We start from the raw sequence: 57,464 nt of genomic DNA on the forward strand, positions 1-57,464 counted from the left end.
CCGTCGTTGCGCAGCACGATGCCGATCATCTCGGCCAGGGCCTCGTCGTCGTCTACGACCAGAATGCGTGCCTTCATATCTCCTAATTGTCCCCTATGTCACCGAGTTCCTGCCGCAACGGCGCACCGGGCGCACCAAAAGCGAACCCACGGCCGGGCCCGCCCCGGGATTCTAGGAAGTCACGGACCGAAACTATAGGCTGATGAGAGGCTAACACTTCGCCGACGGCCTCCCGCAGTCGGCCACACGAGATCAGAAAGACGGAACGCGATGAGCCACGGGGCCAACGACGCCGGGCATGACAGCAGGGATCCGCAGCGGCAGGGCTCCGGCGGCGCCGGCTCCCACGGCGGTGGAGGTTCCGAACCGGCCGGGCACGGCAATGACGCCGGTCATCAGCGGCCGGGCGAGCAGGATACGGCCGGGCAGCCGCCCTGGGGGCAGCCGGCAGCGCCGGGACAGCCGGGTCAGCCGGCCTGGGGCCAGCAGCCGGCGTGGGGTCAGCAGCCGGTGTGGGGACAGCCTGGACCTGCCGCACAGCAACCGACGTGGGCGCAGCCGGGCCAGCAGCCACCGCCCGCCCAGCCCGGATGGAACCAGCAGCAGCCGTGGGGACAACCCACATCCGGCCAGCCGTCGGCACAACCTGCACCAGGTCAGGCATGGGGACAGCCCGCACCCGTCGGACAGCAGCCTGGATCGTGGCAGGGCCAGCAAGGCGGCGGCTGGCCGGCGCCGGCCGGCCCCGGTCCGTACCGAGGCTACGTGGCGCCGCCGAAACCGGGCGTCATCCCGCTGCGTCCGCTCGGCGTGGGCGAGATCCTCGACGGCGCTTTCCAAGCTGCCCGCAAGAACGCCGCGGCCGTCTTCGGCACGGCGGTTCTGCTCCAAGTGGTGGTCAGCGCGCTGGCCTGGCTGGTCGGCGGACTGATCATTTCGGCCTTCGGCGGCCTGCAGGTCATGGCCAACGAGGAACTCACGGATGAATCCGCGCTGGCCTTCGGCCTCTCCATCATCATCTCCTCCCTGGTCCTCGGCCTGTTGTCCAGCGTGGGAGTCCTAATCCTGCAAGGCGTGCTCGCCATTCCCACGGCCAGGGCAGCGGTCAACCAGAAAACCAGCTTCCGCCTGATGTTCGCACTGGCCAAGGGCCGGATCGGTGCCTTGGCGGGACTGGGCCTGCTGTATTTGGCCCTGACAGCTGTTGCGCTGGTGGTGATCGTTGCCGGCTCGTTCTTCCTGGCCGACCAGCTGGGCGTGTCCTCGGTCTGGATCATTGTGCTGATCATTCTCGCCCTGACGGCGGTGTCCATCTGGATCGGCATCAAGCTGATGCTGGCCCCGGCGGTCATCATCATGGAACGTGCACCGCTCTTCCACGCGCTCGCCCGGTCCTGGCAGCTGACCAACCGCAGCTGGTGGCGGACGTTCGGCATCATCCTGCTGTGCACCATCATCGTCACGGTGATTACATCCGTCATCAGCATGCCGATTTCGTTCATCCTTGGACTGGCCGGACCGCTGCTGGGCGATCCGACGTCGGCCGAGAGCATGCTGTCCACCATGGGACCGCTCACGCTGGCTTCGATGCTGCTGTCCTCGATCTTCTCGGCCATTGGCTACGCGTTCCAGGCAGCGGTGATCGCCCTGGTCTACATCGACTTGCGGATCCGCCGCGAGGGGTTCGACGTGGTGCTGCTGCGCGAGCACGAGGCTTCCGGCGGCCAGGAAACCCGGAGCATTCCGGGACTCGGCACCGGAACGACGCCCGGCTCCGCGGTACCCGGGCGATCCGGGCCGTGGGGGCCGTGACGGTGGTTCCGGCAGCACTGGCGCTCGCCGCCGCCCTGGTGAACCCGGATCCGGAGGAGGCGCGCGAACTGCTGGTCCGCGAGCTGGCCAAGGAGGAATACCAGGACGCCCGCCCCGGAGTGTTGGAATCGGTGCTGCAGGGGATCCTCGACTGGTTCGCCGAGCTGATCTCGCAGCTGAACGGCTTCAGCCCGAATCTGGGCACGTTGTTCCTGGTCCTGGCCGCCCTGTTGTTGATCGGCGCGGCCGTGTGGGTGGTCAAGCCGCGGCGCAACGCCCGGCGCCGTGCAGCGGCAGAAATTTTCGACGCCGCCGCGCCCCTCACGGCCGACGAGCACCGCCGCAATTCCCGTGAAGCGGCAGCCCGCGGCGACTGGGACACAGCCCTCGCCGAGCGGTTCCGCGCACTGGTGCGGTCGATGGAAGAGCGCGTGGTGCTGGATGCTCAGCCGGGCCGGACTGCCGACGAGGCGGCCGCCGGGATCGCTGCTGCGTTCAGCACCGAGGCCGGACGGCTGCGGACAGCGGCCAACCGTTTCGACTCGGTGCGATACGGCAAGGTTCCTGCCTCCCCGGAGGATGTCGACCGGTTGGCCGCACTGGATGACTCCTTGGCTGCAGCGTCGCCCATCCCCGCCGACGCCACCATCCCGCCGCTGGCGGTCCCGCGATGAGGCAGGCAGGAACAAGCGCGGCACCGGCAGCCGTCCCCGAAGACCTGGCCGGAAGCCCAGCCGGCGGAGCAGCGGCCCACGCATCAGGGTCCCAACCGGAAACGGTCGGCGACGGCGGCAGCGTGTGGTCCACGCTCCGCAACCGGCTGCGCCGGTGGAGCTTCTGGCTGGTCTTGCTGGTGCTGCTCTGCGGCGTCGTCGCCCTTGAGCTGCTGCGCGGCCCGGCGGCCGACCGTGCCGACCTCTCGCCCGGCAATGCCGCACCCAACGGTGCCAAGGCCGTGGCCGAGGTGCTCCGCCAGCAGGGCGTGCAGGTTGTTGCCACCGGCTCGCTGCAGGAAACGCGCGACCAACTCCAGGCGGCCGGAGCCACGTTGCTAGTCCATGATCCGGACAGTTACCTGGCGGCGGAGCAGCTGGAACCGCTGAAGAAACAGGCCGACCATCTGGTGCTGCTTGAACCCGGCTTCGAGGCCTTGCGGGCGCTCGCCCCCGGCGTCCGGGCGGCCGGCGTGGTCCCGGCCGAAGGCGCGCACTTGCCCGCCGACTGCCGGCTCCCCGGCCCCACCAGAGCCGGGGAGATCACACGCGGCGGTCTCGCCTACCGCGGCGGCAGCGACATGTGCTTCGCCTTCGAAACGCCTGGTGGGGACGCCGCGCCCTACGTGCTGTCCGACGACGGTGCCACCGTGGTGCTGGGGGCCGGACATGTGCTCAGCAACGAAGCCATTGTCCAGGCCGGCAACGCGGCGCTGGCCCTGAACACCCTGGGTGCCACGGACCGGCTGGTCTGGTACCGGGCGGGACCACAGGACATGCCCGTGGCCGACACACCGGTCAACCCGATGAGCCTGTTGCCGGGATGGGTGCTGCCGGTGTCCCTGTGGCTGATGGCCGTCGGCATCGTCGCCATGTTCTGGCGCGGGCGCCGGCTCGGCCCGCTGGTGTCCGAGCCGCTGCCGGTCCTGGTCCGTTCGGCCGAGACGATCGAGGGCCGCGCCCGGCTCTACCAGAATGCCAAGGCCGTGAATCATGCAGCGGACAACTTGCGCGCCGCCACCTTGACCCGACTCGCCGCCCACCTGCGCCTGCCCACGGGAGCCAGCAGCGCCGACGTCGTCGCTGCGGTGGCCCGGAACAGCGGCCGCGCACGGGCGGACCTGGAACGCATCCTGCGCCACGAGGCGCCCGGGACCGAAGCCGGGCTGGTGGCCTGGGCCCAAGAACTTCAGCAGCTAGAGAAAGAGGTAATGCACCGATGAGCGAACAGACAGGACAGCGGCAGGCGGCCCAGTACGGCGGCGGCCCCGCCGTGGCCACGCAGCCCTCCGACGACGACCGCCTCCGCCAGGCCCTGCACGATGTCCGCGGCGAAGTGGCCAAAGCCGTGGTGGGCCAGGACTCCACCGTGACCGGGATGCTGATCGCGCTGCTCTCGCACGGGCATGTGCTGCTTGAAGGCGTGCCCGGGGTGGCCAAGACGCTGCTGGTCCGCTCGCTCTCCGCCGCGCTCAGCCTTGATACCAAGCGGATCCAGTTCACCCCTGACCTGATGCCCGGTGACGTTACCGGCTCGATGATCTACGACACGCACACCTCCGAATTCCGTTTCCGCGAGGGTCCCGTATTCACCAATATCCTGCTGGCCGACGAGATCAACCGCACGCCGCCGAAGACCCAGGCGTCGCTGCTGGAAGCCATGGAAGAACGCCAGGTCTCGGTGGACGGCACCTCGCGGAAGCTGCCCGAGCCGTTCATCGTGGCGGCCACGCAGAACCCGGTGGAATACGAAGGCACCTACCCGCTGCCGGAAGCCCAGCTGGACCGCTTCTTGCTGAAGCTGACCATGAACCTGCCGGACCGGGACGCCGAGATCGAGATCATCCGCCGGCACAGCCTGGGCTTCGACCCGCGCGACCTGCAGGGCGCCGGGGTGCGGGCCGCGGCCTCTGCCGAAAACCTGGTCCAGGCCCGGGCCGCCGTGGCCCGGGTGGCGATCGCACCCGAGGTAGTCGGCTACATCGTGGACCTGGTCCGCGCCACCCGGTCCGCGCCGTCGTTCCAGCTGGGCGTCTCGCCGCGCGGCGCCACCGCGCTGCTCAACACCTCCCGGGCCTGGGCCTGGCTCAACGGGCGCGGCTTCGTTACCCCGGACGATGTCAAGGCGCTGGCCCTGCCGGCGCTGCGGCACCGGGTCAGCCTGCGGCCGGAGGCGCAGATGGACGGCGTGCAGGCCGACGACGTGCTGCAGAGCATTCTGGCCACCGTGCCGGTCCCCCGCTGAGCACGCCGTGGCGATTACCGGGCGTTTTGTGCTGCTGGCCCTGGCGGGCATCATCCCGCTGCTGCTGTTCCCGCGGCCGGCCACGGCGCTAGCGTGGTGCCTGCTCTTGGCGGCGGCGGTGGGCGTTGACCTGGCGCTGGCGCTTTCGCCGCGCCGGGTGGGGCTGCAGCGGCGACTGCCGGCAAATGTCCGGCTGGGCGAATCAGTCACGGCCCAGCTGCTGCTGGCCAACCATGGCCGCCGCCAGCTGCGCGCCGTGGTCCGGGACGGTTGGCAGCCCTCGGCCGGCGCCGCGAATCCCGACCAGCGCGTGCGGATTTCGCCGGGCGAACGCAGGCTGCTCGAGGTCCGGTTGACGCCCCAGCGGCGCGGCGACCTCATGGCCCACCACGTGGCCATCCGGTCGCTCGGCCCGCTCGGCGTCGCTGCCCGGCAGATGACCATCAGCCTGCCGGGCCGGCTGCGCGTGCTGCCGCCCTTTCATTCCAAACGGCATCTGCCCTCCAAACTGCGCAAGCTGCGCGAACTGGACGGACGGGTGGCTGTGCAGATCCGCGGGGCCGGCACCGAGTTCGACTCGCTGCGCGATTATGTTCGCGGCGACGACGTGCGCTCGATCGACTGGCGCGCCACCGCCCGGCGGCAGGCCGTCGTCGTCCGCACCTGGCGGCCGGAGCGCGACCGCCGCGTGGTGATCGTGCTGGATACCTCCCGCACTTCGGCCGCACGGATCGAGGACGAGCCGCGGCTGGACACCGGAATCGAGGCGTCCCTGCTCCTGGCGGTGCTCGCCGAACGCGGCGGCGACCGGGTGGATTTCCTGGCCTACGACCGGCGGCCGCGGGCCAAGGTCGCCTCCGGGGCCAAAGGCAACTTGCTCAACCAGCTGGTCAACGCCATGGCGCCGCTGGACCCGGAGCTGATCGAGGCGGACTGGTCGCAGATACCCGCCGAGATCCACGCCCTGTCATCGCACCGGTCCCTGGTGGTGCTGCTCACCGCACTGGATTCCGGGGCGGCCGAGGAGGGCCTGCTGCCCGTACTGGCCCAGCTGACCGCCAAGCACACCGTGGTGGTCGCCTCGGTCAGCGATCCGCACATCGACCGGCTGCGCACCGTGCGCGACACCGCCGACGACACGTTCCGGGCGGCCGCCGCGGAGCGGGCCATGCTGGAACGGGCCGCCGTCGCCGCCCAGATCCGCCAGCTGGGCGCCGAAGTGGTGGACGCTCCCCCGCACGAACTGCCGCCCCAGCTGGCCGACATGTACATCCGGCTGAAAGCCGCCGGAAGGCTGTGACCGCCGTGGACCCCGTCACCGGAATGCCTCATCACGGGCCGGCCGACCGGCACGGGCGGTGATGCAGTGGCGTCTGTCTACCAACGTGCGCTGGGGCCCGACTTCTCGCTGCTCCAGCCCGAACTGCAGCAGTACTTCTCGCTCGCGGTGGCTGCGGAGAACGACGACGGTGCAACAGTCAGCGGCGTCGGTTCCGGGACGTTCGATGTGGCAGGCTGCCCGGTTCCGGCGCTGCGGCCGTTCCTGGGCCTGACAAGCAGCGACAACGCGTTGTTCCCCGAGTACCAGCACAAGGTGCCCTTCAGCATCGAGAACCGGGCCTCGCTGAGTGCGAACGGCCAGCCGCAGCTAACCGCCGTCAGAACGCTCCACTTCGAAAACCGGACCCGGATCATGGAGGACCGGACCGGCTGGGACGACAACCTGGGCACGGCCGTCGGCGCGCTGGGCCGGAGCGGCCGTCTGCTCACGGACGTGACGTGCTCGGTCGGGGTTGATGGCCGCATGCGGATCGTCTCGCGCCGCAGCCGCCTGATTGCCGGCCGCCGCTCGGTCCGGCTGCCGCTCTTGTTCGAGGCCGCGGCGTTCACCGAACAATGGTGGGACGAAGCCGAACGCCGCTTCCGGATCCGGACGAAAGTCATTCAACGCCAGCTCGGAACCGTGCTCGAATACGACGGGTCCTTCACCTATTCGGTATCGCCCCAGCCCTGAGCGCGGTGCACCCGGTTGTCGGGCACGGTCCCGTCCGGCCTGCTCAGTCCTCCGCGACAACCTGGTTCAGCGCGTCGGCGGTCTGGGTCAACCGCTTCACTACCGAGCGAGCCGCATCGGGGGCAGATCCGGCCAAGCCGGCGGACGGCGTGACCCGCAGCTGGGGCAGGCGTTTGAGCGGCAAACCCAGCTGCCGCCACGGCCGCACCACTGAATCAACGAGCGCCGTGACCTGCGGGATGCTTCCGGTGGCGGGGTCAATCAGGCCGGCCCAGATGCGTCGGTCGGCTTCGACCGCCGCGGCGATGGTTTCCCACTGCCGGGTGCTCAGCCCGCCGGTCGGGATGGCGAACCCGTCCAAGCCGCTGGCGGCCACCGCGTCCAGGGCGGAATCCGTGGCCGGAACCTGGGCCACCACTTCCACGGCACCGGCGTCGCGCAGGGCTGCAGCCAGCAGGTCCCAGGCGGCCGATGCTTCCGAAGCCGCAACCGACCGCAGGGTGCGGTAGCCGCTGGCCGTGGGAATGGTCCCGGCCAGCACGGCGTCGATCTCCGGCTCATCCAGCTGGACCACCAGCTCCGTGCCAGCCGGCAGCGAGGCTTTGACCTGGGCGAGGTGGCCTGCCGCACCGGCCACCAGCGATTGGGCGAGGTCGCGCCGCGCACCGGCGTCGATGAGCGCACGTTCGCCGTTGTGGAGGTAGAGATTGGCGGCCAAGGACATCGGTCCGCGCAGCTGGACTTTGAAGTGTGAGCCCGGACGGTCTTCGGCACCGACCACGTCGGCCAGCACGTTCAGGTCGGTGCGCAAGGCGGAAACAGCCCGGCGGTGGTCCTGCCCCGGGCGGTCTACCAGCCGCCAGCCATGCGGCTGGAGGTCGATGTAGAGTTCCTCCAGCAATCCGGCGGTCCGCGAAACCGGGTCCGAGCCGACGCCGCGGTCGGGCAGCTCCACCAGATGCGGCAGGTTCGGTTCGCCGAGTTCGCCGCGGATGATCCGGGCCGCTTCGGCCGGGTCCGTACCGGGCCAGCTGCCCAGACCGGTGGCGCTCACCTGGCTGGGCCGCACCTCGGCAGCGGGTGCGTCGGAGCCTGCGGTCATGTCAGTTGCCGCCGTTGTGCTCGTCGGAGATGGCCTGGTGGTGCCTGATGACCTCGGAGATGATGAAGTTCAGGAATTTCTCGGCGAAGGCCGGGTCCAGATGCGCCTCCTCGGCGAGCCGCCGCAACCGGCCGATCTGGGCGGTTTCGCGGTCGGGGTCGGCCGGGGGCAGCTTGTGCCTGGCCTTGAGGTAGCCCACCCGCTGCGTCGCCTTGAAGCGTTCGGCCAACAGATAGACCAACGTGGCGTCGATGTTATCGATGCTGCCGCGCACCGCCAGCAGCTCCGCCATCACCTCGGGAGCCACCTGGTCGGAGAGGGAGCTGGCGGTCGGGTCAAAGTCATCGGCAAGGTGGGGGTCGGTCATGTTCCCAGTTTATGGTTCGGCCCGCATCGGCAAGGCACCGGTTACTCGTGTGTGAAGCCCGCCGGCGGTGCGTCAGGAAACCTTGGCCGGGTCCCAGCTCAGCGAACGCGCCGAATCGATGGTTGCCTGGCCCAGCACCCGGGTCCCTTGGTAGAGGACCATGGTCTGGCCCGGAGCCACCCCGCGCATCGGCTCGATAAGCGTCACCACCAGCTGCTGCCGGCCGTCGTCGTCGAGCTCGGACTGGGCCCGGGCGGCCACGGGATCGCCATGCGCCCGGACCTGGACCATGCAGTCGAATGCCGTCTGCGCTTCGACCTCGGGCAGCGGCAGGCCGGCCCAGGAAACCTTGATGCCGCGCATCTGGTCCACGGCCAGCAGGGCCTCGGGCCCCACCACCACCTTGTTCTCCTTGGGTCGGATCTCCAGCACGAACCGCGGCTTGCCGTCGGGCGCAGGCCGGCCCAGCTTGAGTCCGCGTCGCTGGCCCACGGTGAACGCGTTGGCGCCCTCGTGTTCGCCGACTACTTGGCCGTCCTGGTCAACGATGGATCCCGATTCCATCTCAATCTTTTCGGCCAGCCAGCCACGGGTGTCGCCGTCGGAAATGAAACAAATGTCATGGCTGTCCGGCTTGTTCGCCACGGAGAGCCCGCGCCGCGCGGCCTCGGCACGCACTTCGGCCTTGGACGGCGTTTCAGCCAGCGGGAACATGGAATGCTTGAGCTGCTCGTGGGTCAGGACGCCCAGCACGTAGGACTGGTCCTTGGCCCAGTCGGCGGCGCGGTGCAGCTCGCGGTTGCCGTGCTCGTCCTCGATCACCTTGGCGTAGTGGCCGGTGCATACCGCGTCGAATCCCAGCGCCAGCGCCTTCTCCAACAGTGCCGCGAACTTGATCCGCTCATTGCAGCGCATGCAGGGGTTCGGCGTCCGGCCGGCGGCGTATTCGGCGATGAAATCGTCCACCACGTCTTCCTTGAACCGCTCCGAGAAGTCCCAGACGTAGTACGGGATGCCCAGGATGTCGCAGGCGCGCCAGGCGTCACGCGAATCCTCGATGGTGCAGCAGCCGCGGCTGCCTGTGCGGAGTGTGCCCGGCATCCGGCTCAGGGCCAGGTGCACGCCCACCACGTCATGGCCGGCCTCCACCGCCCGTGCCGCTGCCACGGCGGAGTCCACGCCGCCGCTCATCGCTGCCAGTACCTTCATGAATTCGTTTCCCTACTGATGTGTTGTCTGTGTCAGCCGCAGCGCCACAGTCGTTCGCGCCGACAGCCAGCGTTCCGCCGGTCAGTCCGCCTGCGTACCGGCGGTCTGGATGCTGGAGACGTGTCCGGCCATGCCGGCCTTTTTGGCCCGCGCGTACGCCTCCGGCAGCGCGGCTACCAATGCGTCAACGTCCGATTCGGTGGTTGTATGCCCGAGCGTGAAGCGTTGTGCGCCACGGGCTTCCTCTTCGCTCAGCCCCATGGCCAGCAAGACGTGCGAGGGCCGCGGCACTCCCGCGGTGCACGCCGACCCGGTGGAGGACTCGACGCCGGCCAGATCCAGCAGGAACAGCAGCGAATCCCCCTCGCAGCCCGGGAAGGTGAAGTGCGCGTTGCCCGGCAGCCGCCGGCCGACCTGTTCCGGGTCCGGAGTCCCCCGCAGCACCGCCTCCGGGACGGAGCGTACGACGCCGGCAATGAGCTTTTCGCGCAGGCCCGCCAACCGCTGGGCTTCTTCCGGCAAGTGCCCGACGACGGTCTCCGCCGCGGCGGCGAAGGCCGCGATCGCCGGGGTGTCCAGCGTGCCGGACCTGATGTCGCGTTCCTGTCCGCCGCCGTGCTGGACGGGAGTCAGCTTCACGTCCCGGCGGACCAGCAGCGCGCCCACGCCCACCGGGCCGCCGATTTTGTGTCCGGTGATGGCCATGGTGTCCAGCCCGGAGGCCTTGAAATCTACCGGCAGGTGGCCGAAGGCCTGGACGGCGTCGGAGTGGACCGGAATCCCGTGCGCCTGGGCGGCGGCAACAATCTCCGCCACCGGCTGGACGCTGCCTACCTCGTTGTTGGCCCACATGACGGTGATCAAAGCCACGGCGGCGGGGTCCGCGTCGATTTCCCGTTGCACGGCCTCCACCGGGACCACGCCGTCGGCGTCGACCGGCAGCCAGACCGCCTCGGCACCCTCGTGCTTTTCCAGCCATTCCACCGTGTCCAGCACTGCATGGTGCTCCACCGGCGAACACAGAATCCGCCGGCGCCGGGGATCGGCGTCGTGCCGCGCCCAGTACAGCCCCTTGACGGCCAGATTGTCCGCTTCGGTACCGCCGGAGGTGAAAATCACTTCGGACGGGTGGGCTCCGGTTGCGGCGGCGATGGTCTCGCGGGCGTCCTCGACCACCCTGCGGGCACGGCGGCCGGAGCCGTGCAGCGACGAGGGGTTGCCGCTGCGGCTGAGTTCGTGGGTGAGTGCGGCCAGGGCCTGCGCCAGAATGGGCGTGGTCGCCGCGTGGTCAAGGTACACGGGCACGCCAACATTTTACATGCCCTCATGCCCGCGCCCCAGCCGACCATGTGGGACGGCCGGCGGGACGCATCACGCGGGCCGGCAGATAACGAGGGCCGGTGCACTAAGCGGGCCGGCGCCGGTTGATCCTGGCGCAGCAGAACGGCCCGTCCGGATCGGCGGCGACGCTGTGGTTCCGGTCCCCGCAGCCGTCCAGCATCCCCTCCAGCAGCGCCAGGTTCAGTCCGCACACTGTCTGCGTATGGCTCCGGGCCAGCAGGTGGAACGGGCAATTTCCCAACGCAAAACCGGCCGCATCCGGAAGCGGCCGGTAGCCCGCCGAGGCCAGTGCAGCTTCCATGCCGGCCGTGCCGGCCCCGAGTTCCAGGCCTTTGGCCCGGGCGGCCTCGGCTACAAGTTCGTGTGCCGGGCGCGTCGTCTTGGCCGATTCCTCCACCGCGGTGGCCAGCAGTTCACCGGCCAGGTCATAGGAGCGTTCCGGTACGGAGGCCGAGACTTCCGGCACCGCGGCCGTGTACACCTTCGACGGGCGGCCGGAGCCCGGACCGGATTTGCCGCTGAGTTTGCGGAACTCCACAGTCAGCAGTCCGTGCCCGGCCAGTGCGTCCAGCTGCAGGGACACGGTGCTGCGCGGCAGATCCAAGGCGGCGGCGGCTTGGTCCCGGGTCACCGGCTCGCCGCTGTGCCGGACAAATTCGAACAGGCGGCGGCGAACGTCGTCGCCCAAGGCGGTGACAGCCGAGAGTCCGGGTGGCGGCTGATCGGTCATGGCGCCCTTTCCGGTGGCAGGTGCATTGACTTATGCGGAACGGATTTCTAAAGTCGAACATAACCATTTTAGAACATCTGGCCCTGCCCCAACAGGCAGCTGCCGGTGCTTCCATCAGATCGGCGGCCGTCGGGGCATGGCCCGCAGAGTGCCCGCCGGCCCTTTGAAGGAGCGCTGCCATGGCAGAGAACCCGATCGTCATTGCCGGAGCCGGGCTGACCGGCGCCACCGCTGCCGAAGCCCTGCGGCAGGGCGGCTACAGCGGCGAAATAGTGCTGGCCGGCACCGAAGACCAACACCCCTATATTCGGCCCCCGCTGTCCAAGGACTTCCTGGCCGGACGCGAGGACGCGCAGGCGGCGCTGGTACAGCCGCCTGGTTGGTATGCCGAGCATGGCGTCCGGCTGCTGCGCGGCACCACGGTGGAGTCGTTCGATCCCGCCGCCCGTACCGTCACGTTCTCGGACGCCATCACCCTGAAGTACTCCCAGTTGCTGCTGGCCACCGGGGCATCGCCGCGGAGGCTGGAGCTGCCCGGAGCCGAGCTGGAAGGGGTGCACTATTTGCGCACGCTGGATGACAGCGAATCACTGCACACGGTGCTGGCGACCGGGAACCAGCGGCTGGTGATGCTCGGCATGGGCTGGATCGGCATGGAGGTTGCTGCCACGGCGCGCCAACTTGGCAACGAGGCCACCATCGTGGGCCGCGGTGAGATCCCGCTGGCCTCGGCACTGGGTTCAACCATCGGCGGCATCTTCGCGGACACCCACCGCCGGGAGGGCGTGGTGCTGCGCACCGGGCGCTGGCCGGTGGAAATCCTCGGCGAGAACGGCAAGGTCAGCGGCGTCCTTCTGGACGACGGCGAGCGCCTCGCCGCGGATGTGGTGCTGGCCGCCATCGGCGCCGTCCCGAACACGGCGGTGGCCGAAGCTGCCGGGCTGACGGTGACCAACGGCATCGACACCGACCAGCAACTGCGCACCTCGGCCGAGCATGTCTTTGCCGCCGGTGACGTGGCCCGTGCCTACCACCCGGTCTTCGGTGCGCCGCTGCGCAGCGAGCACTGGGCGAATGCCATTGCGCAGGGCAAGACTGCCGCTGCCGCCATGCTGGGCCGGGATGCGTCCAACGATGACATCCCGTACTTCTACACGGACCAGTTCGGCATCGGGATGGAGTACTCCGGCTATTTCCCGTGGGCTGCCGAGAGCGAACCGGTCTTCCGGGGCAGCTACCAGGACCCGGACAAGTTGGAGTTCATCGCGTTCTGGCTGCGCGAGGGCAAGGTGGTGGCTGGTATGAATGTAAACATCTGGGACGTCCAAGAGCCCATCCAGGACCTGATCCGGTCCGGCCGCTCGGTGGATGCCGCGGACCTGTCCAACCCCGACAAGGAGCTGACCAGCCTGTGAGTCAACCACTGACGGAGCAGACGCCGTCCGGCGCCTTCCTGCCCGAGCTGCACCATCCGGTGCACGAGTTCGGCTCCCGCCGGATCGATTTCCGCTCGCAGGTGGCGCTGATGGCCATCGTGAACCGGACCCCCGATTCGTTTTACGACCGGGGCCGGACCTTTGCGCTGGAGGCCGCCATCGATGCCTCGCTGCAGGCGGTGGCAGCGGGGGCGGACTGGGTGGACATTGGCGGCGTTCCCTTCGCGCCGGGGCCGGCCCTGTCCGCGCGCGAAGAAGCGGAACGGATTGTTCCGGTGATTGAGGCGGTGCGGGCTGCCTCGGACGTGGTGATTTCCGCCGACACCTTCCTGCCCGAGGTGGCAGAGGCGAGCATCCGCGCCGGCGCCAACGTCATCAACGACACCACCGGCCTGCAGGACCCGGACATGGCGGCGGTCGTGGCGGAAGGCGGGGCACATCTGGTCATTACCCACTCGCTCGCCGCTCCCCGCACCGTGTATCCGCGACCCCGCTACGGGGACGTGGTGGACGACGTTGCCGGTTTCCTGCGCCGCAAGGTTGACCTGGCCGTGGACCTGGGCATCCCCGCGGAGAAAATCATCATCGACCCGGGCCATGACCTCAACAAGAACACGCTGCATTCGCTGGAAATCACCCGCCGCTTCGGTGAAATCGCCGCACTCGGCTACCCGGCGTTGGCGGCGGTTTCCAACAAGGACTTCATCGGCGAAACGCTGGACCAGCCCAAACAGGAACGGCTGTCCGGATCGCTGGCGGCCGCCGTCATCTGCATCATGAACGGCGCGCGGATCCTGCGCATGCACAACGTTCCCGAAGCAAGCGCCGCCATCCGCATGGCCGAGGCCGTGCTGGGCTGGCGCGAACCGTCCTATCTGAAGCACAACATGGGCGAAGTCAACGAACCGGCGGCGCCGTGACCAGGCCGATCCGGCGCATCCTTCCGCCCGGTCCGGAGCAGGCCACCGACCAGGACTTGCTGGACTGGTACGGCGAACTCCCCCGGTCCGGTCCGTGGATCCGGTTCAACTTCGTTGCCAGCCTGGACGGGGCGGCCACCTACGAGGGCCGCTCCGGGACGCTGGGCGACGAAGTGGACCAGCGGGTCTTCCTGCTGTTGCGCCGGCTGGCCGACGTCCTGGTGGTCGGGGCCGGGACCATTCGCGCAGAAGGCTATGGCGGCGAGCTGCTCTCGGCCGAATCTCAGGCCTGGCGCACCGCCCGCGGCATGAGTCCGCACCCGCCCGTCGCGGTGGTCTCCGCCTCGCTGGACCTTGATCCGGAGAGCGAGTTCTTCACGGCCGCGCCGGTGCGCCCGATCGTGCTGACCAGTGCGGCCTCCCCTGCGACCCGGCGCCGCGCATTGGAACCGGTGGCAGATGTGGTCGACGCCGGCACCACCCGGGTGGAACCGGCGTTGATGGTGAGGGCACTGGTGGCCCGCGGTTACCAGCAGCTGCACAGCGAGGGCGGCCCCACCCTCTTCGGCAGTTTCCAGGCCGCGGGACTGGTCGACGAGCTGTGCCTGACCATCAGCCCGCTGCTGGCTGGCGGCACCGGCAAGCGGATCTCGGACCATGTTCCCGGCCAGTCGCTGCAGCGGCTGGAACTGCGCCAGGTGCTGGAGTCCGGGTCCATGCTGCTGCTGCGTTACACCGCCTCGGACAGCGCACCGGGCACCACGTCGACCGAGGCCGGAAGCCTGCCGACCGGCTCGCCGTCGGCATAGACCCGCGGAAAGATGCCCCCCAGAAGGCGGGACGGGACAGCGGCGAGACGATGAACAGATCCAGCGCACCGTCGTCGTACGCGGTCAACGGGGCAAAATCGTTTCCGCTCCCCGTCGGCTCGATGCCCAGCGGAACCTGCGCGCCCGCCAGCGCGTTGACTGCTAAGTGAACCATTCCGTCCCCGCCCGCCACCAACAGGGCGGAGATCCCGCGGCGCAGCTCGTCGGCCACCATTTCCGCGAGCGCGGTCCACGTCTCCGCCTGCAACTCGACGGCGTGCCGGCCGCGGCGGGCCAGCTGCGGCACGGCAGAGGCGGCCGGTGCGCGGCGGTTACACTGGGCTTCGCGCAGGACCCCCAGATCCTACAGAGAGGCGGCCGGTGACTCCCCCATCCCATTACGATGCCTTGGGGCTGCCGGTCAATGCCACCGCACAGCAGATCAAGGCCGCGTACCGCAGGGCCGCACGCGCCACCCATCCGGACCACGGCGGGGACCCCGACGAGTTCCGCCGCGTGAGCCTGGCCTATGAAGTCCTCAGCAACCCGCAGACCCGGTCCCGCTACGACCGGTCCTACGGCGCCGCCACCGCCCCGGACGCTCGGACGGACAGCGCCGAGTCCTTCGCGGCGTCCGCCGCCCCCCGGCGGGCACCCGGACAGCGCGGGCCCTCGGCGTCGGACGCGCCGGTCTTTGTTCCCGCGTATGGCTCCGCCGAGGCCACCACCGGCCTTGCGGAGAGCATCGCCCGGCAGCAAATCCACGGAGTACCGCGGAAGCGCGGCATCTTCGGTGCCGCCGCCAGGCTGCGCCGCGAAGCGCTGAGCGTGCAATTGATCAGCCGGCAGATTCTGCCCGCCATCCCGTCGGCGCGGCTGGTCAACGGACTGCACTCGCCGGCCGACAACGGTTTCATTGACCACGCGCTGCTGGCCGGCTACCGGTTGGCCCTGATCGATTCGATGCTGCTGCCGCGCGGGAACTTCCGCTGGGACGGGCGCACCCTGCACAAGGACGGCCGCGTGGTGGACCCGCCGCAACTGGCACCGGCGGTGCGGCGGATGCAGGAGCTGTTCCCGGAACTCAATGTCACCGGCTGGATTGTGATCCATTCCGCGGACGGCAACCTGCACGAACCGGTGATCGACTACACCCGCGGCTACGATCCCGACGGAATTGCGCCGGTGCACGTGGTCAACGCCGCCCGGCTGGTGCGCGAAGTCAAGCAGTTCCTGTCCTCCGGGCCGGCATCGAACACGGTGCATGTCCCCTCGCTCGCCCGGCTGCTGGCAGGCATGCACAGCTGACCGGCTGCGGGTCCCGTGGACACTCGGGAGTGCTGGCCGCTCGCCGGTGCGGGCCGGCGCTTCGGCGCGCTTAGGATGGAGTCCGTGTTCCGCATCCTCTTCTACACTCCCGAAATCCCCGGCAATACCGGCAACGCCATCCGGCTGGCCGCGGTCACCGGAGCCGAACTGCACCTGGTTGAACCGCTGGGCTTCACCTTCGAAGACTCCAAACTCCGCCGCGCCGGCCTGGACTACCACGATCTGGCCGTGGTCCACGTCCACGCCAATCTGGAGGCGGCCTGGCAGGCGTTGCAACCGGAACGGGTCTTCGCCTTCAGCTCCGACGGCGAGACCTCCTACACGGACGTCTCCTACGTTCCCGGCGACGTGCTGATGTTCGGCCCGGAGTCCGTCGGGCTGCCGGAAGCGGTCAAGCAGGATGCCCACGTGACGGCCCGCCTGCGCCTGCCCATGCTGCCGTCGCTGCGTTCGCTGAACCTGGCTAACTCGGCCTCGATTGCCGTCTACGAAGCCTGGCGGCAGCACGGCTTCGCCGGGGCGAAGCTGTAGCGCCCGCCGGAAACGGCAGCGTGTCGCCGGCCGAGAAGGCGCGGCGCTCGGGGACCGATAGACTGGCACCCTATGGATACGCCACAGCCATCTGATCGCCTGGCCAGCCCCGGAAACTCCACCGAGGGGAACGACTACGCAGCAGCGGATGAGGACCATTCCGTACTGCACGCCGACCAGTTGACCGGCGGAGCAGACGAGGACGAGCGGCGGCCGATGCCCGCGGTGACCAAGTGGCTGTTGCTGGCCCTGGCTGCCATCGTGGTGATCGTTGGTGCCATCGCCGTGGCCGGAGCCCTGGGCGGCACCTCTGACCAGGACGTTGCCGACGCTCCGGACGTGGTCACCAGCCAGCAGGAAGTCTACGGTGGCGGCACCGTCGACGCCTCGATCTCACTCGGCAAGAACGCTGCTGTCCTGACGTTCAACGACGTCGCGGCGTCCGAGGGGCGCACGTACCAGGTCTGGCGGGTCCCGCTGGACGGCTCCGCGCCGGTATCCGCCGGCACCATTGAGGCCGCGGACATCACCGCGGGGAACCCGGTAGTGATCGACGGCATCTCCACGACGCGCGAACTGGCCGTCTCGGTCGAGGCACCCGGCGGGGCCGAGTCCCCCAGCCTGCCGTTCGCCGTCGTCATTCCCACTCCGGCCGGCTAGCCTGCGCCGCTGCCGGACGACGGGATCCGGCAGCGCAGGCCCTGCCACCGTGCCGGCGCGCTGCCGGCGTCAGAATCCGGCGATCGTCTCCGGGGTATTGATTCCGACCACGTGGAAAGCCTCCGCGCTGCGGCCTGCCGGGAGCCCACCGCGCACGGCGTTCTCCACCAGATTCTGCCGCACACGGGCGTCCATGCCGGCCAGGTCAGGGTGCTGGCTTGCGTGGATCCGGATGGCGGCCAGTTTGGTGTCTACCCAGTCGGTGATGTCCACAAAATGGTTCTCCCGTTCTCCGGGGCCGCCGTAGAACCACAGATAGGGCACCTTGTAGGCAGCCAGCCCTGCCTCGAGCAGTTCCGGATACGCGTACGGGTTTTCCACCGCCGGGTAGATCGCGCGAGTCACGATCTCACCGCAGGCCAAATGGTCCGGATGGCTCTTTTGGATCCGGTCCCAGGCCCGCTCCGGGTGCATGGACAGCACGATGTCGGGACGGATCCGCCGCATCAGCTCCACCGTCTGCCGGATCACCTCGTGGGTGGGCTCCAGATAACCGTCGGGCTGGTGCAGGAAATGCAGGTCGGTCACGCCGGCCAACGCCGCGGCCTTCGCCTGCTCGGCCGCCCGCAGTTCCACAATGCCGGCCCGCTGGTCGTCGTCGAAGCCGCCGGCATCGCCGTCGGTCATGATGCAGTAACTCACCTGCACGCCCGCGGCCGTCCAGCGGGCGATGGTGCCCGCCGCCCCGAAATCCAGATCGTCCGGGTGTGCGGCAAAGACGAGCACGCGTGCCGGCATAAACTCCGCAGCCGTCACCGCGGCTAGCCCTTCCGCCGACGGATCTCGGCGGCGGCCTGGGGCAAGACGTCAGCCAGGTCGCCGACGATGCCGAAGTCGGCAATCTCGAAAACCGGCGAGTCGGCGTCGTTGTTGACCGCCACAATCACCTTGGCCGTCTGCATGCCCGCCTTCTGCTGGATGGCGCCGGAGATGCCGGCCGAGACATACAGCTGCGGCGAGACGGTCTGGCCGGTCTGGCCCACCTGTGCCGAGTGCTCGATCCAGCCGGCATCGGTGGCGGCCCGGGACGCGCCCACCGCCCCGCCCAAGGCGTCGGCCAGGTCTTCGATCGGAGAGAAGTCTCCGCCGGTGCCGCGGCCGCCGGCCACCACCACGCGAGCTTCGGTTAGCGCCGGGCGACCGCTGGCTGCCTTCTCCGCGCGATGGGTGATGCGGGCCGCGGGGCCGAAGTCCCCGACGTCGACGGTCGCCACCTCCGGCACGGCGGCTTCCGCCGCGGGAGCCTCGGCGACGGCGTTGGCCTTCACGGTGATAATCGGCGTGCCCCTGCCGACCTGGGCCTGCACCGTGTAGGCGCCGGCGAGCACGCTCTTGGTCACGGTCAGGTCGGCGGAGACGCCGATCGCGTCGGTAATGACGCCCGAATCCAGCTTGATCCCGGTCCGGGCAGCAATTTCCTTGCCTTCGAACGTGTTGGGAAGCAGCACCGCGGCCGGGTTGGCTTCACGGGCGGCAGCGGCCACGAAGGCGGCCTTCGGGGCCACCAAGGCGCCGTCCAGGTCCGCGGACGGCCGGTAGATGGTGCCCACGCCGTAGTCCCCGAGCGTGGTGCGGACTGCGTCGGTGAGGTCGCCGTTGAACGCAGCCACCGGCTCGCCGATGCCGCGCGCCAGCGTGAGCAGTTCCAACTGGCCCTTGTGCAGGGCCGGGCCGGGCTGGTCGATAAAAACAAGAACTGTAGGCATGATGCCGATATCCTTCGCGGTTTCCGTGGCGGACTAGAGCAGGTTTTGGGCGGCCAGGAAGTCCACCAGGCGGATGCCGGCGTCGCCCTCATCGGTAATGATGGTTCCCTGCGATCTCGGCGGGCGTGCCTCGGCCGCCCGGACGGCGGTCCAGGCGCCGGCGGTGCCGACCTCAGCGGGCTGGATGCCCAGATCAGCCAGCGTCACCGTGGCAACCGTCTTTTTCTTGGCCGCGATGATGCCCTTGAAGTTCGGGTAGCGCGGTTCGTTGATCTGGTCGGTGACGGATACCAGCGCCGGGAGTTCGGCTTCCAGGCTGTCGGCATGGGTGTCCCCGTCGCGGCGGGCACGGACCGTGGTGCCGTCCACCTCCAGGCTGGCGGCAAAGGTCAGCTGCGGCAGGCCCAGGCGCTCGGCCAACTGCGCCGGGACCAGCGAGGTTTCACCGTCGGTGGACGCCATGCCGGTGAGCACCAAGTCAACGTCGCCGAGGCTGCGGATGGCCGCCGCCAGGACCAGCGATGTTCCGGTCGCATCGGAGCCGGCCAGCGCGTCGTCGTTCACATGCAGGCCTTCAGTGGCGCCGATCTGCAGGGCTTTCTTCACTGCAGTGGCTGCTGCGGCCGGGCCCATGGTCAGCGCAATGACCCGGTTGCCTGCCTTCGGCCCGCCGCGCTCCTCCGCCAACTGCAGGGCGGATTCGATGGCGTATTCGTCCAGTTCGGACAGGATGCTCTCGGACCGGTCCACCGTCGCCGGATCACCGGTCAGGTGGCGGTCGAACTGCGCGTCCGGAACATATTTGACCAGCACCACGATGTTCAAGGCTGTGCCTGCTGCTTTTTGCATCCTCGCTGAGCTTCCTTCCGCCGTCCACAACCCGCGCGGGTGTTGCGGGTCGCTGCAAACACCCTAACCTTACCGGCAACGCCACGTCGGTAAACACTTGCGGCCCCGCCGTGAGGGGCAGAGCCGCATGCGCGTTGCAGGAACTGTGGAGGTCAGGCTTGGCCTTCGCCGAGGGTCACGTCGGCGGTGTGCGTCTCGCCGTCGCGCAGATAGGTGACCTTGACCGTGCTGCCGGCGGCATGTTCACGGATGGCGGCGGTCAGGGACTGGCTGTCGCCGATGACGCGGTTTTCCACGCCGGTGATTACATCGCCCTTCTTCAGCCCGGCCTTCGCCGCCGGCGAATCCTTCACCACCTCGACCACGTCCGCGCCGACCGAGAACTGCGTGTTGCCGGAGGAATTTCCGGAAGCCTTGGCGGTGACCGAGACCCCGAGCATGCCGTGACTGGCCGACCCGTCCTTGATCAGTTCCTGGGCAACCCGCTGTGCGTAGTTGCTGGGAATGGCGAAGCCGACGCCGATGCTGCCGCTGTCTTGACTGGCGGACGCGATGGCCACGTTCACGCCGATGACCTCGCCTTTCGTGTTCACCAGTGCGCCGCCGGAGTTGCCGTGGTTGATGGCCGCGTCGGTCTGGATCACGTTCAGGAAGATGCTGCCCTGGTTTCCGGACTGCTTCTCGCCGGGGAACTGGAAGTTGAACTGGTCGCCCGGACTGGGCTGGGCGCTGTCGCCGGAATTTTCCGGAACCGCGGAGGACGAGACACTAATGGTCCGGCTCAACGTGGACACGATCCCGTCCGTGACGGTGCCCGCCAAGCCCAGCGGCGCGCCGATGGCGATGGTGGTGTCGCCGACGTTCAGTTTCCCCGAGTCGCCAAACGTCGCGGGGGTGAGGCCCTGGGCGTCGATCTTGATCACGGCCAAATCCGACAGCGGGTCGGTGCCGACCACCTTGGCCTTGTGCACATTGCCGTCGCTGGTGCGTACCTCGACGTCGGGACTGGACGTCTGGCCGCCGAGGGTCACCACATGCGTGTTGGTGAGGATGTGGCCCTCGGTATCCAGGATGATGCCGGACCCGGAACCGCCGGTGCTGCCGCTGGCCACCGAAATTGTCACTACGCTCGGGGAGGCTTTGGCCGCGGCCGCGGTGATTTCGTTGACCGAATCGGTGTTGTTCACGATCAGCTGCTTGGCTGGGCTGCCGGTGATCGAGGTGCCGGCGGTGCCATCGACCAGTGCCTGCGACCCCACGGCCACGCCGCCGCCGGCCAGACCCGCAAGCAGCATGCCGGCAATCAGCGTCCCGGTGCCGAAACGCTTCTTCGCGCTGACCGCGGTCTGCGGCCCGCCGCCGTAGCCGGCAGATGCCCCCGTGCCGTGGCTGCCGTAGCCACCGTGGCTGGAGGAGGTGTCCCCGCTGTAGGACGGAGCGGCATACTGGCCAAACGCGCCCGGAGCGTACTGGCCGTACTGGAGCGTCGGAGACGTCTGGGGCTGCGTCTGGTCCTGCGCCGGGACCTGCCGGCCTGCATCAGGGGCCGGGGAACTGAACTGCTCGGTGTCGTTGGCAGCGGACCGCTGCTCTCCGGCCCCGAAGGCCGGCGGATTCTGCGGCTGGGGCGGTACTGGCCGCGCGGGCCGCTGCTGCGGGTCCTGATTGTTCTCAGTCATGGCAGGTCCTTTCTTGGTCTGCAGTCCACTATGCATGGCATCGCTGGGATAACGTCGCACGTTTCCTGAAAGGTTTCTGGGAAGAAGCCGGATGCGTACGACGGCGGCGCCCGCCCCCTCCGCGGCGCACAGTTCGCCGGCGGCACGGAGAAACGGCCGCTCCTTCGCCGCCGCGCCGGTGCCGTCGCGTTCGCCGCGGGCGCAGAGCGTCGGTGGACTGCGCCAAATACAGGACCATAGAATCACAATGGCGGATCCGCCCCGTTCGGGGACCGGACCATGCTGACGAGCCGGGGCACCACGGCCCCAGTTTGCGTTTGCCGAAGGGACCTTCATGCGTTCACCGTTCAGGCGTCTGGCGGCCGTAGCCGGCCTGACCGCAGTCTTCCTCGCCCCGGCCGGCCTGGCGCAAGCCGTGCCGCCGGTCGATTTTCCGCCGGGCGAGTTCGTGGTGGACCAGGCCGGTGTGCTGGGCGCCCGGACCGGCGAAGTCGAGGACGCCGTTCGTGAATTGCAGCAGTCCGAAGGCCTGAACGTCTTCATCGTGTACGTCGACGAATTCACCGACCCGGCCGACCGCCAACAGTGGTTGAAGGCCACCTCCGAACTGAACTCGATGGGCTCTGTCGATAGCGTGCTGGCCGTTGCCGTAGACAGCCGCGAATATGTTTTTGAATCTGCCCAGGATAATCCCATCGAGCCCTACGACCAGAACATCGCCCGGTCAATCCGCCCAGCCCTCGGCGCAGAGGAATGGGCGGACGCAGCGCTCAACACGGTGGCCGCCGTCAAAGACGCTGCCACCGGCGGTGACGGATCGGTCAAGTCCGGTGGCGGCCTCTCGCTGGCCCCGGTGCTGCTGATCGGCGGCGTGGTGGTGGTGGGCGGCGGCGCGGCCCTGCTGTATGCCCGATCCAAGCGGAACAAGGCCTCCCGCCGGCAGCCGCAGTTGGTGGCAGGTCCCGACGGCCGTCCGCTCGATCCGCATGACGCCCTGTCCGTGGAAGACCTGCGGAAAAAGGCCGGAAGCCTGCTCGTAGCCGCCGACGACGCGATCAAGTCCAGCGAGCAGGAATTGGGCTTCGCCATGGCGCAGTATGGCGATGATGCGGTGCAGCCGTTCCGAGAGGACATCACGGCGGCAAAGGCCCACATGATGGAGTCTTTCAAGTTGCAGCAGCAGCTCGACGACCACATTCCAGACACCGAAGAGGAGCAGCGAGCCTGGCTGGGCGACATCATCCGCCGGTGTGAAGCGGTCAATGATTCCCTCCAGGCACACAAGGAGGACTTTGACGCACTGCGGGAGCTGGAAAAGACCGCACCGCAGGCACTCGAGCAGGCACGGACCGCGGCTGAGGAGACCCGCGGCCGGTTGGCTGACGGCACGGCCCGATTGCAGGAGCTCCGCGCCCGCTATGCCGACAGTGCGCTCCAGCAGGTCGCGGACAATATCGACCAGGCCGGAGAGCGGTTGGATTTCGTTGAGAACGCGGCCAACACCGCACAGACCAAGCTCGACGAAGGAGACCGCAGCGCCGCCGTGATCGCTGTGCGCGCCGCGGAGGAAAGCCTGCATCAGGCCAACATCCTGCTGGAGGCCATTGCTAAAACGGCCAAGGACCTCGACGACGCCCGCAGCAACATGGAACGGACCGTCGCCGAGGCGGCCCAGGACATCGCCCAGGCCAGGGCCATGATCGCGTCCGGTCAGCACCCCGAACTCACCGGTCCGGTGGCGGGGCTGGAGGCAGCACTGTCCTCGGTCCAGCAGCAGGTCGCCGGAGGACGTGTTGATCCGATCATGATGGTGCAACGGCTTGAGGAGGCCATGGCTCCGCTGGATGCTGCGCTCTCCGGAATCCGGGACAGCCAGGACCGCAACCGGCGTGCCCGCGATTCCCTGCAGCACGCCATCATGTCGGCCCAGGCCCAGATTTCCGGCACGTCCGACTATATTCAGGCCCGCCGCGGTGGGGTGCGCAGCGAAGCACGCACGCGGTTGGCCGAGGCGGAACGCAACCTTGATCATGCACTGGCGATCGCGGACTCCGATCCGGAGCAGGCCCTCAATTACGCCCGGCAGGCCAATGCCCTTGCCCAGCAGGCCAGCCAAATGGCCCAGCAGGACGTGGACGGGTTCGGCGGCATGGGCGGCTTCGGCGGTGGCGGGATGTTCGGCGGCCGAGGCGGCGGATTGGGCGGAGCCATCCTCGGCGGCATCCTGATCGACTCCATCCTGCACGGCGGCCACGGCTCGCACGGCGACGGCGGGTTCTTCGGCGGCGGCGACGGCGGAGGCGGCGACGTTTTCGGCGGTGGCGGCTTCGGCGGTTTTGGCGGTGGCGGCGGCTTCGGCGGTGGCTTCGGCGGGTTCGGCGGCGGAGACGGAGCCGGCGGCAACTTCTAGACCAGACAGGCTGGGCAGCCAACCGGCTGCCCGGAAGGCAAACAGTTCGAGTAAACCCAGATCGAAAGGCATCACCGTGGTAAAGCACTCCATTTTCGGCCGCATCGCACAACTGGCCAAGGCGAACATCAACTCTCTGATCGATCAGGCCGAGGACCCGCAGAAAATGCTGGACCAGATGGTCCGCGACTACACGAACAACATCGCGGAAGCCGAGAGCGCCGTCGCGCAGACCATCGGCAACCTGCGGATGCTGCAGGATGACTACAACCAGGACCTTGAGAGCGCCAATAGTTGGGGCAACAAGGCGTTGGCTGCCAGCAGGAAGGCCGACGAATACCGCTCTTCTGGTCAGGCCTCTGATGCCGAGAAGTTCGACAACCTTGCCAAAGTAGCGATCCAGCGCCAGATTTCCTCAGAGAACGAAGCCAAGGGCGCCGAGCCGACAATTGCGTCACAGACGGAAATCGTCGAAAAGCTCAAGCAGGGCCTCAACCAGATGAAGGGCAAGCTCAATGAGCTGCAGAACAAGCGCGATGAGCTGATTGCCCGCTCCAAGACCGTGCAGGCCCAGACGCAGGTCCACGACGCCATCAAGAGCATCGACGTTCTGGATCCGACCAGCGAAGTCGGCCGCTTCGAGGAGAAGATCCGCCGCGAGGAAGCAAAGGTTCGCGGCCAAGCCGAACTCGCTGCCTCCAGCCTGGATGCCCAGTTCGAAAGCCTGGAAGACCTCGGCGAACAGACCGAAGTGGAGGCACGGCTGGCTGCGCTGAAGGCCGGCAGCAGCACGGCGCCGTCGTCACTGGAGGCCGGCAAGGAAACGACGTCCGAAACCTACTGACCCCTCACCGACTGAGGCGCTTCGAACTGGCTCCGGCCGCAACTGGCGAAGGTGCGGCCGGAGCCATTGTTCACCGTCAGCGGCGAGGCTTCGCCGCCCGGAGGGAGCGGAGGCTCACGGCGCGCCCCGGTCTGGCCTGGAGATCGCGGGCGCGGCGGAGTGCCTTCGGATTGAAATGCCGCGGCCGGTGCTCGTCCGCCTCCAGCGCGGCTGCCATCTTCCCCCGGAACGCGGGCTCTCCCCCGTCCTGCTGCGGCAGCGGACGACGGCGTGCACGCTGCGTGGATGCCGACGCGGGCCTCGGGACCGACGCGGGCCTTGGGGCCGGCGAGGCGGCAGGGACCGGGACAGCAGCCGTGCCGCGAGGAGACTCTCGTCCATCGCTGCTGGGCCGCGGCTTGCGCAGCAGAAGCCAGCCGGTCAGCGCCAGATAAGCAACTGGGATCAACCACACCGGGATGGCCTGCATCACGTCCGTCAGCGCCCCGTGGACACCGTGCGCCGCGTCGATCAGCCGGTCCTCGACCTTGGTTCCTGCGGCGTCCCGCACGGCAAAGAAGGCGTAGTAGGCGGTGCCCAGCCCGGCGAGCAGGAGCAGGTACCCTTGCGCTTTGTCCAAGACGATCCCACTGGCCGGCCACCGCCGCCCGGCAGTGCCTCCCAGCCAGGACGCGGCGGCACAGAGAAGGCCGAACCCGGCGAGCAGGCCGAGGAGGTAGGCGGCGATCTCCACGGCGGCGGCTCCTGCACCGGGACCCAGCTCTCCTTCCATTCTCGCCAGCAGTTCCGGAAGTTGCGGCGCCAACGAAGCCAGACCGGTCACGGCGCCAGCCACGGCGAGGCCGGTGAGCCGGATGAGGGATCCGCCAACCGGCGACGCTGCTTGCAACAGGGGCACACGGCCGCCGGCGATCAGGAAGGATGCCAACAGCACCATCAGCATCCCGGTGCCGGCGGAGACATAAGCAAGGGCGCCCGCCGAAGCCGCCGGACCACCCGGGACCAACAGCGCCACCGAAAACGAGGCAGCGTAGCCGCCGGTCAAAACCAGAGCCGCGGCGGCCGACCAGCGCGAGGCGGCTGACGTCGTGATCCCGGAGGCCCGGGCGGCGACCATCGTGAGCCATACCGGTAAAAACAGCAGGCTGCATGGATTGAATAAGGCTGCTACTCCGGCGGCCACTGCATAGCTGGGCAATGATTCAAGCATGGGATGAACAGCGATCTTTCCAAGGGAAAATCGGGAACGGGTGAAACCATTCTATCGGCACAGCTTTTACCGTCCCCGGCATGCGAAAATCCCGTCCATCAACGCCCGGTCCGGCTCGGTGTGCTGTCTTACTCCGTGGGGTTCAGCACCAGCCCGCAAAATCCTCTAAGTCACGCCAGAAATCGGCACACCCTCGCGGCTGAGGGTAGTTGCTGCGCTCCCCCATCAACCCGCTAACGAAAGGTACAAAGTAGCGGAACGGTCGTTAGGACTGGCCGTCAAGTCGGTGCCGCTGACGGTCGCCCCTGCCGCACCCGCCAGCGTGCTCCGCCACCCCGCGCAGCTACGGCCCAGGCACAGGTGAGATTGACGGAGAAGCTCAATCCATTCTCACAAATGAGAAAAGTAGCGAAAAGTACTTCCGGGAACCATGCAAGCCATGTGCATTCTCATTTGTAAGAATAATCGCGCATTCGAACCCCTCGATCCCGCGTCTCCGTCGACGGAAAGATCAAGAGACCCATGCCCAGCTCCGACCGCAAGCCGCTAGTCGCCTTCGTCGTCCTGACTTTCGCCCTCGCGTGGGGCATCTGGGGCACCGGCCTCGCATTCCAACATGGGCTGCTGCCCTGGAAGCTTCCGGGCGACCCCCTGTCATACCTGGCGATCACGGTCGCAGCTGTCTCGATTACTGCACTGTCAGCCGGCCGGACAGGGCTGAGGGCCCTGTTTGCCCGGATGGCGATCTGGCGGGTGCCCGTGAAGTGGTATCTTGCCGCCCTGCTCATACCCGGCATCCCTGCCTTGGTAGCGATAGGGATACATTTCGCGATAAGGGGGCAGCCACGATATGGGTGCCTTGGTTCCGCCGCCTGCGGTTGCGCCGCTGCTGCTGACGCAGATCCTGCTGCACCTGCTCACCGAAGAACTCGGCTGGCGCGGCTTCGCGCTACCGCGCCTGCGGGCCCGCTTCGGTCCCCCTGAAGGCGAGCTTGATGCTCGGCTCCATTTGGGCGGCGTGGCACATTCCGCTGTTCCTGCTCATGGGCAGTCGGCAGAGCTACCCCTTCGTGGGATTCGTCATCCTAGCCGTCTCCATCACCGTCATCATGACGTGGATCTTCGACCACACCCGCGGGAGCGTGCTCATCGCCGCCCTCTTCCATGCAGCCATGAACACATGGTGGGCGGCAACCAACGCGCTCTGGGGCGCGGAATCCCTGTTCTGGATCCTCGTGGCGGCCACCGCGGCCACCGCTGGCGTGGTTGCTGCCCTGCAGCGCAAGGGCCTCCGGACGGCTCCCGCGCCCCAACCGGCCGAGGCAGCAGCTGCCCGGTGACGGACAAACCTCGTCTCCACACATGGCTGATTCTGCCGCCCGGTAGGTAGCGAAGACCTCCGCAGCAGTGCCGCGGTTTCGGTGGCTGACCGAATCCCACAAACGCAAAGGTCCCGGAAACCTTAAGTTTCCGGGACCTATTTCGTTGCGGGGAGAGGATTTGAACCTCTGACCTCTGGGTTATGAGCCCAGCGAGCTACCGAACTGCTCCACCCCGCGGCGCAGTGAAAACATTACCGGCCGCGGGATGGTGAAGCAAATCGGTCATTTACTCTCGGTTGGCTGCGGCGAAGGCTGCTCAGTTGCCCCGCCGCCGCCCGGGGTGGCTCCGGAGATGGCGTCTTCGGCGGCGATCGCATCCTCGAGCGCCTTCTGCAAACGCTTCTGGGCTTCGCCGTAGGCTGCGAAGTCACCCTTGGCCAACGCTGCTTGTCCGTCCTGGATTGCAGTGCGGGCCGTTTGCAACGCAGTCTGGAGTTTCTCCTCGGAGGTGGTCGTCGTCGGAGCTTCCGGCGTCGCGGGTGTCTCACCGACGTTGCCTTGGTCGCCGGTGGTGGCACCCGAATCGCCTTGGAAGACCTGGTCCAGTGCTTCGGACAGCGTCGGGGCAAAGCCCACTGATTCGCCGAAGCTCACCAGCACGCGCCGCAGGATCGGGTAGGAGGAAGCGCCCGAGGACTGGACGTAGACCGGCTGCACGTACAACACGCCGCCGCCAACCGGAAGGCTCAGCAGGTTGCCGTTGATGACTTCGGACGCACCCTGACGCAGCAGGTTCAGCGCCTGCGACACTTCGGTGTCCGAGTTGAACAGGTTCTGTGCCTGGCCGGGGCCCGGCACAGTGATGTCCCGCGGCATTTCGAGTAGCCGCATGGTGCCGTAGTCTTCCGACTTCACTCCGTCTTTGCCAGTGCCGGCATCGGCGTTGACGGACAGGAATCCATACAGCACGTTGCGGGCCGGCTGGCCCGGCGGCGTGAACGGAATGAACGGGGTGGTCAAGGAGAACGAGGCCTTCTCTTGCTTGGGCATTTTCAGCGACAGGTAATACGGCGGCTGCTTCACGGACGATCCCTCACCCAGCGTCGGGTCCGCGGGAACGCTCCACGCGTCGGAGTTCTCGTAGAACTGGCCGACATCGGTCACGTGGTAGCGGGACAGCAGTTCACGCTGCACCTTGAAAAGGTCCTCCGGGTAGCGTACGTGGGCCATCAGGTCCGCCGACATTTCGCTGTACGGCTTGATCGTCGTCGGGAAGACCTTCTCCCAGGCCTTGAGCAGTGGGTCGTGGTCGTCCCAAGCGTACAAGTCCACTGACCCATCGTAGGCGTCGACAGTTGCCTTGACGGAGTTGCGGATGTAGTTAACGTCCTCGGCCGGCAAGGCGACCGTGGCGCCTTCCCTCGTGGTCGAATCAGTCGTTGCTGATTCCAACTGCTGCGGCGTCGAGTACGGGAAGGCCTTACTGGTGGTGTACGCGTCGACGATCCATTTCACCCTGCCGTCCACGATCGCGGGATAGGCGTTGCCGTCCACCGTCAGGTAGGGGGCCACCTTCTCGACACGTTCGCGGGGATTGCGGTCGTAGAGGATCTGAGACTCGGAGTTGACGGCGTCGGAAACCATCAGGTCGGTGGACTGGAACTTCAGGGCGTAAACCAAGCGGTTGAACCAGTTGCCGATGCTCGGACCGCCATCGCCGTCGAAAGTATTCCGGGTGTCAGTTTCGGCGTTGGCGCTCTGCGGCCTGTCGATCTCGATCGGGTTGCTGCCCTCGGGCGCGCCCACGATCGAATAGTCCGGCGACTTTTCGCCGAAATAGATCCTCGGCTCATAGTTCGAGTCATTAGCCAGAACACCTTGGGTCGGGATGCCGGAGAGCAGGAAGGAGGGTTTCCCGTCGGGTTCGACCCTGGAACCGGCTGCGGCCACCACCCCGTAGCCATGCGTGTAGAGCAGGTGTTCGTTGACCCAGCCGGTCGGCACACCCGCGGTATTCAGCTCACGGACGGCAATGACGGTGTCCTGCACCTCGCCGTCGATGTTGTAGCGGTCCACGTTGAGGGTTTTATCGAACTGGTAGTACTGGCGGAACTGTTCCAACTGGGCAAACGCGTCGGAGACGAGGTTCGGATCCAACAGGCGAATGTTCGCCGTGGTCTCCGCATCCTTCCGAAGCGCACCGGCTTCAGCCTCCAAGGTTGCCGGGTAGTTGGTGGACTCGATCTTATCCAGCCCATAGGCCAACTGAGTCAACGCGATATTCCGTTGGATGTAATCGGCTTCGACCTTCTGCTCGTTCGGCTCCACCTGGAAACGCTGGACGATCCACGGGTAGACGCCACCTGCCAGAATCGCCGTCACGATGAGCATCGCCGTGCCGACGATCGGTAGGCGCCAGCGCCCGACGAACGCAGAGACGATGAATAGGATGGCCACCAGCACGGCGGCGACGGCCAGGATGGCCTTGGTCGGAATCACCGCATGGACATCCGTGTACAGCGCCCCGGTCCATTTCCCGGCGTCGGACTGGACAGTGGAATAGCGGTCCAGCCAGTAGTTGACGCCCTGCAGGATCAGGAAGAGCGCGGCGAAAACTGCCACGTGGATCTTGGCCGCCGTGGACGCGAAAAATCCTTTGTCCTCCAGGCGGATGCCGCCGTAGAGGTAGTGGGTCAGCAGCCCGGCAATGCCGGCGATCAGCACGACGCTGACCAAGTAGCCGTTGATGAAACCCAGGAACGGCAGCGTATTCATGTAGAAGCTGTAGTCCAAGCCGAACTGCGGATCGACCTGGCCAAACTGCTGCTGGTTGAAGAACAGCAGCACCGTTTGCCACGCCGACGCTGCGGCAGTGCCGGCGAAAGCGGCGAGAACCACCGGGATGCCGATCATCAGCAACCGGCGGACCGGTTCCAGCTGCTGCTGGTAACGGTTCAGATTGTCCTGCAGCGAGCTGTCCGGCGCGTACACGGGGCGTGAACGGTAGGCGATCCGCAGGCTGAAGTAGACGGCAAGGCCCATGATCAGGGACGCGATCAGGAAGATGGCAATCCGGGTGCCGTTTTCTTTGAGGAAGACTTCCAGATAGCCCAACTGGTTGTACCAGAGGATGTCTGCGTAAATCTGCGAGAAGAAGACGAAGCCGACTACCAGGACCGCCACCACAATCAGGGTGGGCACCAGTGCGGAACGCTTCTTGCCAGGACTGCTGGGCGGTGTTGGCCGGTCGCCGTAGGACCGGTCTTGTCCGAACGTCACTCGTTACCTCGTTGTTTGCGTGTTTAGCATCGCGGGCAGACCCGCCGCTGTCGGGGATACTCCCCCTAGGTTCCACGAACGGACGGCTCGGAGGGTTCCTGCCCCATTCTGCCTTGTCAGCACCGGCCCGGGCGACTGCTGCGGCCGTCAGGACGTTACTGTTGCCCGAATGTGACCGCCGGCAGCTGAAACGAATCAGCTGCAGCCGGGCAGGGAGGAGGCGCCCCCGCCCTCGCCGATCAGTGTTACGGCGTGGACGGCGTCGTCCAAGGTGGCCACCGAGACCACTTGCAGACCGTCCGGCACATGGCCGGCAACCTCGGCGCAGTTGGCCTCGGGCGCGAGGAAAACGGTAGCTCCGGCTTCTGCTGCACCGACCAGTTTCTGCCGGATGCCGCCAATCGGTCCGACCGTGCCGTCGGCGTCGATGGTGCCGGTCCCGGCAAAGTGCTTGCCGCCGGTCATTTCGCCTTCGGTTAGGGTGTCGATGATGCCCAGCGCAAACATCATGCCCGCGCTGGGGCCGCCCACGTTGTCCAGTTGGATTTTCACTGTGAACGGGAAGTCGAATTCGGTTCCCAGCAGGACGCCCAATTGGTAGACGCCGTCGCCGTTTTCCTTTGGAGCGACGTCAACGGTTTCCTGGTGGCCGTCGCGCGTAATGCCCAGTTCCACCGGGGCACCTTCACTGGAATTGAGTTCTTCACGCAGCACGTCGATGCCGGTGACCGGCCGGCCATTGACCGTCCGGATGGTGTCCCGCGACTCGAGCTTCCCGGCTGCCGCGGCGTCCGGGGTGAAGTCGGCTACCGACAGGGTCTGCGAGTACTTCACATCCAGCTGTGTTAGAGCCGCCGCGACCGAGGACTCCTGCGACGTCGCCATCAAAGCAGCGTTCTGCTGTTGGATGTCGTCCTGCGTCACGTCTGGCGGATATACCAGGTCGGTGGGCGCGACGCTTCGCTGCGGATCCAGCCAGGCAGCCAGGACTTGGAGCATGTTGACGTGCGAACTCGGTCCGCCCTCCACGTATACCGTCGTGAGGTCCAGGGCGCCGGACGTCTTATAGGTCTGACGGTCCGGAACCTCGATCAGCGGCGTTCCGGAGACTTCGCCAATGGTGTTGATTGCCGGACCGGGGGTTTCAATGACGTATCCCGCCGGCAGCGCCAGTCCTACCGCGCCGGTCACAACCGCGACGGCCGCAGCGGCCGCCATGACCGGCCCCCTGCGGTCCCGCGGACGCTGCGCATCCGGCTGGGAGCCGGCACCCTCGCCGCCCCAGCCGTCCATGCCGTGCTCAGTGCCGTTGTTGGTGGACTGTGTCACCTGATGGATTCCTTCTCGCAGCTCTCCGGGTTGTACGCAGACGGCACGGCCGCCTGACGGCGCGCACGGCGCCTGCTCTAGCGTACGCCGTCGGCCTGGCATCAGCGGTCCCGGCCCCGCTTGGCCTAGAGCGAACTGCACACCCTCCGGCGCGACAAGGAATCCCAGCTGCCGGTAACGTTGGAGTGACGCAACATCCCGGGCACAGTCCCCCGCTGCCTCCCCGGCAGCCGCTGCGGCTTTGCTCGCTCCAACCCCTCGAGGACCGGTGGTAGTGATGACCCCCAAGCAGCCAGATGACGACGCGCAGGATCCGCTGTCGGAGATGTTCGCCAGGCTCTTCGGCGGTCAGGCAGGGGACGTGGATCCCGCTGCCATGGCCAAGGCCGCAGGACTGCCCTCCGACCCCAATGCCCTGGCCCAGATGTTCCAGCAGGTCCAAGCCATGATGAACGCGCCGTCGGAAGGGCCCGTTAACTGGAAACTGGCCCATGAAAGTGCCCGTAAGGTTGCGGCCTCGGACAGCGACCCGTCGGTATCCTCGCAGCAGACCCGTGCGGTTGACGAAGCGCTGCACTTGGCCGAGATGTGGCTGGATCCCGTCACAACAATTCCCGGCACAGGAGTCATTGGCCGTGCCTGGTCCCGAGCCGAATGGGTCGAAGTAACGTTGCCCACCTGGAAGCGGCTGACGGAGCCGGTCGCCAACAGCATTGCGTTTGCGCTGACCTCCGCGCTCACCGACCAGGTACCGGAAGAGATGAAGCAGATGCTTGGCGGGGCGCATTCCATGCTGCAGAATCTGGGCGGTGCGATGTTCGGCATGCAATTGGGCCAGGCGGTCGGGGCCCTGGCCAAGGACGTGGTCAGTTCCAGCGACATCGGCGTTCCGCTGGTGGAGGGAAAGATGGCCCTGCTGCCGGCCAACGTCAAGTCCTTCGGTGAAGGCCTGGACATCCCTGCGCAGGATGTCCTGCTCTTCCTGGCCATCCGCGAGGCGGCCCACACCCGATTGTTCACGCACGTGCCGTGGCTGTCCGGCTATCTGCTGGGGGCCATCGAAAGCTACGCGCGCGGTATCCACATCGACATGGGCCGGATCGAGGAAGTCGCCCGCAACATCGATCCCAGCAACCCTGAATCCATGCAGCAGGCACTCTCGCAGGGCGTTTTCATGCCGCAGCGCACCCCGGAGCAGGATACAGCGCTGATCAAGCTGGAAACAGCTCTCGCGTTGGTCGAGGGCTGGGTGGATGAACTCACCGCCAGCGCGGCGGCCAACCTGCCGTCCGCCCCCGCCCTGCGCGAAACGGTCCGGAGGCGCCGCGCCACCGGCGGTCCCTCTGAACACGCGTTCGCGGCCTTGGTCGGCCTGGAACTGCGGCCTCGCCGGTTGCGTGATGCTGCAGCACTGTGGGCGGCGCTGAAGGAGGAACGCGGGATCGAGGGGCGCGACGACGTCTGGAACCACCCCGACCTGCTGCCCACCCCGGAGGACCTGGACGATCCGGCCGGCTTCAGCGCCCGCCGGAAACTGCTGGACGCCTCGGAGGCCGAAGTCGATGAGGCGCTGCAGAAACTTCTGAGCGGCGGATTCGACGAGCAGCCGGGCGATGATAGTTCCCCGGAACAGGACGAAGCGCCCGACGGGAACGACAACGGTTCGGCAGAGGGCGGCCCCGACAACTCCGGAAACGGAGACCGCAGCTAGCCATCGCGTTCGTCAGTGCCGTCCACCACGTCGTCATCGTCCTGGAGGCCGCGGCCCATGGCAAAGGCTGCGCCTGAGAGGAAGGCCTTGGCCCGTTCCAGCTGCGGGTAGGGCTGCAGCAGTCGCCAGAAGCGCGGCCCGTGCCCTGCCTCCAGCAGATGCGCGAGCTCGTGCAGGATCACATAGTCCACCACCCACGTGGGCATCTCTTTGATTTTGTCCGAGATGCGGATGGTGCCCCGGGCCGGTGTCGCCGATCCCCAGCGGTCGTTCTGGTTGGACACCCAACGGATGCTTTCCGGCACGGCGTCGCCGGCCAAGTACCGCTCCGAAAGCTCCGCCGCGCGGCGGGCCAGCTCGGTGTCGTTGGTTGCAGTACGGCCTGCCGGAGGTGCACTGCGGGTCTCGAGCTTCGCCAGCATCCGCCGCACCCATTCCTGTTCCTGCTCCTGCGTAAAGTGGCCGGGAATGGAGATCACGGCAGCCCCGTCGCGCCACGCGGCCGAGACCGTCCGGCGACGGCGCGCGGAGCGTTTGACCACCACAGGGGCACCGCTTGATGTGGTCAACGGCACGCGTTCCCCGGTGCCGGCCACCAGCGGCACCGGCCGCGAGGGTTCCGCTGATCTGCGGGTTTTCTGCGTCTGTTCTGCTCGGGACATGCGTTGAGGTTACCGGCTGGTTCGGGCCGCCCGCATCCGCCCATGGCCCCTGCCCCGTTTTCTGTGGATAACCATCGGGCAGAGGTTACCGCCGTGCCAGCATGGACTATCAGCTCGCTCCCGGTCACGGGCAATAAGCAAGGAGGAGGCCATGGCACAGTTGAAACTCAACCCCGGCCTGCGCATGGTCGAATTCGCAACGGGCAGCGTGCAGTTCGGTCTGGGGGCCGGCGGACTGGTGCTCGAAGGAACCGGGGAATCGGACCGGCAGTTCCTGCGCCGCCTGCGTCAGGGTTTCGAATCCGCCGACCTCGACGCCGTGCGCGCCGGCTGCGGCTTGGGGGCGGACCGGGCCGCTTTGCTGCTGGCGGCGCTGGCGCCGGTGCTGGTGACGGATGCCGGCGGGGAACGCTTGTCCGGATTGCGCGCAGACAGACTGGCCCCGGACGCGCGCCACTGGTCCGCGGTCTACTCGGCCGACAGTGAAGGATCACTGGCCGCGCGGAGCCGCTGCGTGGTGCAAGTCATCGGGCTGGGACGCACCGGTGCCGCGTTGGCCACGGCCCTGACGGCCGCCGGCGTCGGCACCCTCCTGCTGGAGGATCCGGCCGTGGTGGGCCCGGCGGATGTAGGATCTGGCGCCTTCCGGATCACCGACATCGGCCTCACACGCGGACAGGCCGTCCGGCGCGCGGCCCGCCAGATCGACCCAACGGTCGCCTGCCACCTCTTGCCGGGCACGACCGCGGAACAAGGGGCCGCAGGCATCTTTCCACGCGCGCTCAACCTGGCCATCTACCTCGACCGCGACGTGGCAGACCCCCGGGTTGCAGCGGCGCTGATGAGCCGGGGCCATCCGCACCTGAGCGTCCTGATGCGTGAACACGACACCTTGATCGGGCCGCTGGTGGTCCCCGGTCAAACGAGCTGCCTCGGTTGTGTGGAACTGCACCGGGCGGATGCCGATCCGACGTGGCCCGAACTCGTTGCCCGGCTGACCAGCACGCATGGCAGGGCCTCCGCCCGGGGCCAGGCCGACGAGGTGTCGCAGTCGGTAGCGGCCGCCGGTTTGGCGGCCATCCAAGCTCTGCTGTTCCTGGACGGACGGAACCAACCGGCCAGTTTTTCCGCCGTGCTCAAGCTCGAGAGCGGCGACGGCACCCTGACCCGGCACGAATATCCGCCGCACCCGGACTGCGGTTGCATGCTGGCCGCGGCGTCCTGACACCGGCCCGCGCTAGGAGACCACGAGAGACCGCGACTGCTCAGTTCGCGGCCAGGATCCGCAGGACGTCCTCGCCGTATCGCTCCAGTTTGGCGGGTCCCACGCCGGCCAGCTTGGACAACTCGGGCAGCGACTGCGGCCTGGCCTCGGCGATCGCCACCAACGTGGCGTCGGTGAAGATCACGAAGGCCGGCATCGACGCGTTGCTGGCGGTGTCCTTACGCCACTCGCGCAGCGCCTCGAACGTCGACTCCTCGTAGGTGGGAGGACAGTTGTGGCACCGGCCGACCTTGCGCTCCGCACCGCTGCCCAGCAGGGTTCCGCACACCCGGCAAACCGCCGGTGCGGCTTGCTTGCGGCGTGCGGGGCGCTGGCCGGATATGCTCCGCACCGAGGATGATGAGGCCGGCCGCAGCCCGTCCAGGAATCGGGAAGGCTTGCGGTTGGCGCGCCCGCCCGGAGTCCGTGCCAGCGACCAGGAGAGCCCCAGATGCTGGCGGGCACGGGTGATGCCCACATAAAGCAGGCGGCGTTCTTCGTCCACGGCCTCGTCCGTGTCGGCGAAGGAGATCGGCATCAGTCCCTCGCTCAAGCCGACCAGGAAGACCGCGTCCCATTCCAGGCCCTTGGCCGAGTGCAGAGATGCGAGGGTGACGCCTTGGACGGTGGGAGCGTGCTGCGCGGCGGCGCGTTCGTCCAGCTCCGCGACGAAGTCCAGCATGGTGAACACACCGCCTGCTGCCGCACCGCGGACGGCGTCCAACTCCTCGGCCAGCCCCACCAGCGCGGCCAGCGATTCCCAGCGTTCGCGCACCGCGCCGCCGGCCTGCGGCGCTTCCCGGGTGTAGCCAAGATTCGCCAGCACGTCGCGGACCAGTTGCGGCACCGGCTCCGTCCCCGCAGCGCGCGACGAGGCGCGCAACTGCAGGATCGCGTCGCGGACCTCCCGTCGCTGGAAGAACCGCTCGCCGCCGCGCAGTTGGTAGCCGATACCGGCACTGGCCAGCGCCTGTTCGTAAGCCTGCGACTGACCATTGGTCCGGAAAAGCACGGCAATCTGGGCGGCAGCCACGCCGTCGTCGATCAACCCGCGGATCCGGGTGGCCACCTGCGCCGCTTCCGCCTCGTCGTCGGCGCATTCGGTAAAAGTCGGCTCGGGTCCTGCCGGGCGCTGGGCGATCAGTTCCAGCGGCGTCGGCCAGCTGTCCCCGCCGCGCGACGACTGCCGGGTGCGCGCGGCCAGCAGCGAGTTGGCCAGCTGCACCACCTGAGGCGAAGAACGGTAGTCCCGCACCAGCTTCACCACATCGGCTCCGGGGAAGCGTTTGGTGAACTCCAGCAGATGGCGTGAGGTCGCGCCGGTGAAGGAGTAGATGGTCTGGCTGGCGTCTCCGACCACGCACAGTTCGTCGCGGTCCCCCAGCCAAAGGTCAAGCATCCGCTGCTGCAGCGGCGAGACGTCCTGGTACTCATCCACCACGAAGTGCCGGTACTGGTCCCGCACGGCGGCGGCGACCTTCGCGTCTTCCTGCAGAATCCCGACCGTGATCAACAGGACATCCTCGAAGTCGATGATGTTCCGGTCCGTCTTGACGTCCTCGTACGCCTGGTACAGCCGCGCCACCGTGGTTTGGTCGTAGCCTGCCGGCGCTGCACGCCCGACCGCCCGGCGGACGTAGCTCTCAGGCGTGAGCATGGAGACCTTGGCCCACTCGATCTCGGCGGCCAGGTCACGGATGGCAGCCCTATCGGTGGTCAGCCGCAGGCGCCGGGCCGCTTCGGCGATGACGCTGGCCTTGTGGTCCAGCAAACCGGGCAGCGGGCCGCCGACCGCCTGCGGCCAGAAAAACTGCAACTGCCGCAGCGCCGCGGCATGGAACGTGCGGGCCTGCACCCCGCCGACGCCCAGGTCGCGGAGCCGAGTCCGCATCTCGGCGGCCGCCCGTGCGGTGAAAGTCACGGCCAACACGCGCTGCGGCTGGTACACCCCGGTGTGCACGCCGTAGGCAATCCGGTGGGTAATCGCCCGCGTCTTGCCGGTGCCCGCTCCCGCAAGGACGCACAGCGGGCCGGCCAGGCTGGTGGCCACCTGGCGCTGTTCATCGTCCAGCCCGGACAGGATCTGCTCTTCGAGGCTGTCCTCCGGGCGGGACGCGGCCGGTGCGCTCATTGCCCAGCCTGCGGCAGTTCGCCGCCGTACCAGTGCTCGATCAGCGCCCGCGCAATGGAAATGCCGCTGGCAACCTGGACCTCGTCGGCCTCCAGTGCTGCGGCCAACTCGCCGCGGCTGAACCAGCGCGTTTCTAAGATCTCCACACCGTCCGGTACCGAAACCGCGTCGGTTGCCACGGCGGTGAAGCCAATCATCAACGACGCCGGGAACGGCCAGGGCTGGGAGCCAAGGTACGTGGGTGAATGCACCACGACGCCGGACTCCTCCTCGATCTCCCGCACCACTGCTGCCTCCAGCGACTCCCCGGGTTCGACGAATCCGGCCAAGGTTGAATACCGGCTGGCCGGCCACGCACTGTTCCGGCCCAACAGCAGTCGGTCGTCCTCGTCGATCACCGAGACGATGATCGCTGGGTCGGTGCGCGGGAAATGTTGGCTGTCGTCGGCCGGGCACCTGCGCACCCAGCCGCCTTGCTCGATTTCCGTGCGCTCCCCGCAGCGCGGACAATGCGTGTGCGTCAGGTGCCAATTGGAAATCGCCGCGGCTTCCACGAACAGTCCGACGTCCTGGGCCGAGAGCTCCGCTGCCACATCGCGCAGGCTCAGCCACTCGCCGTCGTACTCCGCCAATTCGGTGCCTTCAGGCAGCACGGACAGCACAATGTCCGTGCCGACCGGCAGATCCGCCCCTTCCACCGCCCGTCCAAGGTAGACGGAGAGGTCGGTGGCGGCCCGTTCGCGGCTCGGGATCAGCACGATCTTGCCGCCGCGGACCAGCGTTTTGCCGTCAGCGATCAGCATCACGTAGGTGGTGTCGCCGCCCCAGATGCCGTCCAGCAGGCCCGGATGGCTGCGCCGTTCGCAGCCGCGGTCCATGGTGGTGCGCGCCAGCATCAACTGGCCCAGCGGCGGGAACCCGGCGGAAGCGGTGCTAAGACTCATGCATCTACCGTACTCACCGCGGGGCCCCGACCGTTATTCGGACCGTTGCAGCTGTGGAATGCACGACGGCGGTGCCTCCCGGTGCGGTCTGCGTCACCGTTCCGGCGACTCGCCGCGGCCGTGGACAGGCTGCCGGTACCGGATGCACGTACGGTGGACTACGTGAGAAAGACACCTCTGGAGCTGGCAGCGATAGCCAGCGCGGCCGTACCCGGGTTGACGCCCACGGGCGTTGCCGGCTTGCCAGACGATGCAGCGGATTTCCAGTCCGCCGTGCTGACCGATGCGGCTGGCAAGCGGTGGCGGGTGCGTTCGCCGAAACATGCCGAGGCCAGTATGCGGCTGGAGACGGAACTGCTGGTGCTCCGGGCTTTCTCCCCTGCCATCCGGGCAGAGCTGCCCTTCCAGGTGCCCACTGTCGCGGGAACCGTCCAGCAGTCTGAGCTGCGCACGTTCGTCTACAACCACGTACCGGGCAGCATTTTCGCACTGGAGGCGCTGGTCGCCTCCGCTGCCTCCGTGCCGGTGTCCATCGGACGGGCAACTGCAGGCATCCACGATCTGCCGCCGGCCATGGTCGATGCCGCCGACCTGCCCAGTTACACCGCCGACCAGTTCCGCCAGCGCAAGCTCAACGAGCTAGACCAGGCGGCCACCACCGGCAAGATTCCGCCTGCATTGCTGCGCCGCTGGGAGCATGCCCTGGAGGACGTGGCTTTGTGGAAGTTCAACCCGTGCGTGGTGCACGGGGACCTGCACGAAGACAACCTGCTGGTCCATGACGGCAGCGTCGGCTCGGTCACCGGTTGGACCGATCTACGCATCGGCGACCCGGCCGATGACTTCGCCTGGCTGGTGGCCGTGCACGAACAGTCGTTTGCCGATGTGGTGCTCGAGTCCTACCGGAAGTACCGCAAGGATCCGGTGGACCCGCACCTGATGCGCCGGGCTGCGCTGGCCGCCGAATTCGCCTTGGCGCAATGGCTGGTCCGTGGACTGGCGGCGGACGATCAGACCATGGTGGATGAAGCCGTGGAAATGCTGAACGAGCTCGAATCGGACGTGGCCGAGCACGGCGGCCAGCCCATCAGTGTCACCGCTCCCCCGCCGCCTGCCGTTCCCCCGACCATTCCCGCGGCGGCGTCCGTTCCCGCGGCGGCGCCGGGCGCTTCGGAGCCGGAGACCGGCGATGTGATCGGCGGCGCAGCCGGTGCCACGGCCGATGCCACGGTCGAAAAGGCGCAGGACGGCGTAACCGATACAGCCAGGGACTCCGGTGCCGCAGATGACGTCGAATCCGCAGCGGAGGGCCAGCGCCCTACCAACACGGACTCTCCCCGCGTGCATCTCTCCAGCGGTTCCGGTCCTCGGAAGGTCACCCTGCTCCCGGTTGAGGATCGGGCAGCCGATTCCGCTGCGTCGGCAGCCCTCACCGATGGGCCGGCCAGCCAGACGCCAGCTACCCCGGAAGACAGCCGCGCAGAGAACAGCCGTCCGGAAAACAGCGCTCCGGACCGGGCAGACTCCACAGACGCAGAAGACGCGCCGGGAAGCGGCCCTTTGTCAGTGGATACCACCGCATTGCCGGTGATCAAGCAGCAGTAACCGCCGCCGCTGGCGCGGCCGCCAGGATGCGCTCCTAGGCGTAGGCCCGCAAGACGGCCGCTTCCAGCTCCTCTTCACCCGCAAGATCGTGCGGCCTCACCAACCGGTCCTGGGCAACGTAGTAGAAGGCAGCCTTGACCTGGTCCAGGTTGATGCCGTGCAGCCTGGCCCACGCCAGCCGGTAGACGGCCAACTGCACGGATTTGACGGCCAGCTGCCGGCCCGTCGGGGCTGTGCCGGTCTTCCAGTCAATCAGGTCCCAGCAGCCGTCGGCATCGCGGAAGATTGCATCGATCCGCCCGCGCACCACGACGTCGCCGACCCGGGTCTCCACGGGCACTTCGATGGCTGCCGGCACCCGGTGGGCCCATTCGGAGTCCTTGAACGTCTTAATCAGCCCGTCCAGATCGTAGGCCTCGTCGATGTAGGCGTCGGCCGCCCCCGGGTATTCCTCGAGGTCCAGCATCCCCGTCGTGCCGAAGTATTCCTCAATCCAACTGTGGAAGGCTGTTCCCTTCCTGGCTGACATGCCGGGCTTGCGCGGCACCGGACGGCGCAGGCGACGGGTGACTTCGTCGGGATCATCGGCCAAGTCCACCAGCAGCGAAGCGGAGATGTGTGCCGGCAACTGCACTTCCCCCGCAGTTGGCGCGGCATTGTGCCGCTCCAACAACAGTCTGGCTTCATGCGCCCACGCTGAATCCGCTGGAGGCCGGCGGTCCTGAGCCAGCGATTCGAGCACTGCCTGGGCCGCCTGCTCCATCGCCGCACGGCGGCCGGCACGTTGGCGCTGCGGAACACAGTTACGGTAGACCCGCGGTCCTTCCAGTGGGTCAAAGGGCCACAGGGCCGATTCCACTTCCGCGCGGAACGGATTCTCCGGCCCAAGATCCTCGTCCTGCACCCAATGCGCTACCTGCACGGTACCGGGTTCGCTCTGCGACAACTCGTGCAGTTCGGCCAGGAACACCGAGGCGGCCGTCGGCTTCACCTTGCTGCCAGTCCAGCCGGCGGAACTGCAGACCAGCAGGTGCTTGGCCCGGGTATAGGCGACGTAGGCCAGCCGCCGCTCCTCGTCTTCACCGTGGGCTTGGACCTCCCCTTTATAGTCCGCTTCCGCGTTCAGCCAGGACAGCTGGTCCGGCTGGTCCGTGTCCCACTGGGGCAGATCTGAGCGGTCTCCGCGTAACGGCCAGGGCAGGGCCGCGTGGCCACTGCTCCACCGGCTGTCCGACGACGAGGGGAAGGCTCCGTCGTTGAGCCCCGGAACGAAGACCGCATCCCACTCCAGCCCCTTGGACGCGTGGACGGTGAGCAACTGCACGGCATCGTGACGCACGTCCACCTGAGCCATGTCCAGGCCCCCTTCCTCGGCGGCAGCGGCTTCCAGCCAGGCGAGGAAGGCCAGCAGGTCAACGCGTTGTGCCGTCTGCACGAACGCGGCCGCAGCGTCGTGAAAGGCATCAAGATTGCGCCGCGCCTGATGGATGCTCTGGCCCGGCTTGGAGGCGACCTCGATATCCAACATCATGGTGCGCTCGACTTCACCCAACAACAGCGTCAGGTCATCGCCGATGAAGCTGCGCAGGTAGCGGACCTCATCCGCCAAACGAGCCAGCCGCTCCAGCGCCACGGGCGTCAACGAGCGTCCATAGCGTGAGGTCCAGCCCGGCCTGGGCAGTCGGTCGAGCGCCTCGATCAGGGACGCTGCCTCGGCCAAATCATGTTCGACGACGGTTTCCGCTGTCGCCTCATCCCGGTCCAGATCGGGCGCCTCGCCGGCGCGGACGGCGCTCAGGCGCTTGCGCTCGAGGAAGCGTGACCAGTCGGCCAAGGCCATGAGGTCGGCAGGCCCAAGCCGCCAGCGGGCACCCGCCAGCAACCGCATCAGCGCATCGGACCGTCCCGGATCCGCCAGGACCCGCAGCATTGCCACCAGGTCCACAATGTCCGGCTGGGCCAGCAGCCCGGCCAAGCCGACGATTTCGTAGGGAATGCCCCGTTCGTCCAGTGCTTTGGCGATGCCGGGGATCTGGGCTCGTCGCCGGCACAAGACCGCGGCGCTGACCTGCTCAGCCTTGCCCGTTTCCGGATCCCGCGCGAAAACCGTCATCCTCGCTCGTTCGATTGCGTCGGCAAGGGCGTTGGTTTCTTCCGCCTCCGTCGCGTACCGCCCCAGCGCCACTGTTCCTTCTGTGGCTCCGGGCCGCGGACGCAGCGGCGGAACACTGATCCTGCCGGGACGCGGCCGATTCGGATCTTCCCTGTTCAGCGGCGAGGATATCCGGTTGGCCATCCGCAGGATGTTTTCACTGTTGCGCCATGCCACCGTGAGGAAGCCCGCCGGCGCAGGTGCCCGGCGTCCATCGTCGTCCACCAGCGGGAATTGCTCTTGGAAAGCAAAAAGCTGGCCGGCCGAAGCCCCGCGGAAGCCATAGATGGACTGGTTGGGGTCTCCCACCGCGGTCACGGCGTGCCCGTCCCCGAACAGTTCGGAGAACAACACCATCTGGGCGTGGGAGGTGTCTTGGAATTCGTCGAGCAACACCACTTTATAGCGGCTGCGTTCGAGTTCGCGGGCCTGCGGCACTTCGCGGGCGATGCGCGCCGCCAGCGAGACGAGATCGCCATAGTCCAAAACGCCGCGTTCCCGCTTGGCCCGGTTGTACGCGGCGGCGAGTCCCGCCACCGTGATCCGCGTCCGCAGCCGATCCAGCAGTTTCCGGACGTCCTGCTTGGCCGGTCTGGTGCTTCCGTCGACATAGGGAAGGGCAGCGACCCTCTCCACCTCCGCCTCCAAATATTCGGCCGCCTGTTCGGGCGTCACCAAATGCTCCGAGCACTCTCCGGCGAACTGCATGACAGAGCCGACCAGCGTCGACTTGGCGGCCACCAAGTGCTCGATGGGACCGTCGTAGGCTTCCACGCAATGGCTGGCCAGCTGCCAGGACTGCGCTGTACCCAGCAGCACCACGTCGCGTTCGATGCCCAGCCGCAGCCCGTAGTCGCTGACCAGGCCATTGGCGTAGGAGTGGTAGGTGGAGACCTTGGGCTCCACGAACCCGCCGGCATTGTCCTCCTCCTGCGGCAGCAGTCCCTTCCGGTCCAGCCTGGCGAGCTGGGCACGGATCCGGGCGGCCAGTTCCCCGGCGGCTTTGCGGGTGAAAGTGACGCCAAGGATCTCGTCCGGCCGCACGAGACCGTTGGCTACCAGCCAGACGACGCGGTCGGCCATGGTCGCTGTCTTGCCGGATCCGGCTCCGGCAATGACCAGCAGGGGCTGCAGCGCGGAGCTGATGATGGCGGATTGTTCCTCGGTGGGCAGATGGTGGCCCAGCAAACCGGCGAGTTCTTCGGGGGTGTAAGTGGTGGTGACCGCTCCGATGCTCATTCGGTGACCTGCCTTCCTTCTGCGCACAGGGGACAAATTTCCGGGGCCCGGCAGCCGTGGCCGCCGTTCCGGGACCGCTGCGGATCGTGCCGGGCTTCGAATTGCGAGGCAGACATCAGTGCCGCCGCCTCATGGATCATCGGCGTGGCCCAGTCAACGCCGTCGGCCAGGCTTTCCTGCTGCTGGACCTTGACCGACTTCAGGTCCTGTCCGAGTTGGACCAGGGATGCGCCGCCGGCGGCCGGTCTGTGCCCGGGAAACCCTCCGGCCACCACCGCCGCCTGATAGCTTCCGAGCTGCGGGTGCCGCTCCAGCTCCGCTTTCGTTGGGGCGGAGCGGCCCGTTTTCAGGTCCACAATGTGCAGCCGTCCGTCGGCGTCCAGCTCCAACCGATCCACCTGTCCGCGCAGCCTGGCCACGCGCTCGGGCCCCTGCAAATCCACGGAGAAGTCCTGCTCCACACCGGCCAAGCTCCGGCCTTCCAAACGCATCTGGACTACGTACTGGGCCAGCCTCCGGACCATGCCCTCTGCCCGGTTGAAGTCCAGCCGGCCTTCCCAGTTCTCCTTCATGCCCAACTGCGGCCAGCGGCGGACAAGTTCCGCCACGTACTCGCTCCCGGTGCCCTCGGGAAGGTCCTGCGCAATACCGTGGACCAGCGTGCCCAGGCTGCGGGCAAAATCGGTAGCGGCTTCGCCCCCGGCGGCCTGGATGAACCAGTCCAGCGGCGACTTCTGGACGGCCTCCACCTTCGACGGGGATACCGGGACAGGCTCCCCCTCCGGCACGACCGGCGCCGTGCTGCTCAGGGGCAGCAGTCCCCACCAGTCGCGGGGATGCGCGCCCGGCACCGGCACCGGACTGGCCGCCAGCATCGCCAGGACCGCCGCCGCGTCAGCAGCTTGTTCCGGGCGGTCCGTTGCTTGCTGGGCGGCCTGCCGGAGTTCGGCAGCCAACGCCCGCACGGTCCGCGGCCGGAGTACTTCGGTGGCCGGCCGGGGAGTCTCCGGGTCCAGCCACGGATCGACCAGGTCCAGGAACTGGGACGGCTGGGCATCTTCCGATTGCACGGCCGTGCAGATCAACCGGCGCTCAGCGCGGGAGATTGCGGTGGAAAAGCTGCGCAACTCGTCATATCTGATCTCGCGCAGCCGGGCCACCGCGTCGATCCGCCGTGCCTCCTCGGCACCGTGCTCCAGGACGTCGACGAACTGGGTGCTGCCCAACAGTTCTCCGCGCAGCCTGGTGTTCGGCCACACTCCTTCCTGGACGCCCGCCACGATCACCAGCGGCCAGCCTCGGCCAGCTGCCGAGGCGGGCGTGAGCAGTTCAACGGCTTCGCGCAACTGGGCCCGCGGCGCCAGGTTGTCCATCGGCAGTTCCTGGTTCAGCAAGTACTCCAGGAACTGCCGCGGGCTGGAGCCGGGAAGCTGGTCGACATATCGTTCGGCCGTCTGGAACAACGCCATCATGGCGTCGAGATCGCGGTCGGCCCGCACACCGGCCGGCCCGCCTTGCAGTGCCTGCGCGGCCCAGCGGTCCGCCAGCCCGGCGGCGGACCACAGGGCCCACAGCACAGTCTCCGCGTTGGCTCCTGGCGCGGCTGCCGCCTCCCGGCCGGCTTGGAGCATCCGCGCGACCCTCCGTGCGGCGCCGCCTTCCCTTCCCAACGTGCCCAGGAACGCAGTGTCGCCCAGCGCCTCCACAAGCAAGGCATCGCTGGACCTGCCCCCGCCGCCCAGCAGCTCTTCGCGCCGCAGGGCCTGGCGCAGGCGGCGCAGGTCGATCGCGGTGGCGCCCCCGACCCTGGACGTCAGCAGGGCAACGGCGGTGTCCGCGGTGAGCAAGTCGGGATCGAGCGCCATGGCCAAGGCATCCAGCAACGGCCGGACGGCCGCTTCGTCGCGCACTGCGGTTTCAGCCACCGGAACTTTGACCGCGATGTCCTGGCCGGTGAGATAGCGCGCGAGGGCGGATAGCTGGCCGCCGGTCCGAACGATCACGGCCATCTCGCTGAGCCTGTAGCCCTCGAACAACCGGGCTTCCAGGATCCGCTGGGCGACGTAGCGGTGCTCGTGGACGGGCGAGGCCACCACGTGCGCGCTGGCGGAAGGCGCACCTCCCGCGGTATCGCCGCCAGGTTCGGCAGCGGCTCCGGTTTGTGGCCGCGGAGCAGGATGGACCAGGTCGCGGGCGCGGTGGGCGCCGGCAACTTGGGAGATCCTGGCCGCCGTGGACTGCCAGGAGACGGCGATTTCGGGCGCCATCCGGTGCGAGGTGGTCAGCACCAGCGTCTGCAGGGGTTTGTCCCGGGCGCCGAGGAGCCCCGGAAGTTTGCCGATCACATCCGGCCGGGCACCGCGGAACCCCTGGACGACCGTGTCCGGCGAGGCCGCAAGCACGGCGTCCTGTCCCTCGACGAGCAAGGTCAGCAGCTCGAAGACGGCGGGATTGGCTTCCTGCAGGTCATCGGCCAGGACCAGCTGCAGGCGGCTGCGCTCCCGGTCGAGGAAGCCGGGGTGCTCCAGCAACAGCTGGCGCGCCGAGGTAATGATGCCGGCTGGGTCGAAGGCCTCAGGCATCCGGAGGTCGATCAAGTCCCGGTATTCACGGTAGAGCTGTGCCGCCGCGGTCCAGTCCGGGCGGCCGCACTCAGCGCCCAGGTGCTCCAGCTGCGCGGCTGTGCTGCCGTACTCGGTCAACCGGTCGAAAACCTGGCGGATCTCCTGCCGAAAGCCACGGGTGGCGAGCGCCTGCTGCAGGTCTTCCGGCCAGCCGGCACCCTGGCCATAGCCCGCACGATGGCCGGCCAGCAGTTCGGCGATGATCTGGTCCTGTTCGGGCCCGGACAGCAGCCGGGGCGCCCGTTCCACCAGCGGCAGCAGACCTTCCACGCGGGCCCGGCGGATCAGGTCGAAGGCGTAGGCAGACCAGGTCCTGGCCGGGGACGTGCCCAGGCTGCGGTCGAGCCGCGCCGTCAGGGCATCCCGCAGCCGGGAGGCTGCCAGCCGGTTCGGGGCCAGGAAGAGCAAGCCCGCCGGGTCCAGTCCGGTTTCCTCCACACGGCGGACCGCATGCTCCACCAACGCGGTGGTCTTCCCTGTACCCGGACCGCCGAGCACCAGCACCGGACCACAGCCGGCGGGCAGGCCGATGACTTCTTCCTGGTCCTGGCTCGGCAGCGGGGCCCCCGCGGACTTGGCTTCGGGCCGGACCAGCTTCAGCCCCGCCGCTGGCTTCGTCTCCATCATGCGCCCATCCCATCAGTCGCCTCGGACACTTTGCGACGCAACCGCTCGATCGCCGCGAATTCTTCGTCGTGGGGCATCCAGCGGGCCTGGGCCATGCGCACCTTTGCCGGCCCGGCAGCCGGCTCTGCCAGCGGCGTCGCCTCCCGGCGGTAGTGCACCACCGCGCGTGCCATCAGGTCATCGGGCAGTGAACCATTGGCGCGAATGATGCGCCACCACGGAGCCGCGTCCCCGTGCAGCGACATAATCCTGCCGACCAGCCGGGGCCCGCCCACATCGAGCAGCTCGGCAACATCCCCGTACGACAGCACGCGGCCGGGCGGCACGATCGCTGCGAGGTCCAGGACCGCTTCCACCACCGCTTCCCGCATTACACCATTGTAATTTGAGCTACCCGTGCCGCCGTACACAAGACCCTGGAACGCCCCGGAGTTTCACGCGCGCCGCTGTGCCTCCCCGATTTCGTCCGACCCGGCGGCTACGGTTACCGGCATGAACAGCTGGCATGAACGTCCCCGGGCCGCCTTCGATCTGGAAACCACGGGCCGTGATCCGCACACTGCCCGGATCGTCACGGCTTCCCTTGTCCTGGTCGACGAAGGGGGACGTCCCGTGCAGGAGCGCGAGTGGCTGGTAGACCCTGGCGTCGAGATTCCGGCCGAGGCGGCCGCGATCCACGGCGTGAGCACGGAACGCGCCCGCGCCGAGGGCCTCGATGCAGCCACCGCCACCGCCGGGATTGCCGAAGCGTTGGCGGGGTTCTTTGACGCAGGCATTCCCGTCATGGCCTTCAACGCCGCCTACGACTTCACCGTGCTGGCGAACGAATGTGCGCGCTACGGCTTCCAATCCCCGGCGGCAACTCCGGTGATCGATCCGTTCATTCTGGATAAGCAGATGGACCGCTACCGGCGGGGGAAACGCACACTGGTGGCGCTGTGCGAACTCTACGGCGTGCGGCTGGAGGCTGCGCACACCTCGGCGGCCGACGCGCTGGCGACCATCGGAGTCGCTGATGCCCTCGCCCGCCGCTACACGGGACTGTGCATCGAAGCCGCCGAACTGCATGAACGGCAAATCGGCTGGTGCGCACAGCAGGCTGCCAGCTTTCAGCAATGGCTGCGGCGCACTGATCCTGAAGCAGTTGTGGACGGCGTCTGGCCGGTACGCCTGATGCCCGCGGCCGTTTGACGCTCCTCTTCCGGCCCTAAATTCCGTCGCGTCTTTGGAGCGCTTCTGTGTCAACTTCGGGTCGCCGTATGACGCGACCTCTTGCCGAATTCCGGCGCACTGCCGCGGCTGTCATAATTAAGACTTGGCGGCGGCGCGTGCTATGGCGGCCGCCAATGCTTCCTGAGTTCAACTCCCCGAGGTTCCATGATCACTGTTACCGACCTGCGCAAGGTCTACCGCCAGGGCAACCGCGAAGTGGTAGCCCTGGACGGCGTCAGCCTGTCCGTTCCCAAGGGGTCCATCCACGGCATCGTTGGCCATTCCGGCGCGGGCAAGTCCACCTTGGTGCGATGCCTGACCCTGCTGGACAGCCCGACGTCGGGTTCGGTATCAATCAACGGCGCTGAACTGAGCGCAGCCCGGGACGCCGATCTCAGGACGGCCCGGCGCCGCATCGGAATGATCTTCCAACATGCAAACCTCATGGATTCGCGCACCGCTGCCGACAACGTGGCGCACCCCTTGGAGATCGTCAAGACACCCAGGGCAGCGATCCGCTCGAAGGTTGCCGAACTGCTCAAGCTGGTCGGACTGGAGGGGTTTGAGAACGCCTACCCGTCCCAGCTTTCCGGCGGCCAGCGCCAGCGCGTCGGCATCGCCCGCGCCCTCGCCTCTGATCCCGACGTCCTGCTCTGTGATGAGCCCACGTCGGCGCTGGACCCGAAGACCACCGATGAAATCCTGACGCTGATCCAGGACCTCACGCAGCGGCTTCAGTTGACCGTGCTGGTGATCACGCACGAGATGCAGGTCATCAAGCGCATCTGCGACTCGGTCTCGCTCCTGGAGGCGGGCCGAATCGTCGAACATGGCCCGCTGCGCACCGTGGCGGCCGATCTTGGCGGCCGCCTTTCGAGCACGCTGCTGCCACTGCCGTCGGCCGAAACGAACGGCATCGGCACCGTGTTGGAAATCCTGTATTCAGGCGACAGCGCTTCGGAACCGGTGCTCACCGGGGCCGCACGCGCCTTCGGAATGGACCTGAACGTCCTGGCCGGCAGCGTGGAGTCGTTGGCCGGCACCCAGTTCGGCCATCTCCGCATCCAGTTGCCGACCGGGGCGGACACCGCTTCCCTCGCCCGGCACTTGACCGGCCAGGGCGTCGCCGTACGCGTCGTCCGGGAAGAGACATCATGAACTTCATTAACGAACTGATGACCAACCCGGCCATCACCAAGGCGCTGCCCAAAGCCCTCGGCGAAACCTTGCTGATGGTCGGTGTCTCGGGTGCCTTTGTTTTGCTCATCGGGCTGCCGCTGGGCATCTTCCTCTACACCAGCGCGCCGGGGGGCCTGCGGCCCATGAGGGTGACCAACCGGATAGTGTCCGACGTCATCGTGAACATCACCCGGTCCATTCCGTTCGCCATCCTGATGATCGCGCTGATCCCGCTGGCACGGGTGATCACCGGGACGTCGATCGGCGCCTTGGCGGCCTGTGTCTCGCTCACCATCGGCACCGTGCCGTTCTTCGCACGTTTGGTGGAAACCGCTCTGCGGGATGTCAGCTCCGGCAAGATCGATGCCGCGATGGTCATGGGCTCCACCCGGCTGCAGATCGTGGCCAAGGTCCTGGTTCCCGAAGCGTTGCCCGGGTTGGTCGCCGCCTTGACGACCACGGTGGTCACCTTGGTGGGCTACTCCGCCATGGCGGGCCTCACCGGCGGCGGCGGTCTGGGCCAGCTCGCTTACAACTACGGCTTCCAGCGTTTCGACACCACGGTCATGATTGTCACGATCGTGATCATGGTGATCCTCGTCCAGCTGATCCAGTGGACCGGCGACGCCGTGTCCCGGCGGGTGGACCACCGCAGCGCGGCCCAAGCGGGCACGAAGAAACGCCGGCACGAGCCCGCCACCGCAGTCTGACAGGTCTCCCGTCAGTTCAGGGACATTGCCGTCCCGCTCCCCTATGCTCCCGCCGGCCGTGAGGCCGCGGAGGAATGCAGCCAGTAGCCGCTAGCTGCACCACATCCGGGATGAGCCGCCTTCGGCCTGCCCCGGTTAGTTGAAAGGAACGCACGCAGATGCGTAAAGCACTAACCCTCATTGGTACCGGCCTGGCCGCGGCCTTTGCGCTGACGGCTTGCGGTGGCTCCGATTCCACCCCCAGCGCTGATGCCACGCTGGATCCGGCCAATCCCACGACGATCACGGTAGGTGCCACTCCGGTCCCCCAGGGCCGGATCCTGCAGTTCGTGGACGAAAATTTGGCCAAGGATGCCGGCATCGACCTGGACATCAAGGAATTCACCGATTACCAGACCCCGAACATCGCCCTCAGCGATGGCTCCCTGGACGCCAACTATTTCCAGCATCTGGCCTTCTTTGACCAGCAGGTGGCTGACAAGGGCTACGATTTCGAACACGGCGAAGGCATCCACATTGAGCCCTACGCCGGGTTCTCGTCCAAGCACAAGAGCGTCGACGAGATCCCCGACGGCGCGACGATTGCGGTCACCAACGATCCGGGTAACCAGCCGCGCGCGCTGAAGATGCTCGAAGCCGAGGGCCTGCTGACCGACATCAAGGATGATTCTGCGGCACTGACGCTGACCGACGAGCAGAACCCGAAGGGCCTGAAGTTCGAGGAGAACCAGCCCGAAATCCTGGTCCAGCTGATTGACGATCCGAAGGTCGACTTGGCCATCATCAACGGCAACTTCATCCTGGATGCCGGCCTGAACACGGATGATGCGGTGATCGTCGAATCCGCCGAGAACAACCCGTACGCCAACTTCCTGGTCTGGAAGGCCGGCGACGACAACCCGGCCATCGCCAAGCTCGACGAACTGCTGCACAGCCCGGATGTGAAGAAGTTCATCGAGGAGACCTGGCCCAACGGCGATGTGTTCCCCGCCTTCTAATCCCGTCCCGGGCCGCTGACTCCAGCGGCTCCAGCGGGCAATGAGAGGTCCCCGGAAGCTTCGGCTTCCGGGGACCTCTGATGTTTGGTCGGCGTACTCAGGTCAGCGGCGCTGCCGGACCGCCGCGGCTTGCTCGGCGGAGGACCGCCCCGTCAGCACTTGGATGACCACCCAGGACACCGCCGTCACCGGAACGGCCAAGACTGCGCCAATGATGCCGCCCAGGATGGTTCCCGCGGTCAGAGCCAGCAGGATCACCAGCGAATGCAGGCTCACCGAGCGCCCCATCACCACCGGCTGCAGGAAGTTGCCTTCCAACTGCTGCACCACAATCACGACGGCGACCACCACCAGCGCAGCCACCGGCCCATTGGTTACCAGCGCCACGAGGGTGGCCAAGACGCCGGCAACGGTGGCGCCGACGATCGGGACGAATCCGCCAATGAAGATCAGCACCGATAGCGGCAGTGCCAGCGGCACCTGGAGGATGAACAGGGCCAGACCGATGAAAAAAGCGTCGACGGCCGCTACGGTGGCGGTCCCGCGGACGTAGCTGCCCAGCACGTCCGTGGCACGCGATCCGGCCTCTTCCAGCTTGGGCCGCCGGGCGGCCGGGAACCAGCTGAGCAGGAAGGCCCAGATCCGCGGACCGTCTTTGAGGAAGAAGAACAGGATGACGGCCATCAGGACAGCCCCGGTGATTATTTCCGCCGCCATTGACAACCCGCTGAGAGCGCTGCGCCCGGCGGCGGCGCTGGTCAGGAAGTCCACCACTGACGCCAGCGCTTCGTCGATCTGCCCCTGGCTCACCGGCAGCGGGAAGGTGGCCATCATTTCCTGCAGCTGCAGCCAGCCCTCGCTGGCGGAGCGGATTAGTTCATCCCATTCGCTGCGGACCGCAAAGACGATTCCCGTGACCACTCCGCCGAGCACTGCGAGGATCCCGAGGAACGCGGTGACCGTCGCGAGCGCCGGGGACCAACCCCAGCGGCGCAGCACCCCCACCACCGGGCTCACGGCCGCGGCCAAGATCAGGGCAATCAGGACCGGGATGACCAGCAGCCGCAACTGCAGCAGCCCGTAGATCACCACAACGGCCAGCGCCAGCGCCAACAGCAGTTGCGCAGAACGGGTGGCCGTACGGCCCATACCGTCCGACCACATGGACCGCGGCGGCACGTGGACGGCGACCTCCGGCGTCGGACGAGCGCCGCCGTCGTGCTTTTCCTGCATTTGCCTGCGCCTGGACAACAGGCCCATCTGCACTCCCCTGGTTTCACGTTATGGCAGGCCGGTCCCGCACGGGCCCGGCCTCAGGACCAGTCTGCCATGCCTGTGGCCAGCCCGGGGCGCGTCGGAGGCCGCCCGGCACTGTTCGGCGCCGGGCTCGGCCAGTGGGTCAGGCCGTTGCTGTGGCCGCCGCGGCGGCCCGCGCGGCCACCGGGAGGGCGGCAAAAATCTTGTCCATCGCGGCGTCGTCATGCGCGGCGGAAAGGAACCAGGCTTCGAAGACCGACGGCGGCAGGTAGACGCCGGCGTCGAGCATCGCGTGGAAGAACGGAGCGTAGCGGAAGGCCTCCTGGGCCTGCGCGTCGGCGTAGTTGCGCACGCCGTTCGCCGACGTGCCGAAGGCCACGCTGAACAGGTTTCCCGCGGTCTGGATGCTGTGGTCCACGCCGGCCTCGGACAAAGCGGCGGACAGCGCGGCCTGCAGTTCGCGGGAGCGGGAGTCGATGGCCGCGTAGACGTCCGGCGTTGCGGCAGTGAGCGTCGCGACGCCGGCAGCCATGGCAATCGGGTTGCCGGAGAGGGTGCCGGCTTGGTAGACCGGGCCCACCGGCGCCAGGTAGTCCATGACCTCCGCGCGGCCGCCCAAGGCAGCCACGGGCATGCCGCCGCCGATGACCTTGCCGAAGGTCAGCAGGTCGGGCACGAACGGATCGGCCGCACCGGCCGCTCCCCCGGTCAGCCCCCAGTAGCCGGCATAGCCGGTGCGGAAACCGGTGAGCACCTCGTCCAAAATCAGCAGCGCACCGTGTTCGCGGGTGATCCGGGACAGGGCCGCGTTGAAGCCGTCGCCGGGGGTGACCACGCCCATGTTGGCGGGTGCCGCCTCGGTGATGACCGCGGCGATCTGGCTGCCGCGGGTGGCGAAGACCTCTTCCACGGCGGTGATGTCGTTGTACGGCAGCACCAGCGTCTCGGCGGCGGTCGCCTCGGTGACACCGGCCGAACCGGGCAGCGCCAGCGTGGCCACGCCGGAACCCGCGGCGGCCAGGAGCCCGTCCAGATGGCCGTGGTAGCAGCCGGCGAACTTCACAATCAGGTTGCGCCCGGTGTAGCCGCGGGCAAGACGCACCGCAGTCATGGTCGCTTCCGTACCGGTGGAGACCATCCGCAGGCGCTCGACGGCGGAGACCCGGCCGACGACCAGGGCGGCCAGCTCGGACTCGGCCGGCGTGGAGGCCCCGAAGGACAGGCCGCGGTCCACCGCGGAATGCACAGCCTCCAGCACGGCCGGGTGGGCGTGGCCCAGCAGGGCCGGTCCCCACGAGCAGACCAGGTCCACGTACTCGCGGCCATCGGCGTCGGTGAGGTAGGCGCCCTTGCCGCTGACCATCATGCGCGGGGTGCCGCCGACTGAGCCGAAGGCCCGCACCGGGGAGTTCACGCCGCCGGGCATCAGTTGGCGGGCTCGTTCGAAGAGTTCCTCGGAGCGGGAGGCTTCAGTCATGGTCATGGTTCCTTTCGGCACAGCTTTTTGTCCGCTGCGGGCAGGGTGGTGCCCGCAGAGGCAGGGAGTTCAGGTGTTACTTCAGCCAGCGGGCCAGTTCCGGGGCCCAGTAGGTCAGCACCATGTCGGCACCGGCGCGGCGGATGCCGAGGACCGACTCCAGGATGGCGGCCCTGCGGTCGATCCAGCCGTTGGCCGCGGCCGCCTCGATCATCGCGTACTCGCCGGAGATCTGGTAGGCAGCGACCGGCACCGGGGACATTTCCGCCACATCGGAGAGGACGTCCAGGTAGCTCATGGCCGGTTTGACCATGATCATGTCGGCGCCCTCGGCCAGGTCCAGTTCCACTTCCCGGATGGCTTCGCGCCGGTTGGCGGCATCCATCTGGTAGGTCCGCCGGTCTCCGGTGAGCTGCGAATCCACCGCTTCGCGGAACGGCCCGTAGAAGGCCGAGGCATATTTGGCGGCGTAGGCAAGGATGGAGGCGTCCTGGTAGCCGGCCTCGTCCAACGCCTGGCGGATCACTGCCACCTGGCCGTCCATCATGCCGGAGGGACCCAGCACGTCGGCTCCCGCCGCCGCCTGGACCACTGCCATCTCCGCGTAGATCGGCAGCGTGGCGTCGTTGTCCACCGTGCCGTCGGGTGCCAGGACGCCGCAGTGCCCGTGGTCGGTGAACTCGTCGAGGCACACGTCGCCCATCACCACCAGGTCGTTGCCGACCTCGGCCTTCACATCGGCAATGGCGCGGTTCAGGACGCCGTTGGGATCCACCCCGGCGCTGCCGGTGGCATCGCGCACTGCGGGAACGCCGAAGAGCATGATCCCGCCGAGCCCCAGTTCCACGGCCTCGGCGGCCGCCCGCTTGAGCGAATCCGCGGTGTGCTGGACCACGCCCGGCATGGACTGCAGCGGCACCGGCTCGCTGATGCCTTCGCGGATGAACGCCGGCAGGATCAACTGGTTCGGGTGGGTCCGGACCTCCGCCGTCATCCGGCGGATCGCTTCGGTGGCCCGCAGTCGACGGGGCCGGTGGTTGGGGAAGCTCATGGCGTTCCTTCCGTTTCGGTGGGCTGGCGCTCCAGGGTTTGTGCGAGCGCGTCGGCGATGCCCGACGGCGTTGGTTCGGCAGCCGTGGCCGCGATCTCCAGCCCCAGTTCGGCGGCCTGCCGTGCCGAACTGTTGCCGATGGCGATCAGCCGGAGTCCGGCCGGCCGGGGGTCGAGAAGACCGGCCAACCGCCGGGTCACGCTGGGCGAGGTCAGGACGACGGCGTCAATGCCGCCGTCGAGCGCGCGGCTGCGGAAATCGGCGGCCGTGATGACTTCCAGGCCATCGGCGCGCTCACTCGAGGCGATCTCCAGCGCGGCCGTCAGCCGGAGCTCCGGCCGGGCGGGATAATCCACCGTCCGGTAGGCGGTTACGGGCAGCACCTGCCAGCCTTTGGCCATCAAGCCTTCGAACACCGTGGGGGCGGCGATGTCCGCCTGCGGCAGCAACACCATCATCCGCTCCGTCGAGCGGTTCGCTCCTTCGGGCGGAAGCGGCCAGGCTGCCACCAGGCCGACGGCGTCCATGCTCCCGGGCGGAACCAAGTCCACCGAGAGCCCCTCCGCCTCAAGCGCCTTGGCGCTTGGCGTGCCGACGGCGGCAACTTTGGTGTCGCCGGCCAGGGCTGCCAGGCTGGTTCCGCGGTCCAGCGCGCAGGCCTTCAGCGCCCGCACCGTGGTGATGCTGGTGATCACCAGCCAGTCCACCTTGCGCTGGGCCAGCAGGGTGAGGGCTTCGTCCAGTTCGGCGGGCCTGTCGGTCCGCTCGAAATCGATCAGGGGCATGACGCTGGCCGACGCGCCCCGCCTGCGCAGTTCGGCGGCCATCCCGGCTGCCCGATCAGGGGTGCGCGGCAGCACCACCCGCAGCCCCTGGAGCTGGTTCTCCGGCGCCCCGCGCTGCCGCAGCAACGCCATGGTCAGTGGCCAGCCTGGCTCATCAAGTCGCCGGCGCCCTGCCCGAGCAGCTCTTCAGCTAGTCGGGCACCCAGCGCCACAGCATCTTCGGCACCGGCGGCCTGCACCTGCTGCTCACCGTGCAACAGCCGGCTGCCGTCGGGGCTGCAAACCACGGCCCGCAGCACCAGGGTGCCGGCGTCGACCCGTGCCAGCGCCCCCACTGGCGCGCTGCAGCCTGCTTCCAACCGGGCCAACAGCGAGCGTTCGGCGGTCACGGCCAAGCGGCTTTCCGCGTCGTCGTAGTCAGCCAGCGCGCCGGCCAACGCCGTCCCGGCCGCCGCGTCGGCCACCCTGCATTCAACAGCCAGTGCGCCCTGGCCAGGAGCGGGCAGCATGACAGACGGATCCAGCAGTTCCGTTACATGCTGGGTGCGGCCCAGCCGGGCCAGGCCGGCGGCGGCGAGCACGACGGCGTCAAGATCGGCGTGCTTTCCTTCGATCATCGCTTCACCGGTCAGCCCCTTGACCCGTCCCAGCCGGGTGTCCACGTTGCCGCGGATATCCACGACGTCCAGATCGGGGCGGGCGGCGCGCAACTGGGCTGCCCGGCGCGGCGAGCCCGTGCCCACTTTGGCCCCGGCCGGCAGTTCGGCAAGGGTCAGCCCGTCGCGGGCGCACAACGCGTCCCGGACGTCCACCCGCACCGGAATGGCGGCGATCTGCAGGCCCTCCGCCACGCCGGTGGGCAGGTCCTTGAGCGAATGAACGGCCACGTCGCAGCGATCGTCCAGCAGGGCCTCGCGCAGGGCGGCGGTGAACACACCGGTGCCGCCGATTTGGGCCAGCGGTCCCTTGAGCACGTCGCCCTCGGTCTTGATGCGGACCAGTTCGTACTGCAGCGCTCCCCCGGCGGCCAGGGCCTCGGCCACGGTGGTGGTCTGGGTGACGGCCAGGGCGCTGGCGCGGGTGCCCACGCGGACGGTCACGGTCATACCTGCGTCACCCCGACGGTCGAATCCATGCCCGCGACGGTCGGCTTCTCGCCGCGGCGGTTGGCGCAGCAGCCGGGCATGCAGACATCCATCCACGGACCTAGCGGGGTCAGTGCGGGACGCTCCGCCTGGTGCTGGTCCAGCGTCCGTTCGCAGACCAGGTCCACCAGGCCCTCGACGAATTTTTGGTGCACGCCGGGCGTGGGGATGCGGGCTGCGGCCAGGCCGAGGTTGCGGCAGGTTTCCAGTGCCTCGGTGTCCAGGTCCCAGACCACCTCCATGTGGTCGCTGACAAAGCCCAGCGGGACGATCACCACGCCCTTCACGCCTTGCGCCGGCAGTTCTTCGATCGCGTCGTTGATGTCCGGTTCCAGCCACGGCACGTGCGGTGCGCCGGAGCGGGACTGGTAGACCAGCGACCAATCGACACCGGCGGCTTCCGGTACCCGGTCCAGTACCGCGCGGGCGGTGGCCAGATGCTGCGCTACGTAGGCGCTGCCGCCCTCGTACTCCACGCCGCGCGGGCCGGCGTTCTCGGCGTCCCCGACCGGAATGGAATGGGTGGCGAACAGGATGTGGACCGGCGCGTCCGCTGCCCCCTGCGCAGCCAGGTCGGCATGGACCCGGTTCAGTCCCTCGGCCAGTCCGTCCACGAACGGCTCCACGAAGCCCGGGTGGTCGAAGTACTGGCGGACCTTATCCACTTCCAGCTTCCCGGCCAGCCCGGTCTCCACCAGTGCCATGCCGAAGTCCTCGCGGTACTGCCGGCAGCTGGAGTAGCCGGCGTAGGCGCTGGTGCTCACGGCCAGCACGCGGCGGTGGCC

Annotated in this window: 47 protein-coding genes, 1 tRNA gene and 2 pseudogenes (1 of these 50 running past the window's edge); 22 read left to right on the forward strand and 28 right to left on the reverse strand. The window is 67.9% G+C overall.

The features are described 5' to 3' along the window. A pseudogene (locus AC5RWT_RS08700) lies at positions 1-77 on the reverse strand (DNA-binding response regulator); the annotation flags it as partial. 175 nt (positions 78-252) lie between these two features. Beyond that, positions 253-618: a hypothetical protein gene (locus AC5RWT_RS08705; RefSeq protein ID WP_494079941.1), complete on the reverse strand. Its 366-nt coding sequence runs from the start codon at positions 616-618 to the stop codon at positions 253-255. A gap of 147 nt (positions 619-765) precedes the next feature. Between AC5RWT_RS08705 and AC5RWT_RS08710 the strand changes: the two genes are divergently transcribed. The 6 genes from AC5RWT_RS08710 to AC5RWT_RS08735 all read left to right on the forward strand — a co-directional run bounded on the left by AC5RWT_RS08710 (position 766) and on the right by AC5RWT_RS08735 (position 6,784). Then, the gene (locus tag AC5RWT_RS08710; RefSeq protein WP_494079942.1) at positions 766-1,812 is read left to right on the forward strand and encodes a glycerophosphoryl diester phosphodiesterase membrane domain-containing protein; all 1,047 of its coding nucleotides are present in this window, start codon (positions 766-768) and stop codon (positions 1,810-1,812) included. Beyond that, positions 1,809-2,486 (forward strand): DUF4129 domain-containing protein, encoded by a 678-nt coding sequence (locus tag AC5RWT_RS08715; RefSeq protein ID WP_494045569.1) that lies wholly within the window; start codon positions 1,809-1,811, stop codon positions 2,484-2,486. The genes AC5RWT_RS08710 and AC5RWT_RS08715 overlap by 4 nt, the downstream gene beginning before the upstream one ends. After that, positions 2,483-3,748 (forward strand): DUF4350 domain-containing protein, encoded by a 1,266-nt coding sequence (locus AC5RWT_RS08720; RefSeq protein ID WP_494079943.1) that lies wholly within the window; start codon positions 2,483-2,485, stop codon positions 3,746-3,748. Before AC5RWT_RS08715 ends, AC5RWT_RS08720 begins: the two co-directional genes overlap by 4 nt. Beyond that, positions 3,745-4,770 carry an AAA family ATPase gene (locus AC5RWT_RS08725; protein WP_494079944.1) on the forward strand — a complete coding sequence of 342 codons (1,026 nt, stop codon included), beginning with the start codon at positions 3,745-3,747 and terminating at the stop codon, positions 4,768-4,770. The genes AC5RWT_RS08720 and AC5RWT_RS08725 overlap by 4 nt, the downstream gene beginning before the upstream one ends. A gap of 7 nt (positions 4,771-4,777) precedes the next feature. Then, positions 4,778-6,070, forward strand: a complete 1,293-nt coding sequence (locus AC5RWT_RS08730) for a DUF58 domain-containing protein (RefSeq protein WP_494045566.1) — start codon at positions 4,778-4,780, stop codon at positions 6,068-6,070. 66 nt (positions 6,071-6,136) lie between these two features. Continuing rightward, positions 6,137-6,784, forward strand: coding sequence for a DUF4166 domain-containing protein (locus AC5RWT_RS08735; RefSeq protein WP_494079945.1), 648 nt, complete (start codon positions 6,137-6,139; stop codon positions 6,782-6,784). Between the two features lie 43 nt (positions 6,785-6,827). Here the strand turns inward: AC5RWT_RS08735 and AC5RWT_RS08740 are convergent, their stop codons facing one another. The 5 genes from AC5RWT_RS08740 to AC5RWT_RS08760 form a co-directional block, all read right to left on the reverse strand. After that, positions 6,828-7,886: a uroporphyrinogen decarboxylase/cobalamine-independent methonine synthase family protein gene (locus tag AC5RWT_RS08740; RefSeq protein WP_494079946.1), complete on the reverse strand. Its 1,059-nt coding sequence runs from the start codon at positions 7,884-7,886 to the stop codon at positions 6,828-6,830. A 1-nt stretch (position 7,887) separates the two neighbouring features. Next, on the reverse strand, positions 7,888-8,253 hold the full coding sequence (locus AC5RWT_RS08745; protein WP_493949749.1) for a chorismate mutase: 366 nt from the start codon (positions 8,251-8,253) through the stop codon (positions 7,888-7,890). A gap of 72 nt (positions 8,254-8,325) precedes the next feature. Next, positions 8,326-9,462 (reverse strand): tRNA 2-thiouridine(34) synthase MnmA, encoded by a 1,137-nt coding sequence (gene mnmA, locus AC5RWT_RS08750; RefSeq protein ID WP_136784669.1) that lies wholly within the window; start codon positions 9,460-9,462, stop codon positions 8,326-8,328. 81 nt (positions 9,463-9,543) lie between these two features. After that, positions 9,544-10,767 carry a cysteine desulfurase family protein gene (locus tag AC5RWT_RS08755; protein WP_494045563.1) on the reverse strand — a complete coding sequence of 408 codons (1,224 nt, stop codon included), beginning with the start codon at positions 10,765-10,767 and terminating at the stop codon, positions 9,544-9,546. 100 nt (positions 10,768-10,867) lie between these two features. Then, complete coding sequence (locus AC5RWT_RS08760; protein WP_494079947.1) at positions 10,868-11,533, reverse strand: helix-turn-helix transcriptional regulator; 666 nt, start codon at positions 11,531-11,533, stop codon at positions 10,868-10,870. Between the two features lie 179 nt (positions 11,534-11,712). Here AC5RWT_RS08760 and AC5RWT_RS08765 point away from each other — a divergent pair, with 179 nt between their 5' ends. From AC5RWT_RS08765 to AC5RWT_RS08775, 3 genes are read left to right on the forward strand one after another with little or no spacing between them, the layout of a single operon-like run. Continuing rightward, complete coding sequence (locus AC5RWT_RS08765) at positions 11,713-12,948, forward strand: NAD(P)/FAD-dependent oxidoreductase (RefSeq protein WP_494045561.1); 1,236 nt, start codon at positions 11,713-11,715, stop codon at positions 12,946-12,948. After that, on the forward strand, positions 12,945-13,889 hold the full coding sequence (gene folP, locus AC5RWT_RS08770; RefSeq protein ID WP_494079948.1) for a dihydropteroate synthase: 945 nt from the start codon (positions 12,945-12,947) through the stop codon (positions 13,887-13,889). Before AC5RWT_RS08765 ends, folP begins: the two co-directional genes overlap by 4 nt. After that, complete coding sequence (locus AC5RWT_RS08775) at positions 13,886-14,698, forward strand: pyrimidine reductase family protein (RefSeq protein WP_494079949.1); 813 nt, start codon at positions 13,886-13,888, stop codon at positions 14,696-14,698. The genes folP and AC5RWT_RS08775 overlap by 4 nt, the downstream gene beginning before the upstream one ends. Before the next feature lie 100 nt (positions 14,699-14,798). On the opposite strand, the pseudogene AC5RWT_RS08780 reads toward AC5RWT_RS08775, so the two are convergent. Then, positions 14,799-15,005: pseudogene (locus AC5RWT_RS08780) on the reverse strand (diacylglycerol kinase family protein); the annotation flags it as partial. A gap of 74 nt (positions 15,006-15,079) precedes the next feature. Between AC5RWT_RS08780 and AC5RWT_RS08785 the strand changes: the two are divergent. From AC5RWT_RS08785 to AC5RWT_RS08795, 3 genes are all read left to right on the forward strand, one after another. Next, entirely contained in the window at positions 15,080-16,006 is a 927-nt protein-coding gene (locus AC5RWT_RS08785) for a J domain-containing protein (RefSeq protein ID WP_494045558.1), read from the forward strand. A gap of 84 nt (positions 16,007-16,090) precedes the next feature. Beyond that, on the forward strand, positions 16,091-16,558 hold the full coding sequence (locus tag AC5RWT_RS08790) for a tRNA (cytidine(34)-2'-O)-methyltransferase (protein WP_494045557.1): 468 nt from the start codon (positions 16,091-16,093) through the stop codon (positions 16,556-16,558). A 72-nt stretch (positions 16,559-16,630) separates the two neighbouring features. Next, positions 16,631-17,218, forward strand: a complete 588-nt coding sequence (locus AC5RWT_RS08795; protein WP_494045556.1) for an anti-sigma factor — start codon at positions 16,631-16,633, stop codon at positions 17,216-17,218. 69 nt (positions 17,219-17,287) lie between these two features. On the opposite strand, the gene AC5RWT_RS08800 is transcribed toward AC5RWT_RS08795, so the two are convergent. From AC5RWT_RS08800 to AC5RWT_RS08815, 4 genes are all read right to left on the reverse strand, one after another. Next, on the reverse strand, positions 17,288-18,016 hold the full coding sequence (locus AC5RWT_RS08800) for a PIG-L deacetylase family protein (RefSeq protein ID WP_494045856.1): 729 nt from the start codon (positions 18,014-18,016) through the stop codon (positions 17,288-17,290). A gap of 23 nt (positions 18,017-18,039) precedes the next feature. After that, positions 18,040-18,984 (reverse strand): electron transfer flavoprotein subunit alpha/FixB family protein, encoded by a 945-nt coding sequence (locus tag AC5RWT_RS08805; RefSeq protein ID WP_494045555.1) that lies wholly within the window; start codon positions 18,982-18,984, stop codon positions 18,040-18,042. Positions 18,985-19,017: 33 nt separating this feature from the next. Next, a complete protein-coding gene (locus AC5RWT_RS08810) occupies positions 19,018-19,833 on the reverse strand; it encodes an electron transfer flavoprotein subunit beta/FixA family protein (protein ID WP_494045554.1) in 816 nt (271 codons plus the stop codon). Positions 19,834-19,985: 152 nt separating this feature from the next. Further along, positions 19,986-21,512: a S1C family serine protease gene (locus AC5RWT_RS08815; RefSeq protein WP_494079950.1), complete on the reverse strand. Its 1,527-nt coding sequence runs from the start codon at positions 21,510-21,512 to the stop codon at positions 19,986-19,988. A 334-nt stretch (positions 21,513-21,846) separates the two neighbouring features. Here AC5RWT_RS08815 and AC5RWT_RS08820 point away from each other — a divergent pair, with 334 nt between their 5' ends. Continuing rightward, positions 21,847-23,922, forward strand: a complete 2,076-nt coding sequence (locus AC5RWT_RS08820) for a TPM domain-containing protein (protein ID WP_494079951.1) — start codon at positions 21,847-21,849, stop codon at positions 23,920-23,922. Between the two features lie 76 nt (positions 23,923-23,998). Beyond that, a complete protein-coding gene (locus tag AC5RWT_RS08825) occupies positions 23,999-24,766 on the forward strand; it encodes a PspA/IM30 family protein (protein ID WP_494045551.1) in 768 nt (255 codons plus the stop codon). Between the two features lie 76 nt (positions 24,767-24,842). Here the strand turns inward: AC5RWT_RS08825 and AC5RWT_RS08830 are convergent, their stop codons facing one another. Further along, positions 24,843-25,883, reverse strand: coding sequence for a hypothetical protein (locus tag AC5RWT_RS08830; RefSeq protein ID WP_494079952.1), 1,041 nt, complete (start codon positions 25,881-25,883; stop codon positions 24,843-24,845). 1,088 nt (positions 25,884-26,971) lie between these two features. Between AC5RWT_RS08830 and AC5RWT_RS08835 the strand changes: the two genes are divergently transcribed. Continuing rightward, positions 26,972-27,316, forward strand: a complete 345-nt coding sequence (locus AC5RWT_RS08835; RefSeq protein WP_494045549.1) for a hypothetical protein — start codon at positions 26,972-26,974, stop codon at positions 27,314-27,316. 145 nt (positions 27,317-27,461) lie between these two features. Here the strand turns inward: AC5RWT_RS08835 and AC5RWT_RS08840 are convergent. The 3 genes from AC5RWT_RS08840 to AC5RWT_RS08850 form a co-directional block, all read right to left on the reverse strand. Continuing rightward, positions 27,462-27,535, reverse strand: a tRNA-Met gene (locus tag AC5RWT_RS08840). A 45-nt stretch (positions 27,536-27,580) separates the two neighbouring features. Beyond that, positions 27,581-30,577: a UPF0182 family membrane protein gene (locus tag AC5RWT_RS08845; protein ID WP_494045548.1), complete on the reverse strand. Its 2,997-nt coding sequence runs from the start codon at positions 30,575-30,577 to the stop codon at positions 27,581-27,583. A gap of 195 nt (positions 30,578-30,772) precedes the next feature. After that, the gene (locus tag AC5RWT_RS08850; protein ID WP_494079953.1) at positions 30,773-31,906 is read right to left on the reverse strand and encodes a YlbL family protein; all 1,134 of its coding nucleotides are present in this window, start codon (positions 31,904-31,906) and stop codon (positions 30,773-30,775) included. A gap of 277 nt (positions 31,907-32,183) precedes the next feature. Here AC5RWT_RS08850 and AC5RWT_RS08855 point away from each other — a divergent pair, with 277 nt between their 5' ends. Beyond that, a complete protein-coding gene (locus tag AC5RWT_RS08855) occupies positions 32,184-33,617 on the forward strand; it encodes a zinc-dependent metalloprotease (RefSeq protein ID WP_494079954.1) in 1,434 nt (477 codons plus the stop codon). Here AC5RWT_RS08855 and AC5RWT_RS08860 read toward each other — a convergent pair. After that, positions 33,614-34,279, reverse strand: coding sequence for a M48 metallopeptidase family protein (locus tag AC5RWT_RS08860; RefSeq protein WP_494045545.1), 666 nt, complete (start codon positions 34,277-34,279; stop codon positions 33,614-33,616). The two genes, AC5RWT_RS08855 and AC5RWT_RS08860, sit on opposite strands and share 4 nt — an antisense overlap. A gap of 151 nt (positions 34,280-34,430) precedes the next feature. Between AC5RWT_RS08860 and AC5RWT_RS08865 the strand changes: the two genes are divergently transcribed. Further along, positions 34,431-35,504 (forward strand): TOMM precursor leader peptide-binding protein, encoded by a 1,074-nt coding sequence (locus AC5RWT_RS08865; RefSeq protein WP_494079955.1) that lies wholly within the window; start codon positions 34,431-34,433, stop codon positions 35,502-35,504. A 40-nt stretch (positions 35,505-35,544) separates the two neighbouring features. Here AC5RWT_RS08865 and AC5RWT_RS08870 read toward each other — a convergent pair whose 3' ends face one another. Together AC5RWT_RS08870 and nudC are read right to left on the reverse strand one after the other, a co-directional pair. Next, entirely contained in the window at positions 35,545-37,674 is a 2,130-nt protein-coding gene (locus AC5RWT_RS08870; RefSeq protein ID WP_494079956.1) for an ATP-dependent DNA helicase UvrD2, read from the reverse strand. Next, positions 37,671-38,618 carry an NAD(+) diphosphatase gene (gene nudC / locus AC5RWT_RS08875; RefSeq protein WP_494079957.1) on the reverse strand — a complete coding sequence of 316 codons (948 nt, stop codon included), beginning with the start codon at positions 38,616-38,618 and terminating at the stop codon, positions 37,671-37,673. The genes AC5RWT_RS08870 and nudC overlap by 4 nt, the downstream gene beginning before the upstream one ends. A gap of 162 nt (positions 38,619-38,780) precedes the next feature. Between nudC and AC5RWT_RS08880 the strand changes: the two genes are divergently transcribed. Next, the gene (locus tag AC5RWT_RS08880; protein WP_494079958.1) at positions 38,781-40,223 is read left to right on the forward strand and encodes a macrolide 2'-phosphotransferase; all 1,443 of its coding nucleotides are present in this window, start codon (positions 38,781-38,783) and stop codon (positions 40,221-40,223) included. A 34-nt stretch (positions 40,224-40,257) separates the two neighbouring features. On the opposite strand, the gene AC5RWT_RS08885 is transcribed toward AC5RWT_RS08880, so the two are convergent. The 3 genes from AC5RWT_RS08885 to AC5RWT_RS08895 are packed head-to-tail and all read right to left on the reverse strand — an operon-like array spanning position 40,258 to position 47,236. Then, on the reverse strand, positions 40,258-43,614 hold the full coding sequence (locus tag AC5RWT_RS08885) for an ATP-dependent helicase (RefSeq protein ID WP_494079959.1): 3,357 nt from the start codon (positions 43,612-43,614) through the stop codon (positions 40,258-40,260). Beyond that, positions 43,611-46,862, reverse strand: a complete 3,252-nt coding sequence (locus AC5RWT_RS08890; RefSeq protein ID WP_494079983.1) for an ATP-dependent helicase — start codon at positions 46,860-46,862, stop codon at positions 43,611-43,613. The genes AC5RWT_RS08885 and AC5RWT_RS08890 overlap by 4 nt, the downstream gene beginning before the upstream one ends. Continuing rightward, positions 46,862-47,236: an MGMT family protein gene (locus AC5RWT_RS08895; RefSeq protein WP_494045539.1), complete on the reverse strand. Its 375-nt coding sequence runs from the start codon at positions 47,234-47,236 to the stop codon at positions 46,862-46,864. The genes AC5RWT_RS08890 and AC5RWT_RS08895 overlap by 1 nt, the downstream gene beginning before the upstream one ends. 121 nt (positions 47,237-47,357) lie before the next feature. Here AC5RWT_RS08895 and AC5RWT_RS08900 point away from each other — a divergent pair, with 121 nt between their 5' ends. From AC5RWT_RS08900 to AC5RWT_RS08915, 4 genes are all read left to right on the forward strand, one after another. Then, positions 47,358-48,056, forward strand: a complete 699-nt coding sequence (locus AC5RWT_RS08900; RefSeq protein ID WP_494079960.1) for a 3'-5' exonuclease — start codon at positions 47,358-47,360, stop codon at positions 48,054-48,056. A 186-nt stretch (positions 48,057-48,242) separates the two neighbouring features. Continuing rightward, on the forward strand, positions 48,243-49,235 hold the full coding sequence (locus tag AC5RWT_RS08905) for a methionine ABC transporter ATP-binding protein (RefSeq protein WP_494045537.1): 993 nt from the start codon (positions 48,243-48,245) through the stop codon (positions 49,233-49,235). After that, positions 49,232-49,966 (forward strand): methionine ABC transporter permease, encoded by a 735-nt coding sequence (locus AC5RWT_RS08910; RefSeq protein WP_494045536.1) that lies wholly within the window; start codon positions 49,232-49,234, stop codon positions 49,964-49,966. Before AC5RWT_RS08905 ends, AC5RWT_RS08910 begins: the two co-directional genes overlap by 4 nt. A gap of 158 nt (positions 49,967-50,124) precedes the next feature. Beyond that, positions 50,125-50,964: a MetQ/NlpA family ABC transporter substrate-binding protein gene (locus AC5RWT_RS08915; protein ID WP_494079961.1), complete on the forward strand. Its 840-nt coding sequence runs from the start codon at positions 50,125-50,127 to the stop codon at positions 50,962-50,964. 102 nt (positions 50,965-51,066) lie between these two features. Here the strand turns inward: AC5RWT_RS08915 and AC5RWT_RS08920 are convergent, their stop codons facing one another. The 6 genes from AC5RWT_RS08920 to AC5RWT_RS08945 form a co-directional block, all read right to left on the reverse strand. Next, on the reverse strand, positions 51,067-52,197 hold the full coding sequence (locus tag AC5RWT_RS08920; RefSeq protein ID WP_494079962.1) for an AI-2E family transporter: 1,131 nt from the start codon (positions 52,195-52,197) through the stop codon (positions 51,067-51,069). Between the two features lie 166 nt (positions 52,198-52,363). Beyond that, positions 52,364-53,698 (reverse strand): glutamate-1-semialdehyde 2,1-aminomutase, encoded by a 1,335-nt coding sequence (hemL, locus tag AC5RWT_RS08925; RefSeq protein ID WP_494079963.1) that lies wholly within the window; start codon positions 53,696-53,698, stop codon positions 52,364-52,366. 76 nt (positions 53,699-53,774) lie between these two features. Beyond that, the gene (gene hemB, locus AC5RWT_RS08930) at positions 53,775-54,749 is read right to left on the reverse strand and encodes a porphobilinogen synthase (RefSeq protein WP_494045533.1); all 975 of its coding nucleotides are present in this window, start codon (positions 54,747-54,749) and stop codon (positions 53,775-53,777) included. Further along, positions 54,746-55,666: a uroporphyrinogen-III synthase gene (locus AC5RWT_RS08935; protein WP_494079964.1), complete on the reverse strand. Its 921-nt coding sequence runs from the start codon at positions 55,664-55,666 to the stop codon at positions 54,746-54,748. Before AC5RWT_RS08935 ends, hemB begins: the two co-directional genes overlap by 4 nt. A 2-nt stretch (positions 55,667-55,668) precedes the next feature. Continuing rightward, positions 55,669-56,634 (reverse strand): hydroxymethylbilane synthase, encoded by a 966-nt coding sequence (gene hemC, locus AC5RWT_RS08940; protein WP_494045853.1) that lies wholly within the window; start codon positions 56,632-56,634, stop codon positions 55,669-55,671. Between the two features lie 2 nt (positions 56,635-56,636). After that, a protein-coding gene (locus tag AC5RWT_RS08945; protein ID WP_494045852.1) for a ferrochelatase crosses the window boundary here: on the reverse strand, positions 56,637-57,464 show its 3' portion. Its footprint extends 306 nt past the window's final position; 828 of the gene's 1,134 nt are visible here — the last part of the coding sequence; the start codon falls outside the window, past its right edge; the stop codon is at positions 56,637-56,639.

It is taken from the genome of Arthrobacter sp. Dra40, from assembly GCF_059091905.1.

Excerpts from the sequence above, each read along its gene's own strand:
- AC5RWT_RS08725 (WP_494079944.1), top strand. The coding sequence starts at position 3,745 with ATGAGCGAACAGACAGGACAGCGGCAGGCGGCCCAGTACGGCGGCGGC.
- mnmA (WP_136784669.1), bottom strand. The coding sequence starts at position 9,462 with ATGAAGGTACTGGCAGCGATGAGCGGCGGCGTGGACTCCGCCGTGGCA.
- AC5RWT_RS08895 (WP_494045539.1), bottom strand. The coding sequence starts at position 47,236 with ATGCGGGAAGCGGTGGTGGAAGCGGTCCTGGACCTCGCAGCGATCGTG.
- AC5RWT_RS08890 (WP_494079983.1), bottom strand. The coding sequence starts at position 46,862 with ATGGAGACGAAGCCAGCGGCGGGGCTGAAGCTGGTCCGGCCCGAAGCC.
- AC5RWT_RS08885 (WP_494079959.1), bottom strand. The coding sequence starts at position 43,614 with ATGAGCATCGGAGCGGTCACCACCACTTACACCCCCGAAGAACTCGCC.
- AC5RWT_RS08910 (WP_494045536.1), top strand. The coding sequence starts at position 49,232 with ATGAACTTCATTAACGAACTGATGACCAACCCGGCCATCACCAAGGCG.
- AC5RWT_RS08760 (WP_494079947.1), bottom strand. The coding sequence starts at position 11,533 with ATGACCGATCAGCCGCCACCCGGACTCTCGGCTGTCACCGCCTTGGGC.
- hemL (WP_494079963.1), bottom strand. The coding sequence starts at position 53,698 with ATGACTGAAGCCTCCCGCTCCGAGGAACTCTTCGAACGAGCCCGCCAA.
- AC5RWT_RS08740 (WP_494079946.1), bottom strand. The coding sequence starts at position 7,886 with ATGACCGCAGGCTCCGACGCACCCGCTGCCGAGGTGCGGCCCAGCCAG.
- hemB (WP_494045533.1), bottom strand. The coding sequence starts at position 54,749 with ATGAGCTTCCCCAACCACCGGCCCCGTCGACTGCGGGCCACCGAAGCG.
- AC5RWT_RS08805 (WP_494045555.1), bottom strand. The coding sequence starts at position 18,984 with ATGCCTACAGTTCTTGTTTTTATCGACCAGCCCGGCCCGGCCCTGCAC.
- AC5RWT_RS08765 (WP_494045561.1), top strand. The coding sequence starts at position 11,713 with ATGGCAGAGAACCCGATCGTCATTGCCGGAGCCGGGCTGACCGGCGCC.
- nudC (WP_494079957.1), bottom strand. The coding sequence starts at position 38,618 with ATGAGTCTTAGCACCGCTTCCGCCGGGTTCCCGCCGCTGGGCCAGTTG.
- AC5RWT_RS08870 (WP_494079956.1), bottom strand. The coding sequence starts at position 37,674 with ATGAGCGCACCGGCCGCGTCCCGCCCGGAGGACAGCCTCGAAGAGCAG.
- AC5RWT_RS08915 (WP_494079961.1), top strand. The coding sequence starts at position 50,125 with ATGCGTAAAGCACTAACCCTCATTGGTACCGGCCTGGCCGCGGCCTTT.
- AC5RWT_RS08865 (WP_494079955.1), top strand. The coding sequence starts at position 34,431 with ATGGCACAGTTGAAACTCAACCCCGGCCTGCGCATGGTCGAATTCGCA.
- AC5RWT_RS08815 (WP_494079950.1), bottom strand. The coding sequence starts at position 21,512 with ATGACTGAGAACAATCAGGACCCGCAGCAGCGGCCCGCGCGGCCAGTA.
- AC5RWT_RS08720 (WP_494079943.1), top strand. The coding sequence starts at position 2,483 with ATGAGGCAGGCAGGAACAAGCGCGGCACCGGCAGCCGTCCCCGAAGAC.
- AC5RWT_RS08920 (WP_494079962.1), bottom strand. The coding sequence starts at position 52,197 with ATGCAGGAAAAGCACGACGGCGGCGCTCGTCCGACGCCGGAGGTCGCC.
- AC5RWT_RS08900 (WP_494079960.1), top strand. The coding sequence starts at position 47,358 with ATGAACAGCTGGCATGAACGTCCCCGGGCCGCCTTCGATCTGGAAACC.
- AC5RWT_RS08860 (WP_494045545.1), bottom strand. The coding sequence starts at position 34,279 with ATGTCCCGAGCAGAACAGACGCAGAAAACCCGCAGATCAGCGGAACCC.
- AC5RWT_RS08820 (WP_494079951.1), top strand. The coding sequence starts at position 21,847 with ATGCGTTCACCGTTCAGGCGTCTGGCGGCCGTAGCCGGCCTGACCGCA.
- AC5RWT_RS08855 (WP_494079954.1), top strand. The coding sequence starts at position 32,184 with ATGACCCCCAAGCAGCCAGATGACGACGCGCAGGATCCGCTGTCGGAG.
- AC5RWT_RS08810 (WP_494045554.1), bottom strand. The coding sequence starts at position 19,833 with ATGCAAAAAGCAGCAGGCACAGCCTTGAACATCGTGGTGCTGGTCAAA.
- AC5RWT_RS08935 (WP_494079964.1), bottom strand. The coding sequence starts at position 55,666 with ATGGCGTTGCTGCGGCAGCGCGGGGCGCCGGAGAACCAGCTCCAGGGG.
- AC5RWT_RS08905 (WP_494045537.1), top strand. The coding sequence starts at position 48,243 with ATGATCACTGTTACCGACCTGCGCAAGGTCTACCGCCAGGGCAACCGC.
- AC5RWT_RS08800 (WP_494045856.1), bottom strand. The coding sequence starts at position 18,016 with ATGCCGGCACGCGTGCTCGTCTTTGCCGCACACCCGGACGATCTGGAT.
- AC5RWT_RS08835 (WP_494045549.1), top strand. The coding sequence starts at position 26,972 with ATGCTCGGCTCCATTTGGGCGGCGTGGCACATTCCGCTGTTCCTGCTC.
- AC5RWT_RS08830 (WP_494079952.1), bottom strand. The coding sequence starts at position 25,883 with ATGGTCGCCGCCCGGGCCTCCGGGATCACGACGTCAGCCGCCTCGCGC.
- AC5RWT_RS08745 (WP_493949749.1), bottom strand. The coding sequence starts at position 8,253 with ATGACCGACCCCCACCTTGCCGATGACTTTGACCCGACCGCCAGCTCC.
- AC5RWT_RS08795 (WP_494045556.1), top strand. The coding sequence starts at position 16,631 with ATGGATACGCCACAGCCATCTGATCGCCTGGCCAGCCCCGGAAACTCC.